This is a genomic window from Nocardia sp. NPDC046763, assembly GCF_040645495.1.
Lineage (GTDB): Bacteria > Actinomycetota > Actinomycetes > Mycobacteriales > Mycobacteriaceae > Nocardia.
Genome location: NZ_JBEYYI010000029.1, coordinates 1 through 57098, shown reverse-complemented (window position 1 = coordinate 57098; position 57098 = coordinate 1). Strand labels below are relative to the sequence as shown.

55 protein-coding genes and 4 pseudogenes are annotated in these 57098 nt (G+C 66.1%); 20 read left to right on the top strand and 39 right to left on the bottom strand.

What is annotated here, in order from left to right; translation table 11 throughout:
* Positions 1 to 66 precede the first annotated feature (66 nt).
* The 18 genes from ABZ909_RS34685 to ABZ909_RS34600 all read right to left on the bottom strand — a co-directional run bounded on the left by ABZ909_RS34685 (position 67) and on the right by ABZ909_RS34600 (position 17280).
* A complete protein-coding gene (locus ABZ909_RS34685; RefSeq protein ID WP_357008375.1) occupies positions 67 to 1050 on the bottom strand; it encodes a hypothetical protein in 984 nt (327 codons plus the stop codon).
* On the bottom strand, positions 1047 to 1613 hold the full coding sequence (locus ABZ909_RS34680; protein WP_357008373.1) for a hypothetical protein: 567 nt from the start codon (positions 1611 to 1613) through the stop codon (positions 1047 to 1049). The genes ABZ909_RS34685 and ABZ909_RS34680 overlap by 4 nt, the downstream gene beginning before the upstream one ends.
* The gene (locus ABZ909_RS34675; RefSeq protein WP_357008371.1) at positions 1610 to 2026 is read right to left on the bottom strand and encodes a hypothetical protein; all 417 of its coding nucleotides are present in this window, start codon (positions 2024 to 2026) and stop codon (positions 1610 to 1612) included. The genes ABZ909_RS34680 and ABZ909_RS34675 overlap by 4 nt, the downstream gene beginning before the upstream one ends.
* A gap of 125 nt (positions 2027 to 2151) precedes the next feature.
* The gene (locus ABZ909_RS34670) at positions 2152 to 3270 is read right to left on the bottom strand and encodes a C40 family peptidase (RefSeq protein ID WP_357008369.1); all 1119 of its coding nucleotides are present in this window, start codon (positions 3268 to 3270) and stop codon (positions 2152 to 2154) included.
* A 3-nt stretch (positions 3271 to 3273) separates the two neighbouring features.
* The gene (locus ABZ909_RS34665) at positions 3274 to 5055 is read right to left on the bottom strand and encodes a hypothetical protein (RefSeq protein ID WP_357008367.1); all 1782 of its coding nucleotides are present in this window, start codon (positions 5053 to 5055) and stop codon (positions 3274 to 3276) included.
* On the bottom strand, positions 5052 to 6527 hold the full coding sequence (locus ABZ909_RS34660; RefSeq protein WP_357008365.1) for an SCO6880 family protein: 1476 nt from the start codon (positions 6525 to 6527) through the stop codon (positions 5052 to 5054). Before ABZ909_RS34660 ends, ABZ909_RS34665 begins: the two co-directional genes overlap by 4 nt.
* Positions 6524 to 7864 carry a hypothetical protein gene (locus tag ABZ909_RS34655; RefSeq protein ID WP_357008363.1) on the bottom strand — a complete coding sequence of 447 codons (1341 nt, stop codon included), beginning with the start codon at positions 7862 to 7864 and terminating at the stop codon, positions 6524 to 6526. The genes ABZ909_RS34660 and ABZ909_RS34655 overlap by 4 nt, the downstream gene beginning before the upstream one ends.
* Positions 7865 to 7971: 107 nt before the next feature.
* Positions 7972 to 8601 (bottom strand): hypothetical protein, encoded by a 630-nt coding sequence (locus ABZ909_RS34650; RefSeq protein WP_357008361.1) that lies wholly within the window; start codon positions 8599 to 8601, stop codon positions 7972 to 7974.
* 192 nt (positions 8602 to 8793) lie between these two features.
* A complete protein-coding gene (locus ABZ909_RS34645; protein WP_357008358.1) occupies positions 8794 to 9432 on the bottom strand; it encodes a hypothetical protein in 639 nt (212 codons plus the stop codon).
* Between the two features lie 19 nt (positions 9433 to 9451).
* Positions 9452 to 9688 (bottom strand): hypothetical protein, encoded by a 237-nt coding sequence (locus tag ABZ909_RS34640; protein WP_357008356.1) that lies wholly within the window; start codon positions 9686 to 9688, stop codon positions 9452 to 9454.
* Positions 9679 to 10617 (bottom strand): alpha/beta hydrolase, encoded by a 939-nt coding sequence (locus ABZ909_RS34635; RefSeq protein WP_357008354.1) that lies wholly within the window; start codon positions 10615 to 10617, stop codon positions 9679 to 9681. The genes ABZ909_RS34640 and ABZ909_RS34635 overlap by 10 nt, the downstream gene beginning before the upstream one ends.
* Before the next feature lie 118 nt (positions 10618 to 10735).
* A complete protein-coding gene (locus ABZ909_RS34630; RefSeq protein WP_357008351.1) occupies positions 10736 to 11026 on the bottom strand; it encodes a hypothetical protein in 291 nt (96 codons plus the stop codon).
* Complete coding sequence (locus ABZ909_RS34625; RefSeq protein ID WP_357008349.1) at positions 11023 to 11685, bottom strand: hypothetical protein; 663 nt, start codon at positions 11683 to 11685, stop codon at positions 11023 to 11025. Before ABZ909_RS34625 ends, ABZ909_RS34630 begins: the two co-directional genes overlap by 4 nt.
* Positions 11686 to 11688: 3 nt before the next feature.
* Positions 11689 to 12423, bottom strand: coding sequence for a hypothetical protein (locus ABZ909_RS34620; protein WP_357008346.1), 735 nt, complete (start codon positions 12421 to 12423; stop codon positions 11689 to 11691).
* A 118-nt stretch (positions 12424 to 12541) separates the two neighbouring features.
* Positions 12542 to 14077, bottom strand: a complete 1536-nt coding sequence (locus tag ABZ909_RS34615) for a cutinase family protein (protein WP_357008343.1) — start codon at positions 14075 to 14077, stop codon at positions 12542 to 12544.
* Positions 14078 to 14135: 58 nt separating this feature from the next.
* Positions 14136 to 15254 (bottom strand): lipase family protein, encoded by a 1119-nt coding sequence (locus tag ABZ909_RS34610; protein WP_357008341.1) that lies wholly within the window; start codon positions 15252 to 15254, stop codon positions 14136 to 14138.
* A 2-nt stretch (positions 15255 to 15256) separates the two neighbouring features.
* Positions 15257 to 16495, bottom strand: coding sequence for a cutinase family protein (locus tag ABZ909_RS34605; RefSeq protein WP_357008338.1), 1239 nt, complete (start codon positions 16493 to 16495; stop codon positions 15257 to 15259).
* Complete coding sequence (locus ABZ909_RS34600) at positions 16492 to 17280, bottom strand: hypothetical protein (protein ID WP_357008335.1); 789 nt, start codon at positions 17278 to 17280, stop codon at positions 16492 to 16494. Before ABZ909_RS34600 ends, ABZ909_RS34605 begins: the two co-directional genes overlap by 4 nt.
* Before the next feature lie 743 nt (positions 17281 to 18023).
* On the opposite strand from ABZ909_RS34600, the gene ABZ909_RS34595 reads away from it, so the two are divergent.
* Entirely contained in the window at positions 18024 to 18863 is an 840-nt protein-coding gene (locus tag ABZ909_RS34595) for a helix-turn-helix domain-containing protein (protein ID WP_357008333.1), read from the top strand.
* A 245-nt stretch (positions 18864 to 19108) separates the two neighbouring features.
* Positions 19109 to 24007, top strand: coding sequence for a MobF family relaxase (gene mobF, locus ABZ909_RS34590; RefSeq protein WP_357008330.1), 4899 nt, complete (start codon positions 19109 to 19111; stop codon positions 24005 to 24007).
* A 171-nt stretch (positions 24008 to 24178) separates the two neighbouring features.
* Here the strand turns inward: mobF and ABZ909_RS34585 are convergent, their stop codons facing one another.
* Positions 24179 to 25177, bottom strand: a complete 999-nt coding sequence (locus tag ABZ909_RS34585) for a serine hydrolase domain-containing protein (RefSeq protein WP_357008328.1) — start codon at positions 25175 to 25177, stop codon at positions 24179 to 24181.
* A 123-nt stretch (positions 25178 to 25300) separates the two neighbouring features.
* On the bottom strand, positions 25301 to 25522 hold the full coding sequence (locus tag ABZ909_RS34580) for a hypothetical protein (RefSeq protein WP_357008326.1): 222 nt from the start codon (positions 25520 to 25522) through the stop codon (positions 25301 to 25303).
* 555 nt (positions 25523 to 26077) lie between these two features.
* On the opposite strand from ABZ909_RS34580, the gene ABZ909_RS34575 reads away from it, so the two are divergent.
* On the top strand, positions 26078 to 27001 hold the full coding sequence (locus ABZ909_RS34575) for a DapH/DapD/GlmU-related protein (protein ID WP_357008324.1): 924 nt from the start codon (positions 26078 to 26080) through the stop codon (positions 26999 to 27001).
* 562 nt (positions 27002 to 27563) lie between these two features.
* Here the strand turns inward: ABZ909_RS34575 and ABZ909_RS34570 are convergent.
* Positions 27564 to 28547, bottom strand: coding sequence for a LysR family transcriptional regulator (locus ABZ909_RS34570; RefSeq protein WP_357008321.1), 984 nt, complete (start codon positions 28545 to 28547; stop codon positions 27564 to 27566).
* Positions 28548 to 28620: 73 nt separating this feature from the next.
* Between ABZ909_RS34570 and ABZ909_RS34565 the strand changes: the two genes are divergently transcribed.
* The 4 genes from ABZ909_RS34565 (at position 28621) to ABZ909_RS34550 (ending at position 31422) form a co-directional block, all read left to right on the top strand.
* Complete coding sequence (locus tag ABZ909_RS34565) at positions 28621 to 29418, top strand: inositol monophosphatase family protein (protein WP_357008318.1); 798 nt, start codon at positions 28621 to 28623, stop codon at positions 29416 to 29418.
* Positions 29415 to 30053, top strand: a complete 639-nt coding sequence (locus tag ABZ909_RS34560) for an NAD(P)-binding domain-containing protein (RefSeq protein ID WP_357008316.1) — start codon at positions 29415 to 29417, stop codon at positions 30051 to 30053. Before ABZ909_RS34565 ends, ABZ909_RS34560 begins: the two co-directional genes overlap by 4 nt.
* A gap of 67 nt (positions 30054 to 30120) precedes the next feature.
* A complete protein-coding gene (locus ABZ909_RS34555) occupies positions 30121 to 30717 on the top strand; it encodes a transglutaminase family protein (RefSeq protein ID WP_357008314.1) in 597 nt (198 codons plus the stop codon).
* Positions 30718 to 30819: 102 nt separating this feature from the next.
* A complete protein-coding gene (locus ABZ909_RS34550) occupies positions 30820 to 31422 on the top strand; it encodes a flavin reductase family protein (protein ID WP_357008311.1) in 603 nt (200 codons plus the stop codon).
* A gap of 82 nt (positions 31423 to 31504) precedes the next feature.
* Here the strand turns inward: ABZ909_RS34550 and ABZ909_RS34545 are convergent, their stop codons facing one another.
* Both ABZ909_RS34545 and ABZ909_RS34540 read right to left on the bottom strand, forming a co-directional pair.
* A complete protein-coding gene (locus ABZ909_RS34545; RefSeq protein ID WP_357008309.1) occupies positions 31505 to 31777 on the bottom strand; it encodes a hypothetical protein in 273 nt (90 codons plus the stop codon).
* Positions 31778 to 32130: 353 nt separating this feature from the next.
* Positions 32131 to 32534 (bottom strand): annotated as a pseudogene (locus ABZ909_RS34540) (glycosyl hydrolase family 65 protein); the annotation flags it as partial.
* Between the two features lie 156 nt (positions 32535 to 32690).
* Between ABZ909_RS34540 and ABZ909_RS34535 the strand changes: the two are divergent.
* The 4 genes from ABZ909_RS34535 (at position 32691) to ABZ909_RS34520 (ending at position 36525) form a co-directional block, all read left to right on the top strand.
* Entirely contained in the window at positions 32691 to 32981 is a 291-nt protein-coding gene (locus tag ABZ909_RS34535; RefSeq protein ID WP_357008306.1) for a hypothetical protein, read from the top strand.
* A gap of 14 nt (positions 32982 to 32995) precedes the next feature.
* Positions 32996 to 34945 carry an aconitate hydratase gene (locus ABZ909_RS34530; RefSeq protein ID WP_357008303.1) on the top strand — a complete coding sequence of 650 codons (1950 nt, stop codon included), beginning with the start codon at positions 32996 to 32998 and terminating at the stop codon, positions 34943 to 34945.
* Positions 34946 to 35128: 183 nt separating this feature from the next.
* Positions 35129 to 36088, top strand: coding sequence for a DoxX family protein (locus ABZ909_RS34525; RefSeq protein WP_357008300.1), 960 nt, complete (start codon positions 35129 to 35131; stop codon positions 36086 to 36088).
* A 14-nt stretch (positions 36089 to 36102) separates the two neighbouring features.
* Positions 36103 to 36525: a hypothetical protein gene (locus ABZ909_RS34520; RefSeq protein ID WP_357008298.1), complete on the top strand. Its 423-nt coding sequence runs from the start codon at positions 36103 to 36105 to the stop codon at positions 36523 to 36525.
* Positions 36526 to 36544: 19 nt separating this feature from the next.
* On the opposite strand, the gene ABZ909_RS34515 is transcribed toward ABZ909_RS34520, so the two are convergent.
* Together ABZ909_RS34515 and ABZ909_RS34510 are read right to left on the bottom strand one after the other, a co-directional pair.
* Positions 36545 to 37315 carry an RNA polymerase sigma factor SigF gene (locus tag ABZ909_RS34515; RefSeq protein ID WP_357008596.1) on the bottom strand — a complete coding sequence of 257 codons (771 nt, stop codon included), beginning with the start codon at positions 37313 to 37315 and terminating at the stop codon, positions 36545 to 36547.
* 97 nt (positions 37316 to 37412) lie between these two features.
* Positions 37413 to 37881: pseudogene (locus ABZ909_RS34510) on the bottom strand (DUF6328 family protein).
* Positions 37882 to 38026: 145 nt separating this feature from the next.
* On the opposite strand from ABZ909_RS34510, the gene ABZ909_RS34505 reads away from it, so the two are divergent.
* Positions 38027 to 38182 (top strand): hypothetical protein, encoded by a 156-nt coding sequence (locus ABZ909_RS34505; protein ID WP_357008295.1) that lies wholly within the window; start codon positions 38027 to 38029, stop codon positions 38180 to 38182.
* Positions 38183 to 38366: 184 nt separating this feature from the next.
* Here the strand turns inward: ABZ909_RS34505 and ABZ909_RS34500 are convergent.
* From ABZ909_RS34500 to ABZ909_RS34485, 4 genes and pseudogenes are all read right to left on the bottom strand, one after another.
* Positions 38367 to 38671, bottom strand: a pseudogene (locus ABZ909_RS34500) (STAS domain-containing protein); the annotation flags it as partial.
* A gap of 383 nt (positions 38672 to 39054) precedes the next feature.
* Positions 39055 to 39192 carry a hypothetical protein gene (locus tag ABZ909_RS34495; RefSeq protein WP_357008292.1) on the bottom strand — a complete coding sequence of 46 codons (138 nt, stop codon included), beginning with the start codon at positions 39190 to 39192 and terminating at the stop codon, positions 39055 to 39057.
* A gap of 108 nt (positions 39193 to 39300) precedes the next feature.
* Positions 39301 to 39546 carry a CBS domain-containing protein gene (locus tag ABZ909_RS34490; RefSeq protein ID WP_357008289.1) on the bottom strand — a complete coding sequence of 82 codons (246 nt, stop codon included), beginning with the start codon at positions 39544 to 39546 and terminating at the stop codon, positions 39301 to 39303.
* Complete coding sequence (locus ABZ909_RS34485; RefSeq protein ID WP_357008594.1) at positions 39543 to 39737, bottom strand: hypothetical protein; 195 nt, start codon at positions 39735 to 39737, stop codon at positions 39543 to 39545. The genes ABZ909_RS34490 and ABZ909_RS34485 overlap by 4 nt, the downstream gene beginning before the upstream one ends.
* Before the next feature lie 244 nt (positions 39738 to 39981).
* On the opposite strand from ABZ909_RS34485, the pseudogene ABZ909_RS34480 reads away from it, so the two are divergent.
* Positions 39982 to 41107 (top strand): annotated as a pseudogene (locus ABZ909_RS34480) (glutamate--cysteine ligase).
* A gap of 103 nt (positions 41108 to 41210) precedes the next feature.
* On the opposite strand, the gene ABZ909_RS34475 reads toward ABZ909_RS34480, so the two are convergent.
* Both ABZ909_RS34475 and ABZ909_RS34470 read right to left on the bottom strand, forming a co-directional pair.
* Positions 41211 to 41780 (bottom strand): hemerythrin domain-containing protein, encoded by a 570-nt coding sequence (locus ABZ909_RS34475; RefSeq protein ID WP_357008286.1) that lies wholly within the window; start codon positions 41778 to 41780, stop codon positions 41211 to 41213.
* A 6-nt stretch (positions 41781 to 41786) separates the two neighbouring features.
* Positions 41787 to 42032, bottom strand: coding sequence for a CsbD family protein (locus ABZ909_RS34470; protein WP_357008283.1), 246 nt, complete (start codon positions 42030 to 42032; stop codon positions 41787 to 41789).
* Positions 42033 to 42171: 139 nt separating this feature from the next.
* On the opposite strand from ABZ909_RS34470, the gene ABZ909_RS34465 reads away from it, so the two are divergent.
* From ABZ909_RS34465 to ABZ909_RS34445, 5 genes are all read left to right on the top strand, one after another.
* Positions 42172 to 42495, top strand: coding sequence for a hypothetical protein (locus ABZ909_RS34465; RefSeq protein WP_357008280.1), 324 nt, complete (start codon positions 42172 to 42174; stop codon positions 42493 to 42495).
* 272 nt (positions 42496 to 42767) lie between these two features.
* Positions 42768 to 43028, top strand: a complete 261-nt coding sequence (locus ABZ909_RS34460; RefSeq protein WP_357008277.1) for a GAF domain-containing protein — start codon at positions 42768 to 42770, stop codon at positions 43026 to 43028.
* A 74-nt stretch (positions 43029 to 43102) separates the two neighbouring features.
* Positions 43103 to 43663, top strand: a complete 561-nt coding sequence (locus ABZ909_RS34455) for a hypothetical protein (RefSeq protein WP_357008275.1) — start codon at positions 43103 to 43105, stop codon at positions 43661 to 43663.
* Entirely contained in the window at positions 43660 to 43914 is a 255-nt protein-coding gene (locus ABZ909_RS34450; RefSeq protein WP_357008273.1) for a BON domain-containing protein, read from the top strand. Before ABZ909_RS34455 ends, ABZ909_RS34450 begins: the two co-directional genes overlap by 4 nt.
* 21 nt (positions 43915 to 43935) lie before the next feature.
* A complete protein-coding gene (locus ABZ909_RS34445) occupies positions 43936 to 44685 on the top strand; it encodes a metallophosphoesterase (RefSeq protein WP_357008271.1) in 750 nt (249 codons plus the stop codon).
* Between the two features lie 48 nt (positions 44686 to 44733).
* Here the strand turns inward: ABZ909_RS34445 and ABZ909_RS34440 are convergent, their stop codons facing one another.
* The 6 genes from ABZ909_RS34440 to ABZ909_RS34415 form a co-directional block, all read right to left on the bottom strand.
* Positions 44734 to 44859: a hypothetical protein gene (locus ABZ909_RS34440; protein ID WP_357008269.1), complete on the bottom strand. Its 126-nt coding sequence runs from the start codon at positions 44857 to 44859 to the stop codon at positions 44734 to 44736.
* Positions 44856 to 45179, bottom strand: a complete 324-nt coding sequence (locus tag ABZ909_RS34435) for a hypothetical protein (protein ID WP_357008268.1) — start codon at positions 45177 to 45179, stop codon at positions 44856 to 44858. Before ABZ909_RS34435 ends, ABZ909_RS34440 begins: the two co-directional genes overlap by 4 nt.
* Positions 45180 to 45440: 261 nt before the next feature.
* Positions 45441 to 47306, bottom strand: a complete 1866-nt coding sequence (locus ABZ909_RS34430) for a KUP/HAK/KT family potassium transporter (RefSeq protein WP_357008592.1) — start codon at positions 47304 to 47306, stop codon at positions 45441 to 45443.
* 132 nt (positions 47307 to 47438) lie between these two features.
* Positions 47439 to 47966, bottom strand: coding sequence for an anti-sigma factor (locus ABZ909_RS34425; RefSeq protein ID WP_357008267.1), 528 nt, complete (start codon positions 47964 to 47966; stop codon positions 47439 to 47441).
* 157 nt (positions 47967 to 48123) lie between these two features.
* Complete coding sequence (locus ABZ909_RS34420) at positions 48124 to 48282, bottom strand: hypothetical protein (RefSeq protein ID WP_357008266.1); 159 nt, start codon at positions 48280 to 48282, stop codon at positions 48124 to 48126.
* Between the two features lie 157 nt (positions 48283 to 48439).
* Entirely contained in the window at positions 48440 to 48628 is a 189-nt protein-coding gene (locus ABZ909_RS34415; protein ID WP_357008264.1) for a hypothetical protein, read from the bottom strand.
* Between the two features lie 535 nt (positions 48629 to 49163).
* Here ABZ909_RS34415 and ABZ909_RS34410 point away from each other — a divergent pair.
* Complete coding sequence (locus ABZ909_RS34410; protein ID WP_357008262.1) at positions 49164 to 49712, top strand: hypothetical protein; 549 nt, start codon at positions 49164 to 49166, stop codon at positions 49710 to 49712.
* A 305-nt stretch (positions 49713 to 50017) separates the two neighbouring features.
* Positions 50018 to 50644 (top strand): hypothetical protein, encoded by a 627-nt coding sequence (locus ABZ909_RS34405; protein ID WP_357008259.1) that lies wholly within the window; start codon positions 50018 to 50020, stop codon positions 50642 to 50644.
* Between the two features lie 144 nt (positions 50645 to 50788).
* Here ABZ909_RS34405 and ABZ909_RS34400 read toward each other — a convergent pair whose 3' ends face one another.
* On the bottom strand, positions 50789 to 55090 hold the full coding sequence (locus ABZ909_RS34400; RefSeq protein ID WP_357008258.1) for a cation-translocating P-type ATPase: 4302 nt from the start codon (positions 55088 to 55090) through the stop codon (positions 50789 to 50791).
* A gap of 1608 nt (positions 55091 to 56698) precedes the next feature.
* Positions 56699 to 57098: hypothetical protein (locus tag ABZ909_RS34395; RefSeq protein WP_357008256.1), on the bottom strand; the 400-nt coding region annotated here is incomplete at its 5' end.

The window sequence follows — 57098 nt, the reverse complement described above, 5'->3', positions numbered from 1 at the left end:
GATTTCTCCTGACCGTCCACGCCCACTGGGACGGGACTCCGCCTTCGGACGGCGCATAGCGGCTGGTCATGGTTCGAGTCCTTGGTCCGGTGCGCTTGCGGATCCAGCCGTCGCCTCGGGTGTCGTGATCGGGGCGATGCCGGGGTCCTCCTCGACTTCGGCGTCGATGACGTCGGCCAGATCGATCGCTGCTTCGATCACGGTGCCGTCGACCGCTTCGGTTGCCGCAGTGCCGGTGTCGGATTGCGTGGCATGGTTGACGACGATGTAGAAGTTCAGTTCTTCGGTCAGGCCGCGGGTTGCCTGCCACACGGCGGGGGCCGTCCCAGGGCGCGGACCGAGATCCTCCGGCCCGGGGTCGGAGAGGTCGGAGGCGCTCATCCCGGTGTCCTCAGCGAGTCGCTCGTCGAACGCGTCGGCATGCGACTGGTGCGTATCGGAGAGGTCGGCCGTGCTGTGGGCGGCCGCGTAGGCGGCGGCCGAGCGCATTCCGGCGGCCTGGTCGGGGGCCTGGGAGTTGAGGGTTTCGGTGAATCCCGCTGCGCGACGGCGGATGTCGATGAGCAGCTTCTTGTATTCGACGTCGAGATCGTGGCGTTGTTCTTCACAGGCACCGCGGTTGATCAGGTTCTGGCGCTGGATTTGATGCAGGTCGTCTTTGTTCCCACGCTCGGCCGCAGCGTCGGCGGTGCGGCGGGCCAGGTCGGCGTCACCGCGTTCGATGATCCGTTCTTTGATCCGGCGTTCGAGCACGTGCAACTCTTCGGCGCGCTCGATCTGGCGGGCCTTGAAATCGGTTTCGAGCATGTGGAGTTCGGACTCATTGCTGGCGCGAGTCTGATAGCCGGCAGCCTTGAGATCGTGGATTTCGCGGTTCTGCTGCAGCCGGATCTCCGACTCCTCTGCTCGGCGTTCGAACTCGGCGGCCGAGCGCGATTCGGCACCGCGCCGTTGCAGCAGGTTCATCGTCATCGCCGCGGTTTGCATGGCCTGCACGAATCCGGTCCGGACCGCTTGCCCGCCCTCCTCGACCGGGTCGCCGCCGCTCACGTTCTCACCTCCAACGCCGAAACACGCCATGCCACTGAAGAATCCGGCCTCGTCGCTCGTACAAAGACCGTGAGCAGGATCGATGGGTCTCGGTTGTCGGGCTGAAGGGTGACTGCGGCGACTCGAGCGAAGATGACGTCGGTGTCGGGTGGGTGGTCGTCGGCTCCGAGGCGCGCGGTCGCGACGACTGAGACGCCCAAGTCTCGCCACCGCTGCCACTGCGGGCCGGTGATAGGTGCCAGGATGTGGGCGGTCGTGTCCGTGCGGGCAGCGAGCGCCGCAACCATCAGCGGCGTCGCCGACTGGAACGACGCGCCTTGGTCTGCCTGCTGATCGGGTCGATAGGTGAAAACTGTCTGCACTGCTGCGAGGGCAACCTGCGACGGCGAGCAGCCATCGATATGTTCGAAGGGGGGCACGAATTGCACAGCGCGACAATCAATCTTGGCGCTGCCATCGGATGTCCCGGGCTGAGCGCAGCCTTCGAGCATCGCTGCGGACAGGATCACAACCACCGCAACCGCTGCGTACAAGACCTGCTTTTCGGGGTGATCGCATGTCATAGCAGCCCCTGCGGGTTGCGGATCAAGGAACCGAGATCGCCGGTCCACCAGTCGATGAACTGGTCATCCGGGTGGGAAAGGGCTGGATTGGTGGTGGCGTCGACGACGAGGTCGAGTATCAGTCCGTTGCTGATCGCGGCAGTGGCGAGTTCCTCGCGCTCGAGACCTGACTGCGCCACGACCAGTCGCAGCGTGGCGACATCGGCACCCCACTCCTGCGGGGCGCGCGCCGCGATCCAAATCGCTTGTAGTGCTGCGACTTTCGCTGCGACAATCGCGGAGTCAATGATTAGGTCGGCATGGAACCTCGCGTGCCAGATGACTGTTCGGTCAGGCCGACACACCGTGAAGGTTCGCAGCGTCGCTGTCGACCACAGCATCAGTTGTGGTCCGCGGGCGGCCAGAAGGGCCATCTGCTCCTCGGGTGTCGTGTTCTTCCCCGACCGGACTCCCCGCGCGCCGACCTCGGATTGGCCGGGAGGCGGTTCGATGCCGTCGGAAGACTCCCTGCGCCCCGTAGGGGCTGTATCGGGTTCTGTCACAGGCTTTTCCCTACTTCGCTGGTGCCGGAGTCGGCGGGGATCGAATAGCGGCGAAGATCGAGACGGTCGCCGTTCCACAGCGGCGCGATCGTGACGGTCTGCCCACTCTGGGGGGCATGCAGGACGAGGTCCTGGCCTTGCTCGTTGCGTCCGTAATAGATCGCGACGTGATGGGAGGTGCTCTCGCCCGGGGAGGTGAAGAAGATCAGATCGCCGGGCTGGCGTTGTTCGAACGGGATCACCTTCCCGGCAGGGTCGTCTTGCTGGGCTTGGGTGAAATGCGGTAGCCGCAGTCGGCCGCCGGAGGCCTGGTAGAGCGCGTACAGAGTGAGTCCCGAACAGTCGAAGCCACCGTCGGTCGGCCCGTTCTGGTCCCCGCCGCCCCAGATGTAGGGGGTGCCGATCCACTTCTCGGCGGCCGCGATGATCGCGGCCCCGAAATCGCTTGTCGTCCCGGGCAGCAATGCACCGGCTCCGTTGGAGCCGCATCCGCTCGCCGGTTGACCCGCTTGGGCCGTGGACAACGGCGCAGGGTTTACGTCGGCGAACGTGGAGTACAGGCTTCGCACCAAATCCAGTTGTCCCGCATACGCATTGACCCGGGCTACCTCGATGTCTTGTGCCAGGTCGGCGGGCGCCATGTGGTCTCGGCCCGGGATGCGATCGGCTTGGTCGTAGAACCAATTGATCTGATAGACCGGGTTCATCAGGGTGGCGATGCCCACAGATCCCCACACGCTGGCACGCATCTGATGGGGGCCCACTGAATCGCCGTCGTATCCGAGCCCGTCTGAGCTGTAGTTCAGCGATTCGGGCACGGCGGGATTCGCCGGGTTCCGGAATGTGGATTCGGTGGCTTGCGCTGCGAGTTCGGCCAGGATCACCGTTTCGGGTTCGCCGCGTTGTTTCCCGATCACGACCCCGTTGCGGGCCAGCTGTAGTTGCCCTTCGGTCAGTCCGTCGACTTGCACACCCGTGGAGCCCTGTAACCCACTGCCCGACAAGGACGTCGCGCACGATGAGATTGGTGTGGCCCCGATCATCACCAGGAACAACACGATCAGGAGCAGCGAGAGCGAAAACGCGCCCGCCACCGCTGTTTTCGACAGATTCACGGGTCACCGCCTTGTCTCCCCGCCGTCGGAGGCTGCCGCAGTACCGTGGGCGCCGCGCATCGCAGGTGCGCGGAAGTCGTCGTGATCGCTCTGCGTTGTGGTAGTGAGGTGGTCGAAGCGCCGATTGGTGTTGTGGATCTGCGACTCCCGCTCGGTCGGGGTGAAGGTCATGCGGAAGGCGATGCCCGGCTCGGCGGCTTCACCCGTTTTGAGCAGGTAGCAGCCTGTGCCCGGGGGTGTTTCGCGGATCGGTGAGCCATCGAGGCCGTCATCGGTCGGCGGCCTGGGTGCGGCCCAGGAGGTGACGAGTAGCTTCTCGGTCTCGGTGATCGAGACCGTGGCGCGGATGCGTTCGATTTCGTCCGGGCCGACGGGGCCGATGATCTTGGCGCGGGCGCGTTCGAAGAAGCCGAGCGCCTTCATGGTGGCGAGGTCTTTGATGGTGTGACTGCACATGACCAGCCAGCACGCCAAGACCCGGTTGAGCCGAGTCAAAGCGTCGACTCGGTCGACCATGTATTCTCCGACGCCCAGGACCCGCCAGATCTCGTCCATGACGACCCCGAAGGTGCGGGGAGGGGCGAGTCCGGCATCGGCGAGGGCGTGCGCGGCGGCGACCGCCCCGAAGCCTTCGCTCCAACAAGTCATCAGGACCGCGGCGAGGAGTTTGGTGTCTCCCTCTGGGATGCGTGAGACGTCTACGCACACTGCGGGGCTGTGTAGGTCGATGGGTGTGCTGGTGTGTCGGTCGAAGATCTCGCCCCAGGGTCCTTCGATCAGAGCGCGCAGCGAACGTCGCAGCATTTTCGTGCTGGCCCGATAGGAGGGGTTGTCGTCTTCTTCGGCGAACTGGCGCAGTTGATCGGCACCGTTGGAGATCACGGCCAGCAGATCCGACAGCAGCGGTGGACTGTCTGGCGTGAATCCTCCTGCTGGGCTGTAGAGTTCGCGCAGGCTGGCCGCGATGAGCGTCTCTTCGTAGTCGGCGATGCGTGAGCCGCGGACCAACTCGATGAGCCCGGCGACGATGGTCACCTGCCCGGCTTCCACGCGTGCGGCGACGCGGCGACGCAGGTCGGGATCGGGGAGTTGATCGATCACCGAACCCAGCGCCCCCACGGCGAGGGGGTTGATACTGCCGTAGCCGTACCCCAGTTCGATGACCTGGCCGCCCAGTTTCTCGACCAGGTCGCGGTAGTCGGGCTTGGTGTCGCCCATGCACAGCACGGTCTCCCCCATGGCGACCGATCCGGTGACCAGCCGGCGGATCAGCGAGCTCTTGCCGAATCCGTTGAGCGCCAGGATGAAAGCAATTGGTGCGGTGATAAATCCGCGCAGGAACCAGCTCATCGGATCGAAGTGCACCGGAGCGCCGGTGATGTAGTGCGTGCCCACGGGGGTGCCGACCGTGGGTGCCGCGGCTCCGACCGAAAAGGGCCACAGGCCAGCGACTTGGACAGTGGTCGAGCGCCATTCGGGCATCGCCGGCACCACCGACGCTCGCCCACCACCCAGGCCCTGGTAGCCCCGGTCGGTCAGGGTCGCCCGCGGTAGGTGATAGTCGCTGTGGTGCTCGGCGTCGCTGCGGCGTTCGGCGTTCGCGCGCCGATGGTCATCAGACGACAGTGCCCACCGTGCGGTGAGCCCACGCACTCCGCGCTTTTGCGCGGCGGCTTCGGCTCGTTGCCGCGCTTCGGCTGTCAGGATCGCGATTCCGCCGACCTTGACCGTCCTCGGTGTGCGGGACGCGACCGAACGCGTATGGGGGCGACGTCGACCGGTCATGCCGATACCCGTTTGGAGATCGAGGTGTGCTCGGGCAGGATGAGCCCGATGCCGAGGCTGGCGGCGAAGGTTGCGGCCTGAGCGGCGTAGCAGCGACGCACACGCAGTCGTGCCGCAGCCGACATCGCTCGTACCGACGCTTCGATTCCTGGAAGGTCGCCGTCGAGGGCGTCGGTGATGGTGATAAGGGCACCGAAGCGAGTCAGGCCCGCACCTCGGGCTTGCTCTTGCCGGGCGGCGCGAGTGTTGTCCACGCGGATCGAGGCTGACGCGGACGCGATTCCGCGTTCGGTCTGCTCAGCGGCCAACGCGTCCTTGTAGTCGGAGTCGACGAGGTCGGCTGCCTCGGCGGCCGAGTGCAAGCGATAGATGACGGCGACCCGCTTGCGGGGTACGTCCAGGCGCGGGCGCAGCAGTTCTTCGAGACCGGTTTCGAGGATCGCGCCGCGTGGGGGTGCGTCCATTTCCCAGGTGATCGACCGGGCGCCGTCGTGGACGTAGTGGTCCCAACGGTCGGCATGCGCGATGGGGCCGACGCTGTCCCAGGATTGGGTGCGCAGTATGTCTCGTCCGGCCGCTTCGACATCGCGCTGGGAGGCTATGTCGTAGCGCGATCGCACCAAGCCCAGGACTTCCCACGCTTCCAGCGGTGTGGCGGGCAGGCCGGCACGGGCGAGTTGGGACAGCACGCCTTGCAGGCGTTGCCCGATCTCGCGGGCCTGTTCGGCGGTGTCGCGGCGGATGCGGCCCTTCCCGATTGCTCGGTAGGTGATCGCGATCCTGGCTTCGATGCGCACGCCGAGTCCGCCGATGTCGTTAGCGGCCTCGCGCATCACGGTTTTCGCGAACTCCGGCGCGTCGTTGCGCACCAGCCGGGCGACTTCGCGTCGCTGCTTGAGCCTGGTCTCGACGACGGTATCGACCACGGAGGTGACAGCGACGACTTCCCCGCCGCGCGATTGCGCGGCCAGGAACTGGCCGTAGTCCTCGACCCAGGCGTCGATCTGGGATTGGTCGACGAGCTCTTTGCCTCGCGGCAGCACTCGCAGGACCACGCTGTAGTGGTCGGTCCGGCGGACATGGATCAGCGCGAACCGCTTGCCACCGGGCGTTTCGTACTCCGAAAGCCTCGAATCTGCCAGCAGACCAGGCAATTTCGCCAAACCCGGAATCCGCGAGAACCTCCCCGCACGATATTCCAGCTCGCCACGCGCCCGCGCCATCGCGTACTGATAGCGCAGCACGACGGTCTCCCAGCCGGTCCTACCGCCAATGGTGACAGCCAATGGAGCGAACATGGTTGCACTGCAACCGATTACGATGCCCGTCAGCGACAGCGAGTGGCTGAACATGAAGGTCAGCATCACCACAATCACCAATCCGAGGCCGACCATACTTACGCCCCAGGTCAGCCCGAAAAAGCCTGCCGAGCGCGGCTTTTCCCATCTCCCGTACATGCGTGCGGATGTCATCGCCGTACCTCCAAGGGACTCGGCGCGTCCACATCCCACCCAGCCTCCGTTGCATCCCGGAACTTGTCATCGACCGCCGAAGCAACTTGCTGCCCAGCTTGTTTCGCCCCTTCTGCAGCAGCCATCACTGCTCCGGCGGGGCCCGCCGCAGCTGCCGCGCCGCCGGCGGCCGCTGCCCCGCCGCTCTCCCTGGCTGCCGCGGCCTGGCCACTGCTGGAGGCTCCGGATCCGCCGCTTCCGCTTGGTGGCCCTCCCGATCCGGATCCGCCACCGGAGCCACCGGAATCGCCCGTTCCACCGGACATCGGACGTCCGCCGCCACCACCTCCGCCGGGCGAAGGTCCGTCGCCCGCACCCCCGCCGGGTTTCGACCCACCGCCCGTGTCGTTGTCTCCTTCGGAGACCTTGCGTGCGTTGGATCCCCCGCCGCCGATCGATCCCATCGCGACACCGAACGCACCACCCGCGAGCGCCGCCGCCGCACCTCCCCCGCCCCCCAGTGTCGACACCGCTGGCGCGACCAATCGCATCAGCGCGGGCAGCACAATCGGTACCGCCAGCAGCAGAAGCAGGCCCAACAGTACGAGCTGGGCGTCTTGTTGATCACTGCTCTTGGTGCCGGCCGCGGTAAACGCAATGGCGTAGACGAGCGCACCGACCGGTTTCCACAGCACGAACGCCAACGCCCACGACAGCATTCGCTTATAGGCCTGTGAACCAGGGCCCGTACCGGCCGCCGAGGCCGCAAGCGGAAACGCGGCGACCACCAAGATCAGCACGGCCTGCCTCACGACCAGCATCACCAACTGCGCGAGCATGCTGATCACGCCAAAGATCCCAAGCAACAGCAAAAGCGCCGACCCTAGCCCGCCATTGTGTCGAAGGTCGAAGTCCACCAACCGTGAGACAGCGCTGTTGAGGTCACCCCTCGTTGCGTCGAAAATCACCCAATTGCTGAAAGCGTCACCGGCTTTGGTGCCCATCGTGATCAACGCCGAGAACATCATCGAGGCGAAAACTGCACGAGCAAAGACGAGAAAGCTCTCCTGCGCTTCGCCCGCCACGCCGCCTCGTTTGGCCATGGCAAGCCGGGCAGCACCGAAGAGAATGCCCGCGATCATCAGCAGCACTTGCAGGCCGCCGGTATAGCCCTGAATCGAGGTAAGCACCGGGCCGGGGTCACCGGCAGTGGAGGCCAATTGCGGCGAAGGTAGGCTGACCCACCAGGTCATCGCCATCCGGAGTGCATTGCCGAACGCCTCTCCGAACATGTTGGCAATGTTGTCCAGGACCGAGCTCCCCGCAGATCCCACGGCCTTTTCGCCGAGATTCTTCAACTGGCACACCGCTCCCACGACATTCGGTAGGTTGCACAGGATCTGTCCTGGGGAGTCATGCAAAGGACCGGGCTCAGCGCTCGGGTATGCGAGGAGAATCGGGCCGCTCATAGCGGAATTCCCTTCCAGGAACCGAAATCTGCGAGTGAGCTGACCGGAACTGCGGATGCCCAGAGAGATTCGATGTCATCGGGAACCCGCACTCGCCAGTCACCATCGCTCCACGCCATTGGCCAGTTCGCGTACGCCCATCCACCGGTCGCGCGAACGGCGATCTGTACCACAGCAAAATCTGGCCGATACCCCGTGAGCACCCGGATCCCTTCGGGTACGACAACATAGGTCGCGGCGTTGAGCGTCTCGAGGCGGCTACTGGCGATGCGATCGATCAGGGCCGCACCGCCGCCGAGGAACCGCTGTTGTACAACACTGCGCCACAGTTCTTCTGGCGCGGACAAGGCTCGCGCGATCGCGTCGCACGCGGACAGGGCAGCGCCCTGCGGGGTGTCGGCAAACCCTGAAGCCACTCCTGCCGCAATGGTGGTGGGTCCGTCGCTGCCGGAGATCGGCAGCGCCGCGCCTCCCCATCCGCGCTGCCACTGCATTCGAGCAGGAGCCGCGGTGAGGTAGTCGGGCCGATTCGGGTTCGGCCGCAGCATCGGCTCCTGTGGAAGGGGGACGCCGGCCAGATCACCTGGAGTTTCGAGCCTGTTGCCGAAGATGTCGGTGGTGGGCACGCGAGACGAACTGGAATCTGTCGTCGTGCTTGCCGTCGGGGTTGCGAGTTTCGCGGCAGGTGTCGACCCACCGTCGGAATTGCCGTGGTATCGAATTGCGGCGAGAACAGTGAGAGTGATGATCAGGACCGTGATTCCGATGGGCAGCACGGGTCCGGGACGTCGAAGGCTCATGATCGGCGCGTCCTCATCTCATGGAAGCGGTAGCGGAATGAGATTGGAAGGCAAGGCGGTCACCGTTTGCACAGGCGATGATTGAAGGTGGCCGGGAAGCAGTAACTTCCAGTCACCGTCTTGCCAAATGACAATTGCGGCGTTCCGAGTGAGCGACTGATCGGACTGGATCGTGAAAATGGCGATCTCGGCCCGATCCGCGGCGTAGATCACGACGCGGTATCCAGCGATCCTCGGGGCGCTGGCAGTAATGGGGTCGGTAATGGAGATCTGCGATCGAGCGATCGCCCAGGCGTCACGACCGGGTCCCGCCGCGAGCATCCGCTGACCGATCAGCGCCCATTCACTATCAGTCGCAACAGATATCCGAACTGTCGCGTTGATCGCGGCCAAAGCGGCACCGACGGGACTTCGATCGAATCCGCTCACCACAGCGCCGCTATTGTCTCGCGGACCCTGATCCGCGACGGGCAACGAAATGCCCTGAAATACAGTCGCTTTCAGGTTGCTCGGCTGAGCATCGATGTTCGCGGTCGTGGCGGTTCCGGGCGCGGGATCAGTGCTGTGGTGACTGCACCCGGCCAGCAGGATGGTCGACCCGAGCAGACCCGCGCTGAGGGTGAGTTTGCCTATGACCGTCGAGGGTGAATAGCGCATTTCTCGCTCCTTATGAGCGTCAGTGGGTCGGGTAGATCGCGGCTGCGATGCCGCTGGCGGAGCCGACCAGGACTGCGGCCAGGAGAGATCCGGCTAGTCCTTCGGTGGCTTCTTCTCGGTAGATGCGAATCCCGAGCAGGCCAGCGAGAAAGATCGTGCGCGCGATGCACAGCAGCAGCACGATCCAGGCGAGCCATCCCAGCATCGGACTGAGGTATTGCGTGACCTGTGGCGGAAGGGATTTCGCTAGCACCACGGTTCGTCTCCTGCTGCGGTGGCGGCGCGTTCGGCTTGGGCGAGGGTTTCGTCGATTGCGTTGCGTTCGACGGATTCGAGGGCATGCACGATCACGTCTGCGGCCCGGCCAGGCTCTGCGTGCGGGAGGCTGTGGCCCGCGCCGGGCACCAGTTCGTAGTCGGCCCAGATGCGTTCTGCCAGCCGAACAGATTGGGCTGGTGGGACTACCCGATCGCGCTCGCCTGCGATCACGAAGGTCGGAATACCGCGAAGCAGTGCGGCCGCGTCAGCGTCGAGAGTGAACTCGCCGTAGGCGGCGAGCACATCGGCCAGGACCCGCGGGTCGCCGCGGCGTGCGCCGCAGACCAGTGGCGCCCGTGAGCCCAGACGTCGACTCAAAGCGCGGAAGCGGTGTTCGAGGAAGGCAATGATCGCGACAGCCACGGCATCGAGGCGGGTTCGCCTGAACCGCTGCACCCGGCGTGGCAGCTCGCGGTAATGCGCAGCGAGAGAGGGGAATTCGGGGAATTCTCCGCCGCCGCTGAAAATGACCAACGCGGACAGGGCCGAGGCTTGGGTCGGGTGGTGTTGTGCGTACGCGGCCGCGACCAGTGACCCGGCCGAGTGGGTAACAAGGACGACCTCGCCGCTGGCGTGCGCGAGTACCGCGTCGAGGTCATCGACCAGATGACGTAGCGTGGTGGCGGTGTGGCGGTCGGGTCGACCGGAGATGCCGTGGCCGCGCTGGTCGTAGGCGATCTGGGTGATGTTGTCACCGAGACGGCGGTGCACGTGTTCGGCGACCGGCGACCAGTAGCTGCCGTCACTCAAGAGGCCGTGGACGTAAACGACGGTCTTGGCCGCGTTAGGTGCGCCGAGCCGGGTGGCGGCGAGTTCGAGATCGTCGGTGGACTGGACGCTCAATACACTGGGGTCGAGCAGGGTCATAGTGCTGATTCCTCGAAGCTCGGGGCGAAGGGATACCTCTCGGCCGAGACGGCGATACACGCGTTAGTCGGTGCCGATATCGAAAGGCGTTCGCGGGCCGTGGATTTCGCCAGGGATGTCATTGCGCGCTCGTGATCTGCGTCATGATCGTTCCTGCGCTGGTGGCGATGATTCCGCCGACGAGTGCACCGAGAACGATCTTGGGGGCTTCGACCGCACCGCCGTGCCAGCGTTCCCACGCGAATTTGCCGCCGGCGTAGATGAGCGCAGCAATTCCCGCGAGCATCACGAACCACGACAACCAATTGACAATTTTGATCAGGCCGTTGGCACCGGGTGGTTGCTCGGGAGTGATGTGGACCTGCTGAGCCAGTATCTCGACGGCGGACAGCATCAGTGGCAACGTCATTGAAGCTCCCCGGAGAAGTCACGGTCGGTTTTCGGACGAGTGGCGGCGATCCGCGCGGTGATCGCTGTCCCCGCTCGGTGCACATCGATGGGCACCGCGCTGCTCAGGTCTGCGCGTCGGGATGGCGGGGGATCGTTCGGCGTGAATTGCGCCAGCTGGGCGAGGTCACAGACGAGGAGCTCGTCGTGCCATTGGATCGACCAGATCGCCTCGTCCACCAGATCGGCGACGATGCGCCGATAGCGGCGAACCGCTGCGGGGACGCGCCCAGGACGGACCGGGGTCAGCACCAGTCCGAGGACGATGACACCCGAGGGAGCCAGTCCGGCATGCCATTCGCGAAGCCGGTCAGCGGCGGCGGTGAGTCCGGGAAGGCAGTCGCGTGCGGCGACGACTACCCGTTGTGTGGTCTGCGGGGAGGCGGGCCAGGCCAGTCCGGTATCTACTGCGGGTGCCCACCAGTGCGCCAACGTGGTTGTGCCGGCGCCCCCGTGTGCTCCCTGCACGGCGAACAGAGGCGGGTAGGGGCCGGTCGTGGGCAGCGAGGTGGGACGAACCGGTGCTTGATGGTCCGGAGTCGGCGCGGTGATGGTATCTGGCTCGAAACGTCCCGGCTCGGTGCTGTCGGGGCGGTGGAGGTGAATGACGTTGGCGTGCATCGGTTATCCCTGCTTCTGAATGTTGTCGATCAACAGCCCTGCCGGTGTGCGACGGAGGTTGATCACCTGCAGGTAGTCCGTTCGGGTGTGGTCGGGGTGCAGCTCGACCAGGTGCACGTTGGCCGTGGCGTCCGCGATCGGTGTGATCGCGACGCAGTGCGTGGTCCCAGTGGGAATGGACGCGATGCCAGCGGTGAGCGGATCGCCTGCGAGCCCAGCTTCGGGAGTGACCAATGCCAGCGCCGCGTCCGCCGAACGCTGCTGGTAGTAGGCGTACTCGAAGGCGGCGATCACGCCGGTGACGCTGGCCCGATCACCGGGGCCGGCGGTGACCGTCGTGGCGGTCAGGCCCGTGCAGGCACCGGTCAGTGCTGGGGTCGGCGTCGCACTCGAGGTCACGGTCTGCGGCGCTGCCACGGTGGACTCTGTCCTGCTGCCCAGGGCGAAGACGGCAAATCCGATCACCGAGACCGACACCAGGATCGACACGATGGGAACGACCCATCGCAGGCGTGCTGTCCTCGACACCGGACGCTCGTCGAAGTCCTCTCGCGGCTCATCGCGGGTTGCTGCGGCATCCAGATCGTCTGGTAGCCAGCCCCATTCGGAGTTGGTCTCGCGGGTTGGGTTGGTCGGGGCGCTGGGCTGGGCGGGCAATGCCGTGGGTGTTGAGCTATCGAGCCAGCCCCACTCGCTGTTGTCGTGGGTGCGCGAATCGGTGGTGGTGTTGTGGGGCATAGGAATTCACCTCCCGTGCTGGGTGATGTGGTGTGGGTGGGCCCTTCGGGCAGACGGCCCGCGAGGGACTGGTCTGGGTATCTCTCTGGCGCAGAGACCACCGTCTGCCCGAAGGGGTCTAGGGAGCAGGCGTGCTGCTGGCGGTCGTTGGCGGTGAAGTCGCGACCGGGGGCGAGGAGGACTGTGTGGGCGTTGCGGCGCTCGGTGTCGCACTGGTGGACGGTGTGGCCGATTTAGGTAGTGACGTCGCGGGGTTTGTCGCGGCGATATCGCGGGCCAGGGCGGCGAACCAGGTGGCGGCGGCGCTGAGCGGGGCTGTTCCGGAGGAGTCGGCCGAAGCGGTGGTGTAGGAGTCGTGTCGTCCGGCGGTGTCGCTGTATTGGGTGTAGGTCGCCAGGTTGTAGAGGTCGTTGTCGTTGGTGACTGTGGTTGTGATGGCGGTGAATGCTTGGTTCACCCAGCCCAGTGCGGTCGCCGGAGGAATCAATTCCGCCACCGCGCCAACGACTTTCGCTCCGAGTGCGGCCAGGGCGGCGACCGGGTCGGCCATGCCGACTGTGGCGAGTTCGCTGATCGTGCTTGTGGTGAATACTTTCTGTGCGACCGAGACCACGGTGTTGAGTCCGATCGTTCCCAGCCGAAACAGCACCGAGAGGGCGTCACCGACGCCGGGCGTCGGTGTGCTGGGGTCCGATGCTTCAGCCAATCGCTGCCCGAGCGTTTTGGTCGGCTGGTAGGACAGCTGATCCAAGCTCGTGCCGGAGAGGTCTTCGGTGACCACCCCCACGGTGGTCTTCCACACCGTGGCCGCCAACGCTTGCGCGATCGTGGAGATGGCTGTGATGGGATCCTCGGTATCAGACTGTGCGGCAATGTTTTTCACAGTCTTGGTCAGCGGTGTATCGGAAGAGGAGTCACAGGACAGGTCGCCCGGAGTGCAGAAGTCAGCAACCCGTCCGGCGAGTGAGCCGTAGTCGACGGCGCTGTTGCTGGCGATCCCTGATCCGCTGGTTCCCGTATCGGTCAGCGTGATCTGTGCGACCGCGGTGCCTGCGGTGCCGGGCGCGGCGGTCGGGGTGGTCTGTCCCGGACGGCCGGGCAGCACAGCTTTGTCTGCACGCGCGGGGTTGGCGAACAGGGCGACGCCCGCCACGGTGTCCGGTTCCACGGGTCCGGCACCCGTGCCGACAGTGTGGGCGAATGCAGAGACAGCGGCGGCGCCCTGTCCATAGCCAGCGGCGGCGATGCGAGTGGCCGGGCAGCGTTGGGCAATCTCGGCGGCGTTCCTCCCGAGGAGGTCCGCAGCATCGGTCACGGCTTGCTGATACGGCGTCTCGGTACCGTCGTCGGCGTAGCCGTAGCGCACGTAGGAGCGCTGCACGGTGGCTCCGGCCGCAGCGATCAGTGTCGAGAAGAACTGTCCGAGAGCTCCGGTGTCGGTGGTCGGTGCAGCGTCGGAAGGGCCTTCGTCTGTTCCCTGAACCCCGAAGACGTACAACGCGGGACATGCGCCGTCGACGGGGACATCGGCGTGCGAGCGGGTGAGCAAACCGGTCGATACGAACGCGATCGCCACCACAAGGGTCACCAGAGCTGCGGCCGTGCGGCCGAAGGGTGTGGGCTGAGTGTGTGAACTGTGCAACAAAGGATTCACCTCGCATTCCTGATCTCTGAGGGCGTGTGGCGACAACGCGAACGTCGCTCGAGCGTTTTTAAGGGCCGGGCAACGGCCCGACGCGGGTCGGTGGCCGACGCAGGAAGCTGGCGAGCGTGTCGGCGACTTCTGGTGTGCTGTCGATGGCAGTGCGGAGGTGGTTGGCGTCGTATTCGCGCCAGCTGACCTCGATGCCTCGGCGCTGATATTCGATGAACAGTTCGCCGCCGGATTCGACCGGCACGATCGGATCGTGGGCGCCGTGATACAGATGGATAGGTGCGGCGGGAGTTGCTGCGCTGCTGCGGCTTTCGCGAGTCAGGACGAAACGCCAGATAGCGTCGTTCCATGGGTCCGGGCGCTCGCACCAATGTTGTAGCGGCTGTCGGTACTGCGCGAGAAGCGTCGCCACGCTGAGCTGCTCAGCGTGTCGTGCCACCCGGCGGCCATCCTCGGTCAGGACATGACGCAATGGGAGATGGTGGTACGCGCGGGAGAGTCCGACCAGTCCAGCCAGCGCCAGCGCTGCCCACGGTCCGCGATGTTGTGTGCGGACCAGCGCGCCGGGGTCGGTCACGACCGCACCGGCCGCGACTCCGCGCAGGTCGAGTTCCGGAGCGTATTCCGGCGCGAGCTCGGCGGCCCATACTGTGGCACGGCCGCCGTCGCCGTAGCCCCACAGCACGATGGGTACACGCGAGGGGTGCGACTGTGTGAGTTCCGGTATCGATTGGGCGGCTCGGGCCAGATCCAGCGCGACGTGCGCGGCCGCGCGGGCGGCGAGGAAGGTGTGCGGGCCCAGGCCGGTGATGCCGAGGTTCTCGCCGTCGGGCACCGCGACGGTCCACTCGCGGTCGAGGGCTTCGCGGATCTGTTCGAGCGGTTCGTCGCCGGTGAGCAGTTGCTGCGACGGAGCGCATGGACCGCCAAGTCCGTGGAAGCTGGGGCAGTACACGACAATCGGCGTCGATTGCGGCGACGGCTGCGCTGTCGACGTCGTGGAGAGCACCGTTGCGGTGACGGGGATCGGTTCTCCGCGCGAGTCGCTGGAGACGTACATGATGCGCCAGGCTCTCGTGCGGTGGTCGAGCTGCGGGATGGTGATGGCCTGTGTACGGAGCAGTTGGCCGGGACGGTCGCCGTGTTCTGCGGGAAGCAGTGTGTAGAAGTCGGTCATGGTCAGCTCCCCGCTAGGTCGTGCGCGAGGGCGATGAGCCAGGCGATCCCGGAGGTCAGCTGTCCGGTGGTGGCGTAGCCGTTGTGGCGAGCGACCGTGTCCGCGAATCGGATCCAGACCGCGGGGTTGACCAGGTCGCTGTTGCCAGCGGCGAACTGACCCCACGCCCCGGACAATTGCGAGACGAGTTTCGGCAGCAGGACGAGCGGGTTCTGGGCGATGGTGGCGGTGATCTCGTTCCATCGCGATGTCGCCGCGCCGGTGTCCTCTGGCAAGGGCCCAGGGATGCGAGGATCGGTGGCGTCGGTCAGCCGTTGTGCCAGCGTGCGTGTCGGGGTGTAGTCGACATTGCCGGAGTCGAGATGGAAGTCGTTGAGCACGAACGAGGTCCAGGCATCCCCCAACGCGCCCGAGAGCAGCGATTGGATCGATCCGACTGCCGCGATCGGGTCACGCAGGTCGGCCTGCGCCGCGAGCTCGGCTCCCGCCCGCAGCACTGCGGCGTTGTCCGGTGCCGAACACGCCAGGTCTCCTTCCACACAGATATCGGCCACTCGCCCGGTCAGGGCACCGTAGGTCGTACCGTCGTCAGCGATTCCCCCACCAGCAGACGCGGAGCTGGTGAGCTGCACTGCCGATACCGAAGCACCTGCACTTCCCGGCGCAGGATCAGGCGCGATCTGCCCGGGGCGGCCCGGAATGACGGGTTCACCCGAGGCCCGAATCGGATTGGAATACAACGCGATTCCCGCGACCCGATCTGCCGGCACCGGACCGTTACCGGCACCGACGGACTGTGCGAACTCGGCGACCGCTTGCGCGCCTTGGGAATAGCCGACAACCGCGAGCATTGTGGTTGGGCAGGCCGCGATCACCTGTGTGGCTGCGTCCTCGAGCCCGGTCAGAGCCGACGCAACAGATGCCGCGTACGGGTCCGCGCCGCCGCCCGGCACCGCTCCGCCAAATCCGGCCTCGTAGGCGACGTAGCTGCGCTGGACCAATCCGGGGACCGCGGAGACCACGGGGCCCAGCAGCGCACCGATCACCCCGGTATCTACTGTCGGACTCGCCCAGGGTGAGGACTGACCGGTCCCTTGCACGCCGAGTGCGTAGAGCGCGGGACAGACCGGCCCGATCGGAATCTGCTGCGCGGCTGCGGGTTCCGATCCGCCGACCAGCGAGGCACCGCACAGCAGCGCGATGGCCGTGCCACCGGAGATCCGTGCAATCCGTGTGCTCACTGCTGCCCCACCCCGACTCCAGCCCCGAAACCCGCACCGACCGTCCCACCTGCGATCGCACCGACGATCGCGACCGGAATGCCAGCGATCGCGGCTCCGACCGCTGCGCCGGCGGCGGCACCCAGAGCCGTGCCGAAGACCCCGGAGGTCACCGTTCCCACAACCGGCACGGGCACAAGGGTTCCCACCGCGGCCCCGGCGATACCGCCGACCGTTCCGCCGACGAGGCCGCCCACGACCGCGCCGATCGCGGCGACCGGGCCGCCTGCGATCACCGCCCCCGCAGCGCCTCCGACGCCCGCGCCCGCCAGGGTGGCACCGCTGACACGGTCCGAGCGCCCTGCCGGGAAACCGATCGAGTCCAACGCGGTCGCCACCTGAGCTTCGGCACCGGCGGACGTGTCGTTGATCCAGTCACGGACCGGCGTAGGTAGCCAATCCGGTGAGGGTGTTTGCCACTCGCCGATGCGAATCGTGTTGTCCGGTGGCGCGATCGGCGCGACGGGTGCGACGGGCTCGGGCGGATGCAGATCTTGAAGTTGCACGGGAGGCGCGGGATCAGCCGACGGCTGCGGCCGTGGCGAGGTACCGTTTCGGATTTCCGGCGGTTGCTCGGAGTACTGCTGGTCGGGCTGCGGCTGCTGCTCAACTGGCGGCGGAGCTGGCGCGGCGGGGGTCGTGGTACCTGGCTGCGCGGGGCTGGTGACGCCGGGCTGATCCGCTATATCGCCGAGTCCCGCGGCCACGGCCATGCCCGGTGCCGACAACACGAGCGACAACGGCACGACTCCCGCGATAACAAAACGCCCGCAGCGAGCGATCATCGGCGTCGACGACATCGCCGCGCTCGAATTTCTCACGCCGTGTGCACGTCGGGTCGACCGTGCGGGACCGGCTGAATTTCGTCTGGAAATTTGCATATCAAAGAGACCCTTCATAGCAAGAAAGGCAGTCAGCTCGAATTCGACGAGCGTTCCGTGCTCGATGGCGCGAGTGCGCCTGGCTGCGAGAACGCGGCCAGGCGCATCCGCGTAAAGGATCGGGACTTTACAGGAACTGCCCCACCAGCGAGATGAGCTGGGTCACAATGTTGAGAGCGTTCGATGCGATCGACGAACCGAAGTTGAGGTAAGACAGAATTGTGGTCGGATCCACGAATTTCCCTTTCGTAGCGGTTGGCATTGCCCCACCATCAAAACCTCGCGGACACGGTTGCGCCATAGCTGTAGTTGGTAAGAAATTTACCAAATAAGGTATTTACCAACACCAGCGCGACAACATGCAGGCATTACCGCGCCAATTGGTACAAAAAATACCAATAAAATCCTTGAGGAGAGTTGCTTGCCGGTTCGACGGGCCCGCTTCCCCCTGCCAGAATCGCAAACGCCCGGCAATCTGTGCTGCAAAATCAGCGTTGCCGGGACCGCAACTCCCTGGTAGGAACGGCGTCGAACTCATGGGGGAGTTGCTTTCATCGCACAGTCAGCTCTGTGACACATCACAACCGCAGAAGAGGGGGGAGAGGACATTGGGTCCGACTCCTGGGAGAAGAATCCGCCGGCGCCTGCCGACCATCCACGGCGGCGAGGCCATCGGCATCGAGATGCCCACGCTGGGCACATGGCTCCGCCGCGTTCGCGACGACCGCGGACTCACCCGACTGCAAGCCGCCGAGCGCTCGAACGTCAGCGTCGACTACATCAACAAGATCGATCGCGGCACTGTGCCCACCATGGACATAATCGACAAACTCATCATCGCCTACGACATGAACCCTATGCAGGCGAAGCACACCCGCCACCTGTGGGCACAACCTCTTCCCTTGCCCTCGGTCGACGAGCTACGCGAACGAGTCGACACCCCGAGCCGTCGCGAAGCCCTCGCTCATATGGACAAAATCGGGATGATCTGCGTTTATACCGACCCGCTCTGGAACGTACTGACTGCGAACGAGTCGTTCTACCGCGCGCTACCCGGCCTCGGCGAAGCCCGAGACAATGTCGCTCTGTGGTTCTTCTGCTTCTGCAAGAACGTCCGCCCGGCGATGAATGTCACCCTGCAATGGGAGCACGAAGCCGACTTCCACATCGCCATTTTGCGTGGCGCCTTCGGCCTCTACCGAACCAGTCCACGCGCGAGAGACCTGTTCGACCGCCTGATGCGAGACCCCGACTTCAGACGCCTGTGGGACAGCAGCCTCCAGGTCGCGTACGCACGAAACCCCAACGACCTCGCCTACCTCCGCGACCCAGGCAGCGGCGAGCCGTACTCGATCAGCATCGATATCTCCGAGCTCGCCGACACCCGTGACATCCGCGTTTGCCAAGCATTCCGTCAGCCCCACTCCGGACGGCTCATACTGCCCTAAACAAAGGGAGTTCGTCCAAGAATTTTATGTGGTTCACATCACAGTCAATGCGCAATAGGTATTGCGGCAAATAAATGTCCACAGCTGTAGCAAACCGCTAATCGCCTATAACCATCGGCTCATCTGATGGCGCGGGATCGTCAACGGATAAACCACACTGCCGACACGGATTTCGTGGAGTATTCATAGTTCAGCCACCCCGTCAGTGGACCGGGTCATGCCGTCCGCCTCGCCATTCCCGCCCGTTGCCTGCCGCGAGTGTTCGACATCCGGAGCTCTCGGGGTGGGTGGCCCGCAACTCGCGCCCGCAGTCAGCAGCGGTCGCGGGTTTCGACATCACCTTCAGCCCGGTCAAGAGTGTGTCCGCACTGTGGGCGATCGCCCCGAAAGCGGTGTCGGACAAGATCGCCGCCGCGCACGATAAGGCCATCGATGACGCGGTGGTGTGGCTGGAACAGCATGCGATCTTCTCCCGGCTCGGTGCCAACGGAGTGCGGCAGGTCGATGTCGACGGGATCGTCGCCGCACGGTTCGTGCATCGTGAATCACGCTGCGGTGACCCCGATTTGCACACGCACCTGCTGATAGCGAATCGGTGCCGGACACTCGACGGGCAGTGGCTGACGCTGGATGCCGCGGTGATCTATCGGCTGATGGTGACGGTCAGCGAGATCTACAACACGCGCCTGGAGCACCATCTCGAACACGACGTGGCTGTGTCATTCAGTGCACGGCCCGGCACGGACCCGACGAAACGACCGATCCGTGAAATCGACGGCGTGCCAGTGGTGTTGATCGAGTACTGGTCGCGCCGCGATGCCGACATCACCACGCGCCTGGGTGTGCTCGCCGCACGGTTCGAGCGCGAGGTCGGACGGGAGCCGATGCCGAAGGAGATGTTCGCCCTCGCCGAACGCGCCACCCTCGAAACGCGCCCGAACCGGCACCGCTCCCGCTCGTGGGCCGAACAACGCGCCGACTGGCGTCGACAAGCCGAAACCGTGCTCGGCTCAGAGGAACTGGTGTCGACAACGGTGTCGACGATCCTGACTGATCGGTCCGCGCGTCGACGCGGCCTCACCCCCAGCGAGCTGGCGAAGGTTGGCCAGCAGGTGGTGGAGACGGTATCGGCCGAGCGGTCGAGTTGGCAGTGGCATCACGTTCGCGCCGAAGCCGAGCGGCAACTACGCGGCCTGCTCGACAAGGATCAGTGGCCTGCCGCAGTCGATTCTGTCGTGGCCGAAGCCCTTTCACCGTCGCACGCAGTCGCACGCGGAGACCCCGACATCGCTGCCGAGCCGGTCCTCGCCGAGGTTCCAGTCCTGCATCAGCGTGCCGATCACTCCAGCGTCTACACCAGCGCCGGTACCCAGACCTACACGACCGTCCACCGTCTGGGCACCACCCAACAGTTGATCGACCTGTCGCTGCGCCTGGGCGCACAAACCCTCACCGACCAGAACATCGACGCCGCGATCCGCGCCTATCACGCCGATCCGGCGAACAGAGGCCGTCGGCTCAATGCCGGACAGGTCGCGGTCATCACCGAATTCGCGCGCTCGCCATGGTTCATCGCGACCACGAACGCGCCCGCTGGCGCCGGGAAAACCACCGCGATGCGCGTGCTCGCCGACGCGTGGCGCGCCGACGGCGGCACCGTCCTGGGCCTCGCGCCGACCGCCGCAGCGGCCGCCGTGCTCGATGACGTGATCGATGCCCGTACCGAAACCGCCGACAAACTCCTCGACGTCCTACGCAAACACTCCCCCGCCGCCGCGGCATCACCACCGGACAGCAACCCGTTTCCGCCGTCGCTGCCGCAATGGGTCCTCGACGTGGACGCCCGCACGCTGGTCATCGTCGATGAGCATGTGCGCCTAGGCGACGACAAACGCCTGCGGCTGTTCGAGTTCCTCCTAGAGCGCAAGGCGGCGGTGCGGTGTGTCGGTGACGACCATCAGCTGCCCGCGATCGAGGCCGGTGGCTCAGCCGCCGATACCGCCGACGCGGCCCGCGCTTCGACCCTGACTCAGGTGGTGCGGTTCGCCTCGAGCATCGAGGCGTCCGCCAGTCTCGCACTGCGCGAGGGCGATCCGAGCGCGCTCGGGTTCTACCTCGACCATCAACGAATCCGCTCCGGATCGCCGGCCGCCGTGCGCGAGCAGGCGTATGCCGGATGGATCGCCGACCAGTTGGGTGGCCAAGACACGGTCATGCTGGCCGCTACCAACGAGATTGCGACCGCGCTCAACGACCAAGCTCGCACCGACCGCCTCGCCCGCGACATCATCGAAGTCGGGCCGGAAGCCGAGCTGAGCGACGGACTACGCGCCTCGGTCGGCGACATCGTCAGCACCCGCCGCAACAATCCCCGGCTGCGATTAGGTGAACGCGACTGGGTCCGCAACGGCTACCGCTGGACGGTCACCGCAGTCCATGTCGATGGCGCAGTCACCGTCACCCACCTCCACTCAGGGCGGCGCACCGGCGAAACCACCGTGCTGCCAGCTGAATACGTGCGCGAGCATGTCCGCCTCGGTTACGCCACGACCATCGACTCCGCGCAGGGAATCACCGCCGACACTTGTCATGTCGTGCTCACCGGCCACGAATCCCGCAACCAGCTCTACGTCGCGCTCACTCGCGGCGCCACCCGCAACCACGCGTACGTCACCACCGGAATCGACGGCAGCGAAGCCTCCTTCTGGACCGAACCCGGCCTCTACCCGCGCACCGCCGTCGAAGTCCTGCAACGCATCCTGGCCTGCGATACGACACGCGCCTCCGCCCACACCGAACTCCGCGACGCATTCGACCCGCACGAGCGCCTCGGGACCGCCATCGACACCTACCACGACGCCTTGGCTCTCGCCTCCGAAGACACCCTCGGCCCCGAGGGTGTGGCCGCACTCGATACTCGCGCCGAGCAGATCTGGCCCGGCCTCACCGACGCACCCGCCTTCCCGGCGTTGCGGGAAGTCCTCTCGCTCATCGCTCTATCCGGTCGAGATCCTGGACACGCCTTGACCACCGCGCTCGCCGCGCGGGAACTGACCACCGCAGCCGATCCCGCCGCGGTACTGCACTGGCGCCTCGACAACGCCCACGCCTATCCGCGTGAGACCGCGCCTTTGCCATGGGTACGGGCTTTGCCGCGCAGCCTGCCCGCAGGTCTCGTATCCGACCATCTGCGTGCTCGCGTACGTCTGATCACCCACCTCACCGACCAGATCCGCGCCGACACCAGCACATGGACAACCGCCACGGCGCCAGTCTGGGCGAGACCATTGCTCGGCAACGACGCACTACTGGCCGACATCGCGGTCTGGCGGGCAGGCCGCCACACAGTCGAGACCGACCTACGGCCCACCGGCCCCACCGGTTTCACCGCCCGAGAGCAGGATCATCAACGGTTGCTCGACGCGCGGGTCACCGACGTGCTCGGCGATCTCCACACCGCCATCAACACCTGGTCACCTTTGGCCAAACAGGTCGACGCCCGCGTCCTCGATGACCCGTGGTGGCCGACCCTGGCCGACAAACTAGACGCCGCTGCTCGCGCCGGACTCGACATCGACACCCTACTCACACGCGCTGCGGCCGAACGACCTCTGCCCGACGAGATGCCAGCAGCAGCACTGTGGTTCCGACTCGGCCTCGACCCGTCTGCCATGCAGGTAGCAATCGACGCCTCGCATCTGCGACCGGACTGGACCACTCACCTGCACCGACTACTCGGCGACGACCTCGCCGACACGATAACCACCAGCCCGGCTTGGCCGCGCCTGGTCGCCGCGATCGACCACGGTACCGACGCGGGCTGGCATGCACACGAACTCCTCACCACCGCCCACGAACTGCTCACCGCCGCCGCACACGACGATCCCGGACCACGACCGGACCAATACGCGACCGCGCTCGCCTGGCGCATCGAAGCACTCCTGCACCCCGTCGCACCCTCCCCCGACACGACCACCGCACCGTACGAAAGCCGCAGCACAGCACCAGATTCGGACACATTGATGCCTCAGCACGAAGCCAATGACACCGCGGCGAGCCTCGATGGATCGCGCGAGGCCGCACCGACCGACACCAGCGATACGCTCACCGCAGACCTTCTCGCCGTCACCACGCTCTTCCGCTCCGGGCACGTCGCCGAGGCCAAGGACGCACTCACCCGAGCCTCGCGCACGGCGACCGACACCGAACTCGATGTCTTGCACCGTGTCGCGACAACGCTCTATCAGTACAGCTTCCCGGTCGCCCGGGCACGGCTGCGGTGGGCCGCGCAACGGTTTCCCCAACACCGCGCACTCATCGAAGCCGCCACACCTTCGACAGACCCACACACATACAACCCGAATCCAGAAGCCCACCAAGCGGGCACCGGTACCCGTGCCCGGCATGCCGCCCGAGACCACGAACCCCGCTTCGATAACACGCCACCGCGTCCCCGAGCCAGCGAGACCGATATCGCCGCCGCCCGGGAAACCGTCGAGTACCTCGACACCCGAGCCGACATCGACGCCGCACCGCAGCATCTCCCGCTCCCGGAAGGCGCGCCCCACCGCTACTACAACCCGCGCCCTCACGACCCTCGCCCGAACCAGCATCCGCTGGACTACGACTTCGCGGCGGTGCCGCACACCCGCGGGTTCGATTGTGTGCATTGCGGTCTCGAACGCGCCGTCCTCGACGCCACCCCACCACAAGACCGCCGCAGCGACGACGGCTTGTGCGGGGAATGCCGCGACAACGGGGCGCCCGGTATTCCCGATCACGATGCACACGAACACATTTCTGCCCGCTGCGCATACATCACCGACACCTACCCCGCGCCGGCGGCGTTGACGATGCTGCGCCGCGACTGGCGCAGCGCACCCAACCCGGGCATCCGCGAACAGATCGAAAACTGGGTCACCCAACACCTGACCAATCTCGCCCAGCGCGCCCACTCCGGCACCGGCGCAGATCTTGACACCGTGAACCCTCTCCGCCTAATCGACGACGATGACCTCGCTCGGCGCATCGACCACATCGTCCGCCGACTCGCGCTCTCCGACAACGAGGCTCTGCTCTACGGGCCTGCCCAACCCCAGCCCGAGACCTCATCAACCCCCGACACTGAATCGCCCCGGCTTTGATGCCAATGCCGTTAACTTACGCGTCGATGTAGCAGGATCTCGGTGGGTTCTGGGTGATTGATGTTCTTGTGCCGCAATGTTTTTCGATCCCGGACGAGCAGGTCGGGGCCCTGGTGCGGCGTGTCCGCATCGGGTGGGATCCGTCAGGGTTTCCTGACAGGTTTCAAGTACTCATACCCGGACGAGTTCGGCGATCTTGGCAAGGATCGCTTCGTGGTCGTAGTGCGTTGTGTTGCCCATCAACATGATTCCGAGCCGCTGCCGCGGGTAGAGGCGCAGCACGTTCCAGAATCCGCTGCCGAGATGCTCGACGAACGGCTCGGACGTATCGGCGGAGTGAGTCCGGTACCAGCCGAGGCCGAAATCGCGTGGCCCGCCTCGGCCGGTGACCTTCTGCATGGCCTTCGTCGCGGCGGGTGACAGCAGCCGAACGCCATTGACTTTGCCCTCGTTCAGGTGGGCCGACGCCAGGATGGCGAGATCGTCGACTCCGCCGATCAACCCGCCGTAGGCGGAGCCGTTGACATAGAAGGGCCGGTAGGCCGCGTACGGCCCGTACCGATGGCCCACCACACCACGCGGGAGAACGGCGCGCAGCAGCGGTATGAAGGGGGCGGGCAACGGCTCGTATCCGACGGCCGCCGAAGCCCGGCCGAGCTCTGGATACGTGAACCCGGTATGTGTCATTCCGATGGGGCCCAGGACCGAATGCCGGATGTGGTCCTCGAATGTGGTGCCACTGACCTGCGCGATCACCTCGCCCAGCACCAGGAAACCGAGGTTGGAGTAGCTCGATCGCGTCCCTGGGGCGACGCGCAGCCCGGCATGACGCGCCAGCAAGCGCTCGACGAAGTCACGAGAATCCGGTGCGGGGGCGCCGGCCGGGCGCACCCACCGCAGCTGAAACGGATTCGCCAATCCGGAGCTGTGACTCAGCAAGTGCCGCAGCGTAATCGGCGTCGGCTGCCGCACCACGGCCAGCGGCGCGAAGTATTCGCGGGCGGGCGCATCCAGATCGAGGCGACCCCGGTCGACCAACTGCATGACGGCTGTGGCCGTCACGATCTTGGTCAGCGAGAACCACAGATACCCGGTCTCGGGGAGGTGGTCGTTTCGCTGACCTGCGACAAGAGTAACGCCAGCCGCACCGCGACGACCGGAATGGTTCATCAATCGGGACCTTCGCTCGCCTCAGGGGAAGATCACCCACACGGGGCAACCGGTCGGGTCCATGAACTCACGTGAATCCGCGGTATCGCGCCGGCGGGACAATGTCCCTGCTCGCCATATCTATCAGTGGTCGGTCAGCTCCTTGTAGCGCACGAACGCTACGAAGGAGACCTGCCCCTCCGCCCAGATGTGGTCTTCGTTGATACGGCGCCCGACGATCTCCCGCACTTCCGGGTCCTGGGCCATACCCCACGCGAGCGCGTCATCGAAGGTGATGAAACCGTCCTGGTCCGTATCGATCTCGTCGAACTCCCGCCGGGTGGCAATGAACTGCCGCAGGTCCATGCTCGTCTCCTTTGCCGGTTGGTTACCGCCGAACAGCAACGCCTTCGTTCGTTCATCGATCCAGCGCACAAGGGTACGCGGAAAGTTTGCTGAAACGCCCCGATCGACAAGGAATCGAAACAAACTGAAACACTGGGTTCGACGGCTCCGATCTCAGGCCGCCCAGGGTTTGCGGCGGTACCTGAATGTACTCAACTCGGCTACTTAGACACTTGATAGCAGGACCGGGCCCCGGCCAGGATTCGGTCCAGGTGCCCGGTGGGATGCTCACAACTCGGCTGCTCACTGTCGTCGTTGGTGTGGCTCTCTCATGGCTTGCCTCCCACCGGGCACCGTGCCGGGAGTGGCTGGAAAAGGGTCTGCCCAGCTCGAAGTAGCGGTGCCCTCCCGCACGGCTCGGTGTCGGGGGGATGCCGGTCGGCGCGAGATGACAAGCGGGTGGGCGAAGGTTCTAGATGACATTCGGCGATGTGGAGCTGGACGAGGCGGCGCGGGGTTTGTAAAGCTGGGCCGGGGAGTAGACCGGCGAACTTCATGAATTGGGAGGACTGAATATTGGGTAGTACCGTTCGTGAGGCGTACGGGTCGGGGATTGCGACGGTCGCGGAGCGCGACGATACCGTGCTCGAGGTCTGGTTTCACAGCTTTGGGCTGGAGGCCATCGTGGCATCGGAAGCTGCCGCGCCAGAGCGGGACAGAGTACGGCGGGTGCGGTTCGTGACCGTCGACATCGCGATCGATCTGGATCGGCCGCCCGCCGATGCGGCGGATGCGTATCTACGGCTGCACCTGTTGTCGGGACGCGTGGTCGAGCCGAATAGTGTTGCGCTCGAGGGTATTTTCGGTGTGCTGGCGACGGTCGCGTGGACCGATCTCGGGCCGGTGCATGTCGCCGATCTCGGTGAGATTCGGGCGCGGAAGCGGCACGAGGGCCAGTACCTGTCGGTGCACAGCCTTGACAAGTTGCCGCGGATGCTGGATCTGGTCAACCCTGACGGAATCCGGATCGCCGATGCGAATCGGGTCCGCTTGGGTGCCCACCTTGCACCCGGAACCGTGGTCATGCACGAGGGTTTAGTGAACTACAACGCCGGGACGCTGGGCACGAGCATGGTCGAAGGGCGGATCACGCAAGGGTCGGTCGTGGAGGAAGGCGCCGACATCGGGGCAGGCTCGTCCATCATGGGCACGCTGTCCGGGGGCGGCACGAACGTCTTGCGGATCGGCCGTGGAGCGCTGCTCGGCGCGAATGCTGGTGTCGGGATCTCGCTGGGCGCGAACAGTGCGGTGGAGGCCGGGCTGTATGTCACCCGCGGAACCCTGGTCACGCTCCCGGACGGAAACGTCGTGAAGGCAGCAGAACTCGACGATGTGCCGGGAATCCTGCTGCGCCGCCACAGCGCGACGGGCGTCGTCCAGGCCGTGCCGTGGAAGAGCAACACGTTCACAGGCTTGAATCCCGACCTCCACCAAAGCTGAGGAGGGGCGCAAAACCATTGACAGCGAGCAGGATTCACCCGCCTTCAAACCAGACGGCTACGACTCGAACAAGACCCGAGCCCTGCTGGCAGCGAACGCAAATCGTCCGGTAGGACGGACTCATGCCCACACCGGTCGAATATGAGACCATCATGACCCCACCACCCAGTCAGGCCCCTCACACCGACAGCCGGGTGATCGAATCCGGCCTGATAGTGCAGCAGTCCCGTCGTGGGCTTTGATGTCACCCAATGAGGATGGCCGTGCAGTCGCATCCATGTAGCTGGCTGGATCTGGTGACGATCGCGAGGGCGCCGGATTCCGGCTTCGAGCACTTTGTGTCGGAAGATTGGCCCCACCGATGGTCGGCCACCTGTCGCCAGGGTGCGGACGAGGTGACGACGTCGGTGCGGGCGGTGGTGTTGCCGTGGCCTGCGTGTCGACCGGTTCGGCGCCTCCTTGGCATCGCTCCCGGCGTGCGTGTGGCGAGGCCGGGGATCGGGCCGATGGACTCATGGTGAGGGCATTCGGCGATGAGGCTTATTCCTGACTTCAGGGCTCGTCACTGCTCAGGTGAGAATGCATGGGCTGCAACCTTTTCGATCTCCATGGCGGCCTGAGAGCGCAGCCAGGCGTGTGCGCGGTCGCCGTCGTAGCGTTGATGCCACGCCATGATCACCGGGACCGGAGCGAGCTCGATCGGTAGTCGGTGGACCCGGAGGCCGAGATCGCCGATAGCGGGGCGGGACATGAATTCCGGCACCACGACGAGTAGATCGCTGTGCTGGACGAAATGCAGCGCCGAGGTGCTCGTGGGAACGGTGGCGACGACCGTGCGCCGCCGACCGTGCTCGGCGAGTGTCTCGTCGATGCGATCATGCAGCCGGCCCCGGCGTGACACGGTGAGATGTTGTGCGGCTGTGTAGTTTTCGAGTGTCATATCGGCGATAGGGTGGTCGCGGCGGGTGACCACCACGAGCCGGTCGTGCGCGGCGGTCATATGCGAGATGTCGGACTGGCCCGGTGTGGTGGCGCCTATCTCGAGGTCGACTCGGCCGTGACGCAGATCGTTGGTGTCGGTGCTGGACTCCGCGAGCAGGCGCAGCTGGATTCCTGGTGCCTGTTGGGTGACGGTGGCCAGCAGGCGCGGACCGATCGCCGTGGTGATCGCATCATGCCAGCTGAGGGTGAACGCACGCTCCACCGTGGCCAGGTCGATCTCGTGTTCGGCTGCCAGGATGGTATGTGCTTGCTGGACGAGCGCATGCACTTGCTCCCGCACGGCCGTGGCACGAGGCGTGGGCGTCATCGTATGGCCACTGCGGACCAGCACCTGATCGTTCATCACACGGCGGATGCGGGCCAATGCCCGGCTCATGGCCGGCTGCGTCAGGTGCAGCCGATCGGCCGCACCGACGACGCTGCCTTCCTCCAAGAGAGCATCCAGTGCCTTCAGCAGGTTCAGATCAACATGCACGACAATCATGTTATTCCTTACGAACATGCATTTGTAGTCATGTAATCGGGCTTCTAGCGTTGAGAGCACCGCGGAACGAGACCACCTCCCGCGGAACATAATTCACAAACAAAGCGAGAAGATCATGTTTTCACGTTCCACTGTGAGCGCGGACCGAGAGTTGTTGCCCGACATCATTGCCGCGGTACAGACTGCGGGTGCGCGGCTGCGCAAGCGATTCGACATCGGCTCGCGCCCCGAGGATCTGAGCGAGATCGTTGCCGCGCTCCGCACCAACGACACCGCGGTTCTGGAGCTGCTGCGTCCCGCTCTGGAGACGGTGCGCCCGGGTGCCGGCTGGGTCGAGGACGAACTCGAGGGCGGCGCCCTGCCCGACGGCGAGTGGTGGGTGATCGACCCAGCCGAAGGAAACATCAACCACGTACACGCCATGACTGAATGGTCGGTGACGGCGACCCTGGTGCGCGACAACGAACCGGTCGTCACCGTCGTTCACCTGCCCCTGACCGAGGACACCTACACTGCGATCCGAGGTGAGGGCGCCTACCTCAACGATGTTCGGCTGCACACCTCCAACAAGAGCCAGCTGAACTCGGCACTGGTGGGCACCGGGCAGGCCAAGCCGGCCGAGACCACCGAAACGTTGCACTGCATCGGCCGCTCGGTGACCGCCATGCTCGAGAACGCCCTGGTGACGCGGGTATCGGTGCCGGCTACGATGCAGCTGATCCAGGTCGCCGCCGGCCGGATGGACGTGTTCTGGCAGCACAGTGATGTCCGCTCCGGACTCGTCGCCGGTGCCCTGCTGGTCACCGAGGCGGGCGGCACGGTGACCGACATCGCCGGCAACCCGTGGTCGGCTGCCAGTCCGGATTTGCTTGCCGCCGCACCGGCGCTGCACGCCGCGGCCGTCGAGGTGCTCACAGAGGCCCTGCGATGACCTCGATTGCGATTCTCGGGGCCGGGCGCGTAGCGGCGAACCTGGCGGCCGGACTGACCGAGGCCAGGCATCGGATAATCGTTGGAACGCGTCGCGCCGTGGACAATTGGGCGGGTCCGCAGGTCGCTTTCGCCGACATGTCGCAGGCCGCGCGGACCGGCGAGATCGTCATCAACGCGACCCCAGGCGAAGGCGCGGCGGAGCGACTGGCCGCCCTGCGTGAGGCCCTGGACGGCAAGGTTCTCATCGATGTAGCCAACGCGACCGGCCGCGACGACGAGGGCCGCCCGAACGGGTTGTACTACCGCGACGGAAGCCTCGGCGAACGAATCCAGCAGGCACTCCCCCGAACTCGCGTGGTGAAGACGCTGAACACGATGCTGTTCCCGGTCATGACCGCGCCCGGTTCGCTGACCACCCCGCCGACCGCGTTCCTGTCCGGCAATGATGCCGACGCCAAAGCCGTCGTTCGTGACCTGCTGACCGACTTGGGCTGGGCCGCCGAGTGGATCGAAGACCTCGGCGACATCACCACCGCGCGCGGTACCGAGTCTCTGATGTTGTTGGTGCCGTCAATAATTCGCAACCACGGAATGAGACCTTTCGCACTGGCCATCGCCGCCGGCGGCAAGTGACACGGGTTCCGGTGCTGTCCCTGGCCTCCGTGGTAAGTGATAGCGGCCGGCGCACTAGTGCGTACCGGTGTCCTTCGCGCCCGTGTCGATGCTCGCCCCGTCGGCCTATCTCACCGGCGATCCGATCATCGAGGTCGATCACCCGGCGGTCCGGGCGCTCGCCCGCGAGATCCGATCGCAGTCGGACAGCGATATCGACTGCGCACGAAGGTCATTCGAGTGGGTGCGGGACGAAGTCGCGCACTCCTACGACGCGCGGGACTCCCGCGTGACCTTGCGCGCGTCGGAAGTGCTCGATCAACGTGTCGGCCTCTGCTACGCGAAGTCCCACCTGCTCGCCGCGATCCTGCGCGGACAGGGCATCCCCACCGCGCTGTGCTATCAGCGGCTCACCCATGGCGACGGGCATGTCCTGCACGGCCTCGTGGCGGTTCATCTCGGCGGCGGCTGGCATCGTCAGGATCCGCGCGGGAACCGGGCGGACATCGCCGCCGAATTCTCGCTCGGCACAGAACGACTCGCCTTCCCGGTCGACCCGCAGCTCGGCGAGGTCGACTACCCGCGCCTGCATCTCACACCGGCAGAGGTCGTGGTCGAAACGCTGCGGCAGGCGACCGACATCCTCGCCATCTACGACGCCGGTCTGCCCGCACAGCTGCTCTGACGCTCCTGCCTTCCCATGAGCGAATTCCAAATCAGTCGGTCTGTCTGGGCTGAAGTGCCTACGGGACCACAGTCACCAGCCGTTCGTGCGGGGAGGTACGCCATGCCACTCGAGGTCGACACCGCGAACGGCGCGTTCGATCTCGTCATGACGGCGGCCGATGCTCCGGTCTGGATCGTCACCACCCTCGCCACCGGGCAGCGGGCCGGCTGTCTGGTGGGATTCTCCGGGCAGGTCAGCATCGAGCCGCGCCGGTTCCTGGTTTGCCTGTCGAAACGAAACCACACCTATCGTGTCGCGGCCCGAGCAGACCACCTGGCGGTCCACCTGCTGTCACACGAGTCCCTTGCCCTGGCGCATCTCTTCGGCTCCGAGACCGGGCTCGACCTCGACAAGTTCGACCACTGCGATTGGCAAGAAGGGCCGCACGCACTGCCGATCCTGACGGCGACGGCCGGCTGGTTCATCGGCGAGATCCTGGACCATACCGATTTCGGCGACCACGCCGGCTTCCTTCTCGCCCCCACCGCAGCCCGACCACCCACGCCGGACACTCCCCCGCTCCGCTACGCCGCGGTCGCCGACCCCATCCCCGGCAACCGGCCCGGAGGCCACAGTTACATGGCCATGTTCGGGAACATCATGTTCCACATCTGTCGGATCATGTCCATCATCTGTGTGCACATCACGATCATCACCTCCTGACCATTGCGAGGTCCTCCGCCCACGCGATGCGCGTGGGCGTTGAAGGTTTGTGGGGAAATCGCGCGACAGGAGCGCCGGTGGTTCAGCCCTCGGCCCGGTTCTCCGGCGCGATCGGGATGCCCGAGCCCTGCAGGCGGGTGGCCAGCAGTTGTTTGCCCAGCTCGCCGCCCGTGCGGCTCTCGGTCTGGGCGCGCCGGAAGAAGTCGGCCAGTTCGGTATCGGCGTCGCGTTCAGCGTCGGCGATGAAGGTGTCCAGCCGTAGTGCGTTGTCCAGCGACGCCTCGACGAACCAGATCAGGTTGTAGTCCTTGTCGCGGGTGCCGGTGATGATGCCGGTTTCGCTTGTCTTGCCCATGGCGTTGGTTCCCTTCCGCCGAGTGTTCGTTTCGTCTCCCCTTTTGCCGCTTACCCTCGCCCGCGCCGGGTAAGCGGGCGGTATGGAACCTTTGCATCTAGATCTCGGTGCCGGACCGGACGCTGTTCCGGTTCCGCCGATACGGCCGCCGGAACCGATCCCGCCCATCGAGCCGGGGCAGCCCATTCCGGAACCCGAGCCACCCGTGCCCTTCCCTGCACCCGGACCGCCGATTCCGGCGCCGCCGGATCCGCTTCCGCAGCCGGGTCCATCGGAACCTATTCCGCAGTTGCACCTGCGGCTGCCGACGGGTTGGGCAGGGTTGTCGGGCGGTCGGTCAGGGTGATGCGCCGGCCGTGGTGGGTCAGGGTGATGGTGTCGCCGGATTCGAGTCGGTAGGTAGTCGACGCGGCGGTGATATCGACGCGTATCCGGCTGCCGTGCCACAGGATTCGGAAGCACAACCGGTGCAGTCGCTCCGGGAGGCGCGGAGCGAAGCCGAGGTCACCGTCGTGGTCGCGCGCGCCGCCGAAGCCGCCCACGCAGCTGATCCAGGTGCCCGCGAGCGAGGCGATGTGGATGCCCGCGGCGACGTCGTGATGCAGGTCGTGCAGGTCCGTCAACGCGGCCTCGCGGAAATAGTCGTAGGAAGCGTGAGGTGACCGACCTCGGCGGCGAGGACGGCTTGGACGCACGCCGACAGTGAGGAATCGCGGACGGTCAGCGGGTCGTAATACTCGAAGTTGCGGATCTTCTGATGTCCGGTCGTCGTGGTCCGTACCTGTGCCGTACCCGTGGCATCCCCGGACAAACACGATTCCCCTGGCGCGAGATGTTTCGCGGTGGTTCTTCCGGTTACTCGACCGACTGCCGGCAGTCCGGCCGGCGCTCACGACAGCGGAAGGCAAAAACAATGCTGATGCTCACCCCCACTGCCGTCGAGGCAGTCCGCGATATCACCTCCGGAGACGGCGCGCCTCAGGACGCCGGCCTGCGGATCTCCACTCCCGATAACGCCCAGGGCTTCCACCTGGCCGTCACCGCCGGGCCGTCGCAGGACGACGAGGTGCTGACCGCCCAGGGAGCCCGCGTCTTCATGGACCGCAAGGCCACCGAATTCTTCGACGACAAGATTCTCGACGCCGGCCTCGACACGAAGGGCAATGCCACCTTCGTGGTCGGACCGCAAGCCGCCGGCAACTAGACCCGTCCGCGACCATGTCGGCGAATCTGGCTCGCAAGCTGATCGAGTCGCACCTGGTGTCCGGTGCGATGACGCCGGGTGCGGAGATCGCGATCAGGATCGACCAGACGCTGACACAGGACGCCACCGGCACCTTGGTGATGCAGGAACTCGAGGCCTTGAACCTCGAGCGGGCACGCACCGAGGTCAGCGTTCAGTACGTCGACCACAACCTGCTGCAGACCGATGAGAAGAACGCCGAGGACCACGAGTATCTCCGCACGGCCGCCCAGCACTTCGGCCTGTGGTTCTCCAAAGCGGGCAACGGTGTATCGCACCCGACACATATGCAGCGGTTCGGTATACCGGGCAAGTCTCTCGCGGGTTCGGATTCGCACACTCCGGCGGCCGGTGCGCTGGGCATGCTGGCCATCGGAGTGGGCGGATTGGAAGTGGCGCTGGCGATTTCGGGTCGGCCGCTGCACCTGAGGATGCCCGAGGTGTGGGGTGTCCGACTGGAAGGCGAACTGCCGCAGTGGTGTTCGGCCAAGGATGTCATTCTCGAGATGCTGCGCCGCCACGGCGTGAGCGGCGGGATCAACCGCATCATCGAGTATCACGGCCCGGGCCTGTCGGGCCTGTCGGCGATGGACCGCCATGTGATCGCGAACATGGGCGCCGAACTCGGCGCCACCACAACGGTATTCCCGAGCGACGCGGCCGTGCATGCCTTCCTCCGCGAGGAGGGACGCGAGAACGATTGGGTCGAGCTGGCGGCGGATGCCGACGCCGATTACGACCTCGAGGACTCGATCGATCTGTCGACCCTCGAGCCACTCATCGCGAAGCCGTCCTCGCCCGGCAACGTGGTGCCAGTGCGCGAGGTCGCGGGCACCGATATCGCGCAGGCGGTGATCGGCTCCAGCGCCAATCCCGGCCTGCGCGATTTCGCGATCGTGGCAGCCATGATGGCCGGGCGGCAGACCGTGCCGCAGGTCAGTTTCGACGTGAACCCCACCTCACGGGAGATCCTCACCGATCTGACCACGATGGGGGCCGTCACCGACCTGGTGGCCGCCGGGGCCCGCATCCACCAGGCCGGATGCCTGGGCTGCATCGGCATGGGCCAGGCGCCGGCCGTGGGTCGCAATTCACTGCGCACCATGCCACGCAACTTCCCCGGCCGCTCGGGCACCAAGGAGGACTCGGTCTGGCTGTGCTCGCCGGAAACCGCCGCGGCGTCGGCGCTCACCGGCGTGATCACCGATCCGCGAGAGTGGGCGCGCACCGTGCGCATGGACTATCCGAAGCTCGACCTGCCCGCACGCGCCGCGATCAACACCATGATGCTGGTCGCCCCACTGGATCCCGAACACGCCCGGCAGGTGCAGCCGGTGAAGGGACCCAATATCTCCAGCCTGCCGCCCCTGGCCCCGCTGCCCGAACGGATCGAAGCGCCGGTGCTACTGAAGGTCGGCGACAATATCTCGACCGACGAGATCTCTCCCGCCGGAGCACGGGCCCTGCCGTTCCGGTCCAACATCCCCAAGCTGGCGATGTTCACCTTCACCCAGATCGACGAGACCTATCCCGAACGGACACAACGGGTTTCCGAATCCGGCCATCTGATCGTCGGCGGCGAGAACTACGGTCAGGGCTCCTCTCGCGAGCACGCTGCGATCACCCCTCGCTACCTCGGGCTGCGAGCGGTCATCGCCAAATCCTTCGCTCGCATCCACTGGCAGAACCTGGCCAACTTCGGTGTCCTGGCGCTCGAATTCGTCGATCCCGCCGACTACGACAGCATCGACCGTGACGACGTCCTGCGCATCGACGATCCGGGCGAGATCGCGCACAGGACGACATTGCAAGTGCTCGACATGAGCAAGGAAACCACTTTCCCCGTCCGGCATCGTCTTTCGCCACGACAGGTACAGGACATCCTGGCCGGCGGCCTGATACCCCGCCTGGCGCAACGCGACTGACCGACCCGGTACGGAGCCGGGGCGGCGCTGTCCCGGATGATCGGCCTCACGACCGCCCCCACAAGGCCTCGCCCACGGTGCGGAAGGTATCGCGACCGCGATCAGCGCGTTTGACGGCTGGCATACCGGGAACAGCGACAACGTCAAACCCACGTGAGGCACCCTGCTGGAAAGGAGTCCACCATGCTGCGGCGAATTGCCCACCCCATGCTGGCGACCGTCTTCATCGTCGACGGAATCGACACTCTCACCAATCCGGATCCCCGGGTCAAGACCGCGACCGCCGCGCTGCAGAAGGGCGAGCAGAAGCTCCCGCCGCAGCTGGCGAACTACCTGCCCGGCGATCCGGGACGCGTGGTCCGGATCAATGCGGCGGTCCGCATCGGTGGCGGCGTACTGCTGGCCCTCGGGAAGCTGCCGCGTCTGTCCACCGCGGTGCTCGCCGCGACCGTCGTGCCCGCGACGCTATCCGAGCAGGGTTTCTGGAACGAGGAGGACCCCGAGCGGCGCGCGGCGAAACGCGCCGCGCTGCTGAAGGATGTGAGCCTGCTCGGCGGACTGCTCATCGCCTCCACCGATCGGCAGGGCAAGCCCTCCCTCGGCTGGCGCGGCCGTCACGCTCTCGACGAGCTCCACTCGGACACTGGCTCGACCCACGATCGCGTCGCCATGCTCGCCGATGCCGCGAAGGAACACGGACCGGAACTGGCCGCGACGCTGCGGGAGCGCGGCGAACGCCTCGCCGAGTCCGCCCGCGAACACGGTCCCGAACTCGTTGCGGCAATGCGTGATCGGGGCGAACGCCTGGTCGACACCGCACAGCACCGCGGCGACCAGCTCGCGGAGACCACCCGCGAAGTCGGCGCCCAGTGGGGCAGGACCGCCTCCGATCGGGGCGGCCAACTCCTCGAAGCGGCGCGTGAGCACGGCGGCCACCTCGCCGAGAGCGCACGAGAACACGCTGGGCCGCTCGCGGACACCGTACGGGAGCACGGGACACAGCTCGCCGGAACAGCGCGGGAGCAGGGTGTACAGCTGGCCACCACCGCGCGCAAGCGCGGCGGGTGGCTCGCACATGTCGCGCGGGGACGCGGCGAGCAGGTGGCGGACGTGGCTCGCGACGCCGCCGGCCGGACACGATGACGGGAGTCAAGATCATGACGTCTCAGCAGGTCGTATCCCGAACGGGTTTGTGGCTGTGCGCGGCGGCGACGGCGGTCGCCGTCGTCGCCGGCTGCGCGAACAGCACCACACCGGGCGTTCCGGGAACCGGTGCGCCGCAGCCCTCGGGGCAGTCGTCCGGTGGGCCTACCATCACCGCGGACGCCGCCAAGCAGCTCTGCGACATGATCCGATCCGAGGTCGACAAGTGGCGCGCCGACGGCCCCACCGAGGCACGGCTGAAATTCAATGCCACCGTTCAGGATTGGGCGCTGCGCAACAACGGAGTGAATATCGCGGTGATGCGCAATCGCGCGGTCATCGACCAGACCACCACCGCCACCTGCCCCGACGTCCACGACGCCGCCGTGCAGGCGATCCAACTCCCGGACCTGGCTTCGGGATTGGCCGGCTTCTGAGCGATCTCGGTGCGTGATCTCAGTTCGCGAGGGATTCGGCGCGGAGCTGCCCGAGGGTCGTGGACAGGATGCGCGATACCTGCATCTGCGAGACACCGAGGCGTGCGGCTATCTGATTCTGGGTCATCGACTCGAAGAATCGCATCACCAGCACCCGGCGCTCCCGATCCGGCAGCTCGGCAATGAGGGGACGGACCGCGAGGAGCTGGTCCACGTGCTCGTAGCCGGTCTCTTCGGTCCCCAGCGCGTCCAGCATCGCCAGCGGAGTGTTCTCGCCGTCGTCCGGGCACGCCGCTTCCAATGAGGTGCTCTGGTAGGCGTTGGACGCCAGCATCGCCTGTGTCAGCTCTTGCGGATCGACATCCAGCTCGGCGGCCAGTTCGCGGGCCTTCGGCATACGGCCCAGGCGCTGCGCCAAGGCTTCGATGGCGGTGCCGAGCCGGATCTGGGTCTCCTTGATCCGCCGCGGCACCCGCACGGCCCAGGTGCTGTCACGGAAGTAGCGGCGGACCTCACCCATGATCGTCGGGACCGCGAAGGACAGGAAGCGGGTGCCGCGATACACGTCGAAACGGTCGATCGATTGGACCAGCCCGAGCCGCGCGACCTGGAGTAGGTCTTCGAACGCTTCGCCGCGACCGGAAAACTTGCGCGCGATGTGATCGGCCAGCGGCAGGCAACGATCAATCGCTTCCTCTCGCAAGGCACTTCGCTCGGGAGCGTCGGTTTCGACGGCGACAGCCAGTTGTTCGAGCAGCGGCTCTATATCGTCGTAGCTGTCACCCGTCATCGGAATCACCCCGTATTCGGCTGAACTGCATAAATAAGGGGTACCCAGTCCACGCGCCATCGAACGCATTTTTTGTAATCGGTCGCAAATTGCCAGGTCAGGCGCTTCTACCACGGTGCTGATGCCAGGGATGCAACACCCATATCGCCGCGAACAGCGAGCCGAAAACAATTCCTGCCACAATCCCGGGCCCAGGTACCACCGACGGTGTCGAAAATGAGCACGGCCACCCCGGTGAGTGCGATACCGAACAGCCCCAGCCCCACGATGGCGTAACGATGAGCGGCACTCACGACATTCTCGATACGATGTCGCCGGAACAGCATCCGATGCGCAGCGACTGGCGCCACCAGGCAGACAGTGGCACCGATCGACGTGGCGACGATCACCAGGTACAGCACACACAGTGGCTCGGATAGCATGCCGAACCGATTCTGGGACGGGATCGTCAGCAGGAATCCGGTCAGCAACTGCACGCCCGTCTGCACCACGTGCAACTCCTGCATCAGGCTGTTCCAGTTCCGATCCAGCCGCTCGGTATCGGTTTCATTCCGGCCTCTCCTCATTCGCCCCGGATTACCCGCGACCACCGTGATCAAGCTTTGCGACAGCAGATATTTCGCCACCCAGCAAAATATCGGTAATCCGAGTTTGAGCGTCCGTACGCAGGGAACAGCCTGAGTGTATCGATCCCCCCACAAAGGAATAATCATGATCATCCTGGGCCTCATCCTGCTGATCGTGGGAATTGTTTTCGGCATCTCGATCCTGACGACCATCGGCGTCATCCTGATGCTTGTCGGCGCAGCGGCCTGGCTGCTCGGCATGGCCGGCCGCCCGATCCGCGGACGCTCCCACTACTGGTGATGCATCGTTCGCCCGATGCATCGTTCGCTGCAGGACACGTCGTATGCCACACGTACACCTGCGGCCGGCGATCGCACACATCAGCGCTTCACGCGACCCCTGACCTCTTCGATTGCAGGTCAAGGGATACCGCTCCAAAACGATCTCGCCACTCGGTTCGCCCCGTCGACGGTTCCGGTTTCTCGCGGCGATAGGCGTTCACCGCCGTCGGCAGCGTCGGGTAGAGGCTGTTCGGTCCGATCCGGTCGATCAACCCGGCGGCGGCCAGCGTGTCGCCCGGGTCCTGCTTCACCCGGGCAATCGCGAAAATGACTCCGCGAGAGCGGAATTCCTCTCGTAGTTGTTCGAGTCCATCCAGCGCGTTGAGATCTACTTCGACATTCGCCTCCGCATCGAGGATGAATCAGCGAACCGCCGCCGAACCGTCGAGCCATCGGCTGCGGCCAGTGCGCGGCGCCGGAAGTCCTCGGCATTGGCGAAGCACAGGGGCGTGCCGTCACCCACAACCAGACGACAACAGCCAGCGTCCCGCCACCGTGGCATACGCCATGACCTGAGGCGCCAGCTATGCGGCAACGGTGATTCCCGCCAGCACGTCCCGACCGAACGGACAATGGTGCCGGCGACCTGTTCCTGATCTTCCGAATGCTCGTGTGCGAGAAGCAGTTCCGTGGTCGGCCGCACGCTTCCAGGTGGATAGCCGTGCTCCTTCGCCATCTCGGCGGACCACTCCTTCCGCTGATCATCGAACCAGCAGCGGAAGCCACCGACGAGGCACGGGCCTTCCACACCCATCACCGATTCGAACGCCCGGGTGCCCTGGGGTGAGATACCGCCACCCCCTGCCACACCACGATCATCCGCCCACCCGGTCATTCTTGGGAAATCGCTTCCACGACTTCACTGGAATCCCGGTGGCTGAGTATTCGCGCGATGCCGGCCTGGGCAATAGTGCCGAACAGGTGGTCATTTTCGACCGCCGGGAGCCGCCGCACCTGGCGCTGAGCCATCAGCTGAATGACGGTGACAGGTCGTCGTCGGCCTCGGCCACAACGAGCGGTCCGTCGAACAACTCCCCCGCCTTCACCTCGAGCGGATTCTCGCGCGCGCCACCACGTTCACAGCGATATCTCGGTCGTCAGGATGCCGTGCAACCGGGAGTCCTCGCCGACGATCGGCAAGACGCCGACGCGCAGCTCCGCCGTCATGCGTGCGGCATCGACCACCGTATCGGTCGACCGTACACAGCGGCAGTCCGGCGTCATGATTTCGCGCGCGGTAGTCGTCGGGGTCTCCTCATTTTGTCGCGGATCACGTCCGACGTGCGTCATTCGCCGCCACACCGGCTTGACGGGGTTGCTCATTGACTAGGCTGCGGCACATTGACATGGCAGGTGTCGATTTTCGGGTTCACGCCGAGGTAGTTCAGCGGGCCCGCGATGATGGTCACCGCGATTGTTCCGGCGCTTGCGCAGTTGGATGGCGCGCTGTCGTAATAGTGCCGTTGACCCGCTGCCACGGCACCGATGATCAGCCACGCAAGCACCAGCACCATGACGAGGCGGCCCGCACTCGTGCGTCGTCCCCCACGCCACAGCCAGCGATTGTTTGCGTATGTTCTCACTTCGCATCTCCTTGTTCGACTGTCGCGCAGCTGGCGTAGGTTCCAGATCAGGGCAGTCGCGATATATTTCCTTCTCTCTCTCGAGGACCGGATACCCCGCCGAGTACAGGCCTAACGAGGCCGTTCGACGGTGTTCCGGACAAGCAACACGTGCCCCGCGAGTAACTTCATGGCAATGGACGCCGCGCTGTCGACCGTCGGCGTTGAGGAAGAATTCCTGATTGCGGACCCTGTGACCGGTGCGCCCGCCGTGAACAACGCCGAGGTGACACGGACCGTCGCCGAGAGCGGGATCGACCTGAAGCTGGAACTCACCCGATGCCAGGTGGAGACCAATACCCGAATGCACTCCAGCACTGCCGAGTTGATTCAGGAATTGCGCGCGTTACGTCTCGGTGTGACATCCTGCGCCGAGCAGAACGGCGCTCGGCTGCTCGCGGTGGCCATTCCGCCGACCGTGCCGCACCAGTTCCCGTTCACCGACACACCCCGCGGCTGGCGCATCGAGGAACATTTCGGCCTGCTCGCCCACGAGCAGGGCTCTGCGGCTGCCATGTTCACGTCGCGATTCCGGATCGGGAAACTGCCCTCCAGGTCAGCAACCACCTGCGCCTCTGGTTGCCGCTGTTCCTGGCACTGACCGCGAATTCCGCGATCTACCGCAGCGTCGGCAGCGGGTTCGCCAGTTGGCGAAACATTCTGTGGCAACGCTGGCCCAGCGCCGGACCTCCACCCTATTTCGCGTCGACGGAGGATTACGACGCCCTGGTCGCCACGATGATTCGAGCGGCAGCATTCTCGACGATACGATGGTGTACTGGGACGTCCGTCCGTCCTTGAACTATCCGACCGTCGAGATCCGAGTCAGCGACATCCCCGCTACGGTCGAGGCCACCGCCCTGCTCGACACCCTGTTGCGAGTCACGGTAATGACCGCGCGAAGGTCATTGGAGCAGGGGATCGTCGCAGCCCCGGTCCAGCAAAGAATGCTGCGCGCGGCGTACTGGAAGGCTGCTCGTATGGGCCTCGACGGCAACGGTGTCCACCCCGTGAACGGCAGTGTCATGCCGGTTCGCACGCTACTCGCCGAACTCGTCGATCACATCGAGCCGGCACTCGAGGAGCTGGGGGACCGCGACTTCGTCGCCAGAACCATCCAGACCGTTCTCACCTGCGGCAATGGCGCGCGTCGTCAACTCGAGGCCTTCCACATGCGTCGAGACGTCGGCGATGTCGTCACCGAGTTGGCGAATGTCACTTTGGAGGGCTGCCACCGGCACCCCGCCGACCTGCCTTCTTGAAAAGGATCGTATCGCCGAAGTTCGCGCTAACACCCGGAAGTCCCCCGGCCTGTTCGGTTGCAGGCCAGGGGATTTCGGTACCGATTTCGCGAGACGCGGCGCGCTAGGCGTTGCTGCTCTGCCGACGCCATTCACCGATGGCATCACGGATCCGGTCGAACACCACCAGCGGTGGGCCGACCAGCAGAGTCCCGGCCAGGGATCCACCCACTTCGGGGTGCGGCCGGGTGGGTGCGAGCGCCTCGGCGAAGCGCACCACGCTCGCGAGCTGGACTCGCTCGTCATTGGACGCCCGCAGCTGCAACTCGCCGAGCTCCTCCTTCTCCTCGAGCTCCACGTGCTCGATCACCTTCTCGGCGAACGACGCGAAGGTGGAATCGAATTCCGGATGCCCGAGGCCGAGGTCGTAGAGCCTCGCCAAGTCCTGCTCAGCCGCTTGTTCTTCGTGCAGCCGGCGGTCGACGATCTCACCGCTTACCGCGTGCTGCCGCGAGGCCGGATGCACGACCTCTCTCTCGGCGCACTCGTGCACCGCCAGTAGCCGCACGAGATCATCGAAGGCCTGCTGCCGGACCGGGCCCACCGTCAGGTGGACCTGTTGTAGCAGTGCTTTGATCTGGCCGTGCTGTGCCACCAGCAGGTCGATCACGTCCTTGTCGTTTCGATCGGCCACGACCGATCACCGATTCTGCTGCGCCCGCTGACGCGCTTCTTGGGCCCGGGCAAGGGCACGGTCCTTCTCGGCCTGGGCCTCCCGCTTGGCGGCGTCGCGCTGGGCTTGGGCTTTGTCCTGCTGAGCGCGGCCCTCTTCACGCAGCCCCGCGTTGCCGAAAACCTTGCCCGCAGCCTCTTTGGCCGCGCCTTTGACGCCCTCGACCACGCCTTCGACGCCTTCGCGGGCTCCGCTCTTCTCGTGCTCGGACATGGGATGTACCTCCGTATGTCGGATTGCAGGGACATTCGGGACCTACCCGAGGGTTCCGAGGCGAAACGGGCTCTCGGCCACATTGTTTCGAGTCCAGGAGACAGGGCAATCGGGTGGCCGAACCGAGGAAGTGTCTCCGATGTCCCGATACGCACTCCGCACCCCGATCCTGGCGGCCGCTGTCCTGCTCATTCCCCTCCTCGGGGGCTGCGAGCAGGCGAAAGAGGTCGTCAACAAGGGCGGCAGCACCCCGTGCAGCGAATTCATGGCGCAGGATCAGAGCAAGCAGCGGATCACCGTCCGCAAATACCTCGAGAAGGACACGAAGGTGACGCCGACAGCGGATCCGGACACCGTCGACGGCTCGATCGCGGCCATCACGCTCATGTGCCGGGCCCAGCGCAATCCGGACACCCCGATCCGGGACGCGGACCTGACCGGCATTCTCGTGCCGAAGAAGTAGCGGTCGCGGTGCTTCCCCTCGGATACCCGGCGTTTCCGCACCGACCAGACCCGGGAACCCAGGACAGGTGCAGGTTTCACAGCGACAGTCGACCGATCCGGATCCGGGCCGATCAACCGCTGAAGAGCGTCGCGGTGCTGGTGTCACGGGCACTGTCCGGGCGGCCGATGGTCGGCATCACCGCATATGAGAACGGCGAGCTCATCGCGCTGGACTGGTCCAGCCCGCAGGCGAAGCTGGTCGAGGAGGCCTGATGTTTTGCAGGCTCAGCCGTGCCGGGCTGCGCCCGATTCGAGCGCACGATTCTGTTCGCCGATATCACTCTAGAAAGGTGCTGGGCCGATAACGCATTCGAGATCAGGCCGTTCGGGGTCCGGTCGCTGCTGTGCGAGCCCGTATGGCGCGACGGAGCGGTGATCGGCGTGCTGACCGTATACGGCGAACGGTGCAACGGCTTCGGCCCGACCGACCACACCGCCGTGGAATCGGCCGCCGAGTGGTCGGCCGACCTGCTGATCGCCCACCGCGCCTGACCCTCCTCCCAACCGCGCGGGATACGGACGCACCCGCAGTGATTGATGGAGGCCGCAGCGGGTATCGCGCCACTATGGCCACCTCCCTCGACAAACTGCTGCACGCGCTGACCAGTGCGGTGAACACGCTCGCGCAGACCGATATCCGATTCGCGGTGGCCGGCGGCTGCGCGGTGTACGCCCGCGGCGGTCCGGCATCCGAACACGATGTGGACCTGTTCATCAAGCCCGCCGATGTCTCCCGGGCCCGCAGCGCCCTGGTCGCGGGCGGCTTGCGCGTTGCCGACGCCCCTGAGGACTGGCTCACCAAGGCCTACGACCGCGACGTCCTCATCGACCTGATCTACCGCCCCAACGATCGCGAGGTCACCGACGAGATGCTGGATCGCGCCGAGGTCATGCGCGTCGGGTCGGCGGTGGCGCCGGTCATCAGCGGGACCGATCTGATGATCGACAAGATGCTGGTGTTCGACGCGCACCGGCTGGATCTGGCGCCGCTGCTCCGGATCGCCCGGGACCTGCGCGAGCAGGTCGGCTGGACTGAGGTGCGTGTACAGACCCGGCACTCGCCCTATGCCCGTGCATTCTTCGGCCTGCTGGCCGACCTCGATGTGATCGGAGTAGTGCCGTCATGACCGACTTCCCGCAATACGACACGGCGCACGTACATCGAGCGCTCGCCGAGGATCCCCGGACCTCCGAACTCGGCGTCCAGGTGCGGCTCGACGACGGCACCGTGGTGCTGACCGGCACGGTGACCACCGAGGAACGCCGGCGGCAGGTGGAACTCGTCGTACGCGAACAACTTCCCGAATCCCGAATCCGCAACGAGGTCCGTGTGACCTCGCCGGAGACACCCGGGACCGTCGAAACGCTCGGGATGTGATCCCGGAAAGGACAGTGGCACATGCGAATAGCGGCCGTAGGCGATGTGCACGTGGGCCCCGATTCGCAGGGCCTGTACCGGCACGCGCTCGAGGACCTGCACCGGCACGCGGATGTCCTGCTTCTCGCTGGGGACCTGACGAGGTGCGGCACCGTGGCCGAGGCCAAGGTGGTCGCGCGCGAGTTCTCCGGGCTGGGCATCCCGGTGGCGGCGGTGCTCGGCAATCACGATCATCACGGGGATGCCGCGGAAGAGGTCGCCGCCGTCCTCACGGATGCCGGAATCGTGGTGCTCGAGGGCACCAGCGTCGCTTTCAGCATCGACGGGACAGTGCTCGGCATCGCCGGGACGAAAGGCTTCGGTGGCGGCTTCGCGGGCCGGTGCGCGAGCGTCTTCGGCGAACCCCTGATGCGGGAATTCGCCTCGCACACCGTTGATCTCGCCAACGCACTGCACGCGGCGCTGACTGCGCTCGACACCGACATCCGCGTCGCCCTGACCCACTACTCGCCCATCGAGGCCACCCTCGTCGGCGAGCCCCGCGAGATCTATCCCTTCCTTGGTTCCTACCTGCTCGGTGAGGCCATGGACACGGCCGGCGCCGACCTCGCCCTGCACGGCCACGCCCACGCGGGCACCGAGCACGGCGAGACGCCCGGTGGGATACCGGTCCGCAATGTTGCCCAGCCCGTGCTGGGCACCGCCTACGCGGTCTACGAGCTCCATCCGGCCCCGCCCGTGCCCGCCACCCGTTCCAGCGCATCCAGCTGACCTCAACCGCCCAGCCCTGAAGAAGGGCCGCGCGGTGGCCGTCCGTGGTCAGGCCGGGACGGCGTGGGTGGCGCGACGCCAGATCCGGTGCCGGGCAAGCAGTTCCGCGAAGACGTCGGCGAACCGATCGGACGTGTCACGCCCCGACGCCGTGGTGACGACTACCCCGTTCATCTCGACCAGTTCGGCATCCGGCGGTAGCGCAGGTACAACGCGTCCTGTTCACAGTCCGCGTCGGTCTCGCTGTACCAGCTCCGGCACAGCCGCGCGGCCGACAAGCGCACCACCTGGGCGAAGTGAGCGGGCCATATCGTGCGGCGGACAGCGAGGATCACACCGGTCCTGGCATCGACGAGCAAGCCCCGCAATGCCAGCTCGGTATCCAGGTCACAGACGGCGAACCCGTGCGGAAGCTTCTCCCGATGCGGTGAATACGCAAGATCGGACCAGCCGATGCCGTCGTCGAACCGGAACGCCAGCAGTGCGACGTGCATACTGTCGATCCACGCGAATTCGGTTCTGCCCCATGTGATGGCCTGGATCTCGATCGGAAGGGGCTCGGGCAACACGAGCAGCAGTTCGCCGCTGCCAATCGTCCGCGGCGAGGTTCAACCGCGCCGTTTCCGGCCAGTATGACCAGCCCCGGTTCATAGCTCGCGCCGATCGCCTGCCCATCGGCGGAATAGCTGGGCATATCGGCGGCACACCCGCTGAACCAGATCAGAACCATGATCAGCGGACTCTGATCTGCGGTGTCACACTTCGATGCGCTCGCCCAGGATCACCGTGCGGTGGCGGGGCAGCCGGAAGTAGTCGGCGACGTCGGCCGAGATATAGCTGCTGGCGATGAAAAGCCTGGTGCGCCACCGGGACATGACGGGCTTCGCCGCGGCGCGCAACTCGATCTCGGACAGGAAGTAGGACGCCCGGTCGAGGTCGAGTTCGCCTTCTGTCTCGTCCGGATCCAGCCCGGCCAGCGCCTTCGGGACATCGGGGTGTTCCATATAGCCGACCCGCACGGTCACGTGGACGATGCCGTCGTCGCGGTAGCCGAGGTGATCGATCCGCACGCGGTCGTTCGGCGAAACCCGTGGCACCGGCTCGGTGTCGACCGACACGATGACGGTGTGGCGATGCCGGACACCGTTGTGTTCGACATTCGCATGCAAGGCCAGCGGAACGGTTTCCTTGCTGCGGTTGAGGAATACCGCCGTCCGGTCGACGATCGTCAACCGCGACCTGTCGTGCCACAGCTCGTCGACGAACTCGCGCAGCGACCCTTCCAGCCGACCCCGCTCGGCGGCGACCACCTCGCGCCCGCGCTGCCATGTCGTCATGACCGTGAACACGGCGAGTCCGATCAGCAGCGGCAGCCAGGCCCCGCGGACCAGCTTGGTCAGATTGGCCGCGACGAACAGCAGGTCCACTGTCAGCAGCGGCGTCCAGACCACGACGACCAGCCACAGCGGCAGTCCCCATTTCGCATGCGCGAGGTAACCGAGTAGCAGGGTCGTGATGGTGATCGTGCACGTCACCGCCATGCCGAACGCGAAGGCCAGCGCGGTCGAACTACGGAAGGCGAAGACCAGTGTGAGCACCGAGACCAGGAGCAGCCAGTTGATCCACGGCACGTAGATCTGCCCGGGTGTCGACTCCGAGGTGTGCGCGATGCGCAGCCGTGGCAGGTACCCGATCCGGGCGGCCTGCGAAGCCACCGAGTACGCGCCCGTGATCACCGCCTGGGAGGCGATCACCGTCGCCGCGGTGGCCAGCGCGACCATCGGCAATCGCCCCCAGCCTGGGACCAGCAGGAAGAACGGGCTCGCGACGTGCCCGCGGGTCCCGAGTACCAGGGCGGCCTGCCCGAAGTAGCTGAGCAGACAGGCGGGCAGCACCAGCAAGAGCCAAGCGGTGGTGATGGATCGGCGACCGAAGTGCCCCAGATCCGCGTACAGCGCCTCGGCACCGGTGACGGCCAGGACGATGGCGGCCAGTGCGAAGAAGGCGACGGCGAAGTGCCCGGCGAGGAAGCCGAGCGCGTAGCCCGGCCACAGCGCCTTCAGGATCCCCGGCTGCTGCCGGATCCCGCCGATGCCGCACGCTCCGATCGCGAGGAACCACACCACCATGACCGGGCCGAACAACCGGCCCACCGACGCCGTCCCGCGATGCTGAAACACGAACAGCAGCACGATGATCAGCGCGGTGATCGGCACAACGGCCGGCGCCAGCGGCGGTTCCACCACCTCGAGCCCCTCAACCGCCGACAGCACCGAGATGGCCGGGGTGATCATGCTGTCGCCGAAGAACAGTGCCGCGCCGAAGATTCCGAGCGCCGCCAGGATGGCCGCCGGGTGCCCGCCGCGCGCGGCCCAGCGCCGCACCAGCGTGATCAGCGCCATGATCCCGCCCTCGCCGTCGTTGTCGGCCCGCATCGCCAGCAGCACATAGGTGACCGTCACGATGATCAGCAGCGACCAGAACACCAGCGACACAACGCCGTCCACGTTGACAGGGTCCACCGGGACCGGGTGCGGATCCAACGGATCGAACACCGTTCGCAGGGTATAGATCGGGCTGGTCCCGATGTCCCCGAACACCACCCCCAGCGCCCCGATCACCAGACCCGGACGGACGACGTCGTACGCGCCGGAACCGTTGACGGTCGGCGCGCCGGACTGCCCGGCTGACCCTTCGTCATCCGAGGTCGTCGAATCGTGACGCTGGGACACCGAACGAATTCCTGCCCCCGGTTATCCCGGGAGAGTTTCCCCACGGAGCCGGGTGAGCTCCACGACGACCGGGTACCCGCACTGCACCACGTCGAATTCCGCACTGCTCACCGCGATCGAATCGGTCAGTGTTTCCACGAAATGCCAGCCGAAGCTGTGCTCGATCAATGCGGCATCGCTCCCGGTCACCGTGCCCACGCGCACCCGGACACGCTGTTCGTCGAACCGGAATTCACACTCGATCGAGGCGTCCGGGACGGCGGCCGCGATCAACGTCGTCGCCACCTCGTCCAGTGCGACCCGCACATCGGTCACCACATCGATCGTGAAATCGGCTGCGAGCGTGATGGTTTCGGCGAGCGCGCGCAGCATCGCCAGGTGCCCGGCGTCGGCCGGGATCCGCAGCGCCACCTGACCGGTCAGCACGGGCGACTCCAGCGCCGCGGCGGCGATGAACCGGTGCGCCTTACCGTTGTTCTGCTGGTCGGTGAATACCGGGCTCGGCGCTCGGCCGTCGCCGATCCCGTCACTCTGTAGCGATTCACTCATCGTTCACCACCCCATCGAATCAATCCCGTCCCGTTTGCGATCGGTCCCCGTTTTCGTTGATCGCGTACCCCGCGAAGCGGGCGGGAAACCGCCGGAACTCATCGATCAGGAATTCGTTCGTGCATTGTCAAAAGCCGGCCCGTGCCGAATCTGCCGATCAGTTGCTCGACCGGTCCTGTTCGCGATGGACCAGGGTCCCTACCCCGGTCACGTCGAGCACCCGTTCAACCGCGCACGGCGCGCTCGGTACGAGAATGCCGACACCACGCCGGGTGGCACGCGGAACAGCATCGAGCAGCACGACCGCATTGTGCATGACGCAGATCCACGATCACCGCGGGCGGCGCGGTATCGACGGCAACGGCAACGGACAACAGCTCCGGAACGCGGGCAACCCGTCCATGTCGAGTTCGCCCGTGACCGCGACGATGAGGCAATCGGTGAATCCGGTCCCAGCGGTCGGCCGTCCGTTCTCATTTGGGCGTGCAGCGCGGGGTGTCGGCCAGGGCGAAGAAGCCGAGCAGGTCCAGGTCGGCCAGTGGTCGTGCGAGCAAATCGTCGGACTCGTTGTGGCTGCTCAGTAGCGCGGTGGGGTGCGAGCGCGAGGTAGGTGAGAACCGCGCCGAGCGTGGACAGGGCCGCAAGGACGAGGCCGAGGGCATGGAAGGCGCTGGTCAAACCTTCCGTCAGGGCTGCGTGATGCGCTCCGGCCACCTGCCCTTGGACGGCTTGCGCGTCAACAACGTCCTGACCCGCGACAGCCACCCATTACCGAGTCCCGGTAAACCATGGCGGTGGCTCACCGCTCTTCGAGGATGGGCACATACATCTATTTCGATGCGACGCCGAACTATCGGTCAGTGCGTGCGGGTGACTGCGACGGCATCGTCGACAGCTGGCATGCAAATGTCGATAGCGCCCCGCACACACCCACCTCAGCCCATTCCTGACACCAGACTTCCGTGTGGCAACGATGCCGCAACCTTCCTCCAGCAGGAGCCGTGAACTCGCGGATCTGCCACAGTGCCAAAGCTGTTTGAATTTCCCAGCAACAAAGTGCTTTCGCTGGCATTCAGCCCGCACCCGATGCGTGGCTATCGACATCGCATTACGTCGAGGAGGAAGATCAGGTGTGACGGTCAACGTCGCCCGCCCGGGGGGAAGCATCCGCACATTGGTCCGATGATTGGACTCCCTATGATTGTCAAGAAACTAGCGGCGACCACAATGTTCGCCGTCGCGTCCACCGGCATTGCAATGGGCACAGCGCATGGTGAGGGCACTCTGGCAAGCCTCACGATGAACGGAACAGACGGTCCTGTCGCCTACACCACGACCCTGGCCGCGGATCACAGCAGCGCAGTCGTCGATCTGGCCTCCGGCAGATTCGAAGTGACGCCAGCGGCAGTCAACGTGCTCGCCGACGACGGCACGATCGTCGGCGCGATCCCGACGACACTGCGGATGGAGACGGGCCAGAACTTCAGCGTCACACCGTCGGTCGACCCGTCGGCAAGGACGCTGACGCTGACACCGGCAGCCGGCGAGCCGCAACCCGGTGCGGTGGCACCCGAGGTGCAGGGCCTGATGCATGATGCCCTGCTCGGTGGCGCCCTGCTGGGTGCGGCGATCGGCTGCGCGATCGGCGTTGCCGTGGGTATCTGGTTCTTCGTCGTCGGCGCCGTTGTCGGTTGCGCGGTCGGCGCTGTCATCGGTGCCTCGATCGGCCTGCTCTTACCATTCTGATCGCGATGATCTCCAACAGAACCGAATCGAAGTGGTCGACACAGCCGGGCGGTTCACAATTCCGCCCGGCCTTCGAATACCCGAAATGATCGCGAGCGGGCTCGCAGTCGACGGCATTTATCGTACAATGCGATTTATAGTGGGAATCGCGGGTAAACTACGGCTGTCGGGTAGGACCAGTCCAGGTCGGCAGCGCATCATGGCCCGACAACGGTGAATTCTTCGACAACGGTGAATTCTTTCAGCAAGGCATCATCATACCCATCCAGCACACTACCCGTTACCGCGCGGTTATTGGGGCGACGATGACAGCTCTCGCATTGTCCAGCGGCATTCTCCCCGCATTGAATTCTGCGGCAATCGCGTCGGCGCAGGCGTTCCACGCCTCGCCCACCGCGGAAGCGCAAACCAGCCTCTATACCGAGATGCGGACGCTATGGGGTCAGCACATGGACCGGACCTGGTCGGTCGTGGTCGCGTTCGCCGACAACCCCGTCGCACTGTTGCCCAGTCTGGACCGACTGCTCCACAACCAGGTCGCCATCGGTAACGCGTTCGCACCGTACTACGGCCAGGAGGTCGCCGGGCGGCTCACCGGCCTGCTGGCCGTCCACATCTTGGAGGCTGTGCCAGTCCTCACCGCCGCCAAGATCGGCAACCAACAGGCACTCGACACGGCAGTCGCGGTCTGGCACACCAACGCTCGAGACATCGCCGACTTCTTCGCTTCGATCAACCCCAACTGGTCGCAACAGGACATGCGTGCGGCGATGAGCACCCACATCGACCAGACCGTCGCTTACGCGGCCGCCGTCATCGGCGGTAACCACAGCGATGCGACCGCCGAGTTCGACATGGCCAAGGCGCACATGATGGATGTCTCCGACACCCTCAGCCAGGGCATCATCACCCAGTTCCCGGACAAGTTCTGAATTCCCGAACCGGCGGGATGGGGTCCGTTTTATGACGCACGTAGGTCAGGCCTCCAGCAAGCTTCGGTGATTCCCGCGCGAGTCCTACGGAACCCCCCGTTGGCGCGTCGGATTCCTGGCGGGTTGTCGTCTCGGCGTCGATGGTCAGTTCTTTTGCGGAGTGAGTGATTGTGCTAGTTGTTCCAGCGTCGGGTTCAGGCGTGGTCCGAACGCGGCGACGCCCATTGCGGTGGCGACGCCGGCCCAGGCGAATGGGCCGAGCGGGGTGCAGCCGAAGAACTGGCTGACCAGTGGTGTCTCGATCAGTGCGATCAGGGCGGTGGCCGAGCCGATGACCGTGATCAGGACGAGCGGGCTGTTTCGTCGTCCGGTTGCGGTCTGGATGAGCTGGGCACCGACGACCCCGCACAGTGCCATCGTGCTGGTTCGCCGCGCGGTGCCCGGGGTGAGGGTGCCGATCAGCCAGGCCGTGGTCGCGGCGAGTGTCGTGGTGATGCCGCGGCGGCGGATTTGCCGGGTCAGGGGCTCGCCGAGTTCCGCGACGCCGATGCGGCCGCTGTCGACGGCGTGTTTCTCCTGGGCTGTCTCGTCCCTCGGGGTGACCGCGAGGGCCATGGCCGGGAACATGTCGGTCAATAGGTTGACCAGCAGGATCTGGCGGGTGGACAGCGGCGACGCGCCGGACAGCAGTGTGCCGAGCACGGAGAAGCCGATCTCGCCGGCATTGCCGCCGATCAGCACGCTGATCGCGTCCGCGACGCTGCGCCACAGTGCCCGGCCTTCGGCGACGGCGTCGATCAGCACGGTCAGCTCATCGCTGGTGATTACCAGGTCGGCCGCATTCCGCGCCGCCGCCGAGCCGTGGACGGCGATGCCGACTCCGATATCGGCGGTGCGGATCGCGGCAGCGTCGTTGGCGCCGTCGCCGACCATGGCCACCACGCGCCCGGCTGCCCGGAGGCCCTCGATCACGTGGACCTTCTGCTCGGGTGCGACGCGGGCCACCACGTCGCTGTTCCGCAGCAGACACGTCCGGCCGGCCCGGTCCTGGGCAGCCAGCTCATCGCCGGTGACCACCGTGACATCGTCGGGCCAGCCGAGCTGAAGCGCGACAGCGCGAGCCGTCTGCGGGTGGTCGCCGGTCAGCATGACGGGCCGGATACCGCTGCGGCGCAGGTCGGTCACCAGTGGTGCGGAGCTGCGGCGCGGGGTGTCGGCCAGGGCGAGGAAGCCGAGCAGGTCCAGGTCGGCCAGTGGTCGTGCGAGCAAATCGTCGGACTCGTTGTGGCGCGGCAACCGGCGGCCGGCGACTGCCAGCACCCGCAGGCCACTGCTGGCCAGGGACTGTGCTTTCGCGTCGCCGACACTGTCTTTACAGGCGGGCAGGACAACTTCGGGCGCGCCCTTCGCCAGCAGCATCCGGGTGCCCGCCGCATCGGTCGCGACGGCGGCGGCGTACCCCCGGCTGGCTTCGAAGGGCTGAACCTCCACGGGCGTCCATGGTGATCCGGGCGGGGTTGCGGCGAGGATCGCCTCGTCGGTGGAGTGGGCGTGGATGCCCGCCTCGTGGTCGGGGGTGCGGCAGGACAGCGCGGCGGCATGGAGCAACGGGGCTGCGTCGGTGGAGTCGGCTGGGTGCTCGATCCCGTCCGGGGTGGCCAGGCGCACCACGTGCAGGCGGTTCTCGGTGAGCGTGCCGGTCTTGTCGAAGCAGATGGTGTCCATCCGGCCGAGCGCCTCCAGGGCCCGCGGGGTGCGGACCAGGATGCCGATCCGGCCGAGGCGTCGAGTCGCCGCCAGTTGCGCGACGGTCGCGACCAGCGGCAGGCCCTCCGGGACGGCAGCCACCGCGACTGCCAGCCCGCCGCGGACGGCTTCTCGAACCGGCCGACCGCGCAGCAGCGACAAACCGGTCACGGCTGCGCCGCCGAGCAGGGTGAACGGAAGCATGGCGGCGGTCAGCTCGTGCAGCCGGGCCTGCACACCGGCAGGCGGCGGGGTGCGGGAGGCCAGATGAGCCGCCCGGCCGGTCTCTGTCTCGTCGCCGGTTCCCACCACGACCGCGCGGCCGTGGCCGGCGACCACCGTGGTGCCCTGGTACGCCATGCAGTGGCGGTCGGCCATCGGTACCTGCGGTGTGGCGTCCACCTGCTTGGTGGTCGGCAGCGACTCCCCGGTCAGCGAGGACTCGTCGACCTCCAACTCGTCCGCCGCCAGCAGTCGGGCATCGGCCGGTACCACGTCGCCGGTGTAGAGCTCGATCACCTCACCGAGGGTCAACTTTTCAGCTTCGATCGTGCTGGTTTCGCCCTGGCCGAAGTCAGCCACTCTGCGAGCTTGTCGACGCTGCTCCCGCTTCAGCCCGGACAGTGCCCGCTCGGCCCGAAACCGCTGCAGCCCGCCGACCAGTGCGGTTACACCCAATGCGCTGAGCACCATCAGCGCGTCCACGGTGGACCCCAACATAGCGGAGGCGGTCGCGCCGACGAGCAGCAACGGTGTGAGCGGATCGTGCAGTTCAGACCGGATCGCGCTGACCAGGCCGATGGTCAGGCGCGCCGGAGTGAAGATCGGGAGACGCGCAGCCCAGCGGACGATGTTGCGTGCGTCAGCCAGCGCGGGCAGCTCGGTCGTGCGGATGACTCGTAACCGGGCCAGCGCCTCCTGCGGCTGCAGCGAGTGCCACGGTATCCGCGGCGGCGGGTGTGGTGCGCGGTCGGTACTGGCCTGTAGGGCAGCGCGCCAGCCCGAGACGAGGGAGGCGGCAGCGGCAGCGTTCACCGGGCCGAGCCGAACGCCGAGCGGGAAGGTGATGCGTTTGGAGCGGGTACCCCGGGTCACGACCATCAGCCCCGCGAGCGCGGCGCCCGCCTCGGCGAAGATCCTGGTGTGGTTTCCGACCCTGCGCGCGGCGGGGATCGCCGCCAGGATGCGCCACGCCCCGGTGAGGCCGTGCAGCAGCAGGACGTCGGCACCCCACACGACCGCGCTGCGCTCGTCGGTGAGCGAGACGGCGATGTCGCTGCGCATCAGGCCTGCCAGCACATCGCAGCCCTCCGGGCCCAGTTGCTGCTCGCTCACGGCCTCGCCGGCGGGAACGTGAGCCACCGTCAGAACGACCCGCCCATTGCGCTGGAGCTCCCGCACCACCTCGGCCAACGGCCGTTCGGCGCCCACGAGTTCGTCGGCCAGCGCGCCGAAGTCGCCGAGCGTGCCGTCGTCCTGAATCACGACGTACAGTCCGGCCCGGCGGGCCGCGTCCAGCGCGGCCTCGGCCAGTGGGGTGATCTCCCAGCCGATCAGGACGGAGCCGACGTCTCTGCCCCGCTCGGACGCAATCATCAGCCCGGTCTCGGCGGCCGGGCTCTGGTCGGGTACCGGCCGCAGGTCGAGTTCCCCACCCGACTCCAGCACCGCCGTCGCGGCCTGCCACAGCCGCTCATGTTCCCAGTCCGACACATTCGTGTTGACGTCCAGCACCGTCCGCCGGGTGCTTCGCAGCGCCTGCGGGTGCAGCACCACGGTATCGACCAGCTCCAGCTGCCTGAGGCGGTCGAGGTTGCGCACCAGAACCCCTTCCCGAGCCAGTTCGGTGCACAAAGTGGCGGCGAAGACCGCCGGGCCGTAACGGGCAGCCTTCGGGTTCCCGGCCAGCAGCGCCTCCGCCGCCTCCTGCACATCGCCCGTGAACAGCAGCGCTCCGGCCGCACCGAACCCAGCTCCGGTGACCGCCTGCTCCCGGAACCGTTCGCCCGGATACCGCCGCAGCGGCGGGCGTGCGGCCTGCCGGCCGGCCAGGCTCAGTCGCCCCGGCGCGCAGACCGTGTCGTGCGCAGCGTCGAAAGCAGCAGCCCGGGCGACGGCCTCGGCCAACTGGCTCGCCCGCAGCGCGCCGTCCAGCGCCAAGGCGATGGGTGACTGACCGATGGCTAACGCTGCGGCATTGACCGTGGCCAACAACAGATCCGTCGCCGACCGTCCCAGACGGCGTCGCAGCATTCTTCGTATGCGCGGATCCTCGCGCAGCAGCACCGCCGCGGCAGTGACCAAAGGCGGCGCGCTCCCCACCCGCATCGTCCGGGCGGCCAGCGCGGTTGTGACGCCCACCGCGTCGCAGGCCAGGGCAAGCGCCCCGGAGCGGATGCCTCCGGTGTGGCCGGGGTGGGCGGGCTCGAGAACATCCTCGTCCGGACGTTCCAGTTGCTGCCCCGCCGCCAGCTCGGTCGCGCGATCAACCACCCGCTCGGTGACCGCATCCTGCGTCATCTGTACGACCAGCCGGGCCAGCCCGCCGTCCCAGTACGCGGCAAGGACGTCCGGGCGTTTGATCAGCCCGGCCGCCACCCGTCTGGCCGCCGTCTCCATGCTCCGCACCGTGGCCCCCGCAGCGGGCCGCAACGGCAGCTGCACCCGCGATCCGGCCCGCCAGTACCCCCGACTCGGCATCGCCGCGTTCAATCCGACCCGGCCCACACGCACAGCTGTCCCCCACACCGCCGCCTCTGCGCGCACAGCCGTGCCCACACCGATATTCACAGCACCGGCGGCCACCCGGATCGGGGCACCTGCCGCCGGCAAAACCCGGCGCAACATTCCGATCGTCGCCCCCAAAGCGAGGTCGAACCCCACTGCGGGCAACCTGACCAGCAAACCTTGAACCATCACTCACCTCCGCCGAACCGCTACCCGAGGTCGACGGTGCGGCGGTGATGCGTTGCCACGTCGACAGGTTGGTCTGCGCTCTCACCGTGGTCTTCTTCGTCATGCGCGGCTCCGTCGCGCAATGCTCGACCCGATGCCTCGACCGCCTCCTTGCCAGTCGTCACACCAGCCAGATGGCTCACGGTCGATCTCACGGTGTCGACCCGATGACCCAGCTCCGATGTAGGCGGAGAGAATGGTTGCCTGTTCTCGCTCATGACGCAATCACCTCACAGACGAGACGTACCCGACATCTCCAGGATGAAACGGCACCAGATAGAGCACGGCACACGAACGGACCAGCCGCTAAGCGTGACTCGTCACCGGCCCTCACGGGCCTGGCTACGGTGGCGACTCCTGGGTGGGACCGCTCGTCGCGGCGCGACTGATCGCCGGATCCGGGACTCTGACCAACCCACAGTTCGGTGAGCCAGGCCGGATCACCAAGAACGGTTCACTTTCAGCGAACATTCAAATCCAGACATGGGTTCTGATTGACAATTGATTATGTTCCACTCTGCGCGTCTGCATTACCATTAGTTATAGGTCAGCAAACATCTCCCAGATTTGCTGACCTGCCATGTGCGGCCACTCAACACCCAGGGCTTTGGCCGCGACATTGTGCGCAGTGCCGTCAGGGGTACTCCTGACGGCACTGCCGCGTCGAACACCATGCCCGGAGTAAGCGGTGGGGCGCACCGTCCAGTAGCTCGCGACCGTGAGTGTGCACGGATGGCCCCTATCACACCGCGGTAATTCCGGGGCCGACCTGGGGAAACGGCCCCGCTGAGCTGCGGTGACTCGGCAGACTATCTGCGATTAGTTAGCCGAGTAAGCGCCGGATCTGGAGGACTTGGCCCTCACCGGCCGTACCGCCATGGTTTCCCGCAGGGGTGTAGTGCCGGTCGAATTGGCCGAGCAAGCGCGGTCGAACAGATACCTCACAGGTGGAACGACACCGGATCGCGACACTGCGCGGCGACGGCCTGGGGTCCGGCGGATTGCACGGCTGATCGGCAGTCACACCGTCGACAGTCAGCCGGAAGCAGCGGCCGAACAAGAAGCCATACGATCCGGGATACGACGGTGACCTGGCTCCTGCCCGAGCCGAGCCCGTGAGCGTTCCCGCCTCCACGGGCCCGGTGTGCGGATTGCGTGATCAGCAGCTTCGCGAAATCGTCCAGGACGAAGAGCCCCTTCCCCACCGAGCAGCGCAGTCTCGGAGTAGGGGCCCAGCCCGTGTAGCTCGGCGATCTCGGATTCGGTCTGCTGGGCGAGGTCGTCGAGGGGATGCGATCCCAGCCGCGGCGAGGGCGCGGGTGGCGGGCGCGACCAGTGGTGGCAGCGGCGTCGTCATGCGGGCAGAGGTTTGCGGCCGGTAATGATCAGAACCAGGTCTTTGGCCGGCAGCTTCACCTCGCGGCCCTCCCCGATGGCGACATCGGCGTCGGAAGCCACCAGACGCGTACCGCCAAGATTGACGCCGAAGTACTCGAGATTGCGCGCTGCGGCATTACCGAGGACGAGGGCTACCCGGTCCGGTGGCGGCGCGGGGAGCCCCAGCGGCTCGGTGATGTCGAGGCCGTGGATCACATCATGGCTGAGCGCGCCGGCGACGCCACCACCGGGCGGGCGCCACGGGTGGTTGATGTTGGCGGTGAAGACATTGAGCAGGTCGGCATCGGTCATGGCTTGTGTGTCCTGATGTGCCGCACGGTCGGCGTAGCGATCGAAGGAGAATCTCGCCCGCACC

Coding starts and splice junctions, on each gene's coding strand:
- ABZ909_RS34680 (WP_357008373.1), bottom strand. CDS start 1,613: ATGACATGCGATCACCCCGAAAAGCAGGTCTTGTACGCAGCGGTTGCG.
- ABZ909_RS34675 (WP_357008371.1), bottom strand. CDS start 2,026: ATGGCCCTTCTGGCCGCCCGCGGACCACAACTGATGCTGTGGTCGACA.
- ABZ909_RS34665 (WP_357008367.1), bottom strand. CDS start 5,055: ATGACCGGTCGACGTCGCCCCCATACGCGTTCGGTCGCGTCCCGCACA.
- ABZ909_RS34660 (WP_357008365.1), bottom strand. CDS start 6,527: ATGACATCCGCACGCATGTACGGGAGATGGGAAAAGCCGCGCTCGGCA.
- ABZ909_RS34645 (WP_357008358.1), bottom strand. CDS start 9,432: ATGCGCTATTCACCCTCGACGGTCATAGGCAAACTCACCCTCAGCGCG.
- ABZ909_RS34635 (WP_357008354.1), bottom strand. CDS start 10,617: ATGACCCTGCTCGACCCCAGTGTATTGAGCGTCCAGTCCACCGACGAT.
- ABZ909_RS34630 (WP_357008351.1), bottom strand. CDS start 11,026: ATGACGTTGCCACTGATGCTGTCCGCCGTCGAGATACTGGCTCAGCAG.
- ABZ909_RS34625 (WP_357008349.1), bottom strand. CDS start 11,685: ATGCACGCCAACGTCATTCACCTCCACCGCCCCGACAGCACCGAGCCG.
- ABZ909_RS34620 (WP_357008346.1), bottom strand. CDS start 12,423: ATGCCCCACAACACCACCACCGATTCGCGCACCCACGACAACAGCGAG.
- ABZ909_RS34610 (WP_357008341.1), bottom strand. CDS start 15,254: ATGACCGACTTCTACACACTGCTTCCCGCAGAACACGGCGACCGTCCC.
- ABZ909_RS34585 (WP_357008328.1), bottom strand. CDS start 25,177: ATGAACCATTCCGGTCGTCGCGGTGCGGCTGGCGTTACTCTTGTCGCA.
- ABZ909_RS34580 (WP_357008326.1), bottom strand. CDS start 25,522: ATGGACCTGCGGCAGTTCATTGCCACCCGGCGGGAGTTCGACGAGATC.
- ABZ909_RS34560 (WP_357008316.1), top strand. CDS start 29,415: ATGACCTCGATTGCGATTCTCGGGGCCGGGCGCGTAGCGGCGAACCTG.
- ABZ909_RS34550 (WP_357008311.1), top strand. CDS start 30,820: ATGCCACTCGAGGTCGACACCGCGAACGGCGCGTTCGATCTCGTCATG.
- ABZ909_RS34545 (WP_357008309.1), bottom strand. CDS start 31,777: ATGGGCAAGACAAGCGAAACCGGCATCATCACCGGCACCCGCGACAAG.
- ABZ909_RS34535 (WP_357008306.1), top strand. CDS start 32,691: ATGCTGATGCTCACCCCCACTGCCGTCGAGGCAGTCCGCGATATCACC.
- ABZ909_RS34530 (WP_357008303.1), top strand. CDS start 32,996: ATGTCGGCGAATCTGGCTCGCAAGCTGATCGAGTCGCACCTGGTGTCC.
- ABZ909_RS34525 (WP_357008300.1), top strand. CDS start 35,129: ATGCTGCGGCGAATTGCCCACCCCATGCTGGCGACCGTCTTCATCGTC.
- ABZ909_RS34520 (WP_357008298.1), top strand. CDS start 36,103: ATGACGTCTCAGCAGGTCGTATCCCGAACGGGTTTGTGGCTGTGCGCG.
- ABZ909_RS34515 (WP_357008596.1), bottom strand. CDS start 37,315: ATGACGGGTGACAGCTACGACGATATAGAGCCGCTGCTCGAACAACTG.
- ABZ909_RS34505 (WP_357008295.1), top strand. CDS start 38,027: ATGATCATCCTGGGCCTCATCCTGCTGATCGTGGGAATTGTTTTCGGC.
- ABZ909_RS34495 (WP_357008292.1), bottom strand. CDS start 39,192: ATGGCTCAGCGCCAGGTGCGGCGGCTCCCGGCGGTCGAAAATGACCAC.
- ABZ909_RS34490 (WP_357008289.1), bottom strand. CDS start 39,546: ATGAGCAACCCCGTCAAGCCGGTGTGGCGGCGAATGACGCACGTCGGA.
- ABZ909_RS34485 (WP_357008594.1), bottom strand. CDS start 39,737: ATGGTGCTGGTGCTTGCGTGGCTGATCATCGGTGCCGTGGCAGCGGGT.
- ABZ909_RS34470 (WP_357008283.1), bottom strand. CDS start 42,032: ATGTCCGAGCACGAGAAGAGCGGAGCCCGCGAAGGCGTCGAAGGCGTG.
- ABZ909_RS34465 (WP_357008280.1), top strand. CDS start 42,172: ATGTCCCGATACGCACTCCGCACCCCGATCCTGGCGGCCGCTGTCCTG.
- ABZ909_RS34455 (WP_357008275.1), top strand. CDS start 43,103: ATGGCCACCTCCCTCGACAAACTGCTGCACGCGCTGACCAGTGCGGTG.
- ABZ909_RS34450 (WP_357008273.1), top strand. CDS start 43,660: ATGACCGACTTCCCGCAATACGACACGGCGCACGTACATCGAGCGCTC.
- ABZ909_RS34445 (WP_357008271.1), top strand. CDS start 43,936: ATGCGAATAGCGGCCGTAGGCGATGTGCACGTGGGCCCCGATTCGCAG.
- ABZ909_RS34440 (WP_357008269.1), bottom strand. CDS start 44,859: ATGAACGGGGTAGTCGTCACCACGGCGTCGGGGCGTGACACGTCCGAT.
- ABZ909_RS34435 (WP_357008268.1), bottom strand. CDS start 45,179: ATGCACGTCGCACTGCTGGCGTTCCGGTTCGACGACGGCATCGGCTGG.
- ABZ909_RS34425 (WP_357008267.1), bottom strand. CDS start 47,966: ATGAGTGAATCGCTACAGAGTGACGGGATCGGCGACGGCCGAGCGCCG.
- ABZ909_RS34420 (WP_357008266.1), bottom strand. CDS start 48,282: ATGCACAATGCGGTCGTGCTGCTCGATGCTGTTCCGCGTGCCACCCGG.
- ABZ909_RS34415 (WP_357008264.1), bottom strand. CDS start 48,628: ATGCCCTCGGCCTCGTCCTTGCGGCCCTGTCCACGCTCGGCGCGGTTC.
- ABZ909_RS34410 (WP_357008262.1), top strand. CDS start 49,164: ATGATTGTCAAGAAACTAGCGGCGACCACAATGTTCGCCGTCGCGTCC.
- ABZ909_RS34405 (WP_357008259.1), top strand. CDS start 50,018: ATGACAGCTCTCGCATTGTCCAGCGGCATTCTCCCCGCATTGAATTCT.
- ABZ909_RS34400 (WP_357008258.1), bottom strand. CDS start 55,090: ATGCCGAGTCGGGGGTACTGGCGGGCCGGATCGCGGGTGCAGCTGCCG.